The organism is Streptomyces cellostaticus, assembly GCF_023630175.1.
In the GTDB taxonomy this organism is placed as follows: domain Bacteria; phylum Actinomycetota; class Actinomycetes; order Streptomycetales; family Streptomycetaceae; genus Streptomyces; species Streptomyces cellostaticus_A.
Genome location: NZ_JALLIN010000010.1, coordinates 115343 through 164664 on the forward strand (window position 1 = coordinate 115343; position 49322 = coordinate 164664).

Annotated in this window: 44 protein-coding genes and 1 pseudogene (1 of these 45 cut by a window edge); 23 read left to right on the forward strand and 22 right to left on the reverse strand. The window is 72.3% G+C overall.

Going from position 1 to position 49322, the window contains the following annotated elements:
• From MXD57_RS08945 to MXD57_RS08955, 3 genes are all read left to right on the forward strand, one after another.
• Positions 1–376 carry the end of a 3-hydroxyacyl-CoA dehydrogenase family protein gene (locus MXD57_RS08945; protein WP_250400785.1) on the forward strand. Its footprint begins 473 nt before the window's first position, so the window shows 376 of its 849 coding nt (coding positions 474–849); the start codon falls outside the window, past its left edge; the stop codon is at positions 374–376.
• 174 nt (positions 377–550) lie between these two features.
• Complete coding sequence (locus MXD57_RS08950) at positions 551–874, forward strand: STAS domain-containing protein (protein ID WP_250400786.1); 324 nt, start codon at positions 551–553, stop codon at positions 872–874.
• A 273-nt stretch (positions 875–1147) separates the two neighbouring features.
• Positions 1148–3634: an ATP-binding protein gene (locus MXD57_RS08955; RefSeq protein ID WP_250400787.1), complete on the forward strand. Its 2487-nt coding sequence runs from the start codon at positions 1148–1150 to the stop codon at positions 3632–3634.
• Between the two features lie 73 nt (positions 3635–3707).
• Here the strand turns inward: MXD57_RS08955 and nucS are convergent, their stop codons facing one another.
• Positions 3708–4379 (reverse strand): endonuclease NucS, encoded by a 672-nt coding sequence (gene nucS, locus MXD57_RS08960; RefSeq protein WP_250400788.1) that lies wholly within the window; start codon positions 4377–4379, stop codon positions 3708–3710.
• A 298-nt stretch (positions 4380–4677) separates the two neighbouring features.
• Here nucS and MXD57_RS08965 point away from each other — a divergent pair, with 298 nt between their 5' ends.
• Positions 4678–5070, forward strand: coding sequence for an SCO5389 family protein (locus MXD57_RS08965; RefSeq protein WP_250400789.1), 393 nt, complete (start codon positions 4678–4680; stop codon positions 5068–5070).
• Between the two features lie 115 nt (positions 5071–5185).
• On the opposite strand, the gene MXD57_RS08970 is transcribed toward MXD57_RS08965, so the two are convergent.
• Complete coding sequence (locus MXD57_RS08970; protein WP_250400790.1) at positions 5186–6214, reverse strand: LLM class flavin-dependent oxidoreductase; 1029 nt, start codon at positions 6212–6214, stop codon at positions 5186–5188.
• A gap of 221 nt (positions 6215–6435) precedes the next feature.
• On the opposite strand from MXD57_RS08970, the gene MXD57_RS08975 reads away from it, so the two are divergent.
• Positions 6436–6768 (forward strand): ATP/GTP-binding protein, encoded by a 333-nt coding sequence (locus MXD57_RS08975; protein WP_250400791.1) that lies wholly within the window; start codon positions 6436–6438, stop codon positions 6766–6768.
• 10 nt (positions 6769–6778) lie between these two features.
• On the opposite strand, the gene MXD57_RS08980 is transcribed toward MXD57_RS08975, so the two are convergent.
• From MXD57_RS08980 to mce, 6 genes are all read right to left on the reverse strand, one after another.
• Complete coding sequence (locus tag MXD57_RS08980) at positions 6779–7654, reverse strand: ABC transporter permease (RefSeq protein WP_250400792.1); 876 nt, start codon at positions 7652–7654, stop codon at positions 6779–6781.
• Positions 7651–8925 (reverse strand): ABC transporter ATP-binding protein, encoded by a 1275-nt coding sequence (locus MXD57_RS08985; protein WP_250400793.1) that lies wholly within the window; start codon positions 8923–8925, stop codon positions 7651–7653. Before MXD57_RS08985 ends, MXD57_RS08980 begins: the two co-directional genes overlap by 4 nt.
• 383 nt (positions 8926–9308) lie before the next feature.
• On the reverse strand, positions 9309–9572 hold the full coding sequence (locus MXD57_RS08990) for a DUF3253 domain-containing protein (RefSeq protein WP_250400794.1): 264 nt from the start codon (positions 9570–9572) through the stop codon (positions 9309–9311).
• Between the two features lie 88 nt (positions 9573–9660).
• The gene (locus MXD57_RS08995) at positions 9661–10596 is read right to left on the reverse strand and encodes a cellulose-binding protein (RefSeq protein ID WP_250400795.1); all 936 of its coding nucleotides are present in this window, start codon (positions 10594–10596) and stop codon (positions 9661–9663) included.
• A 182-nt stretch (positions 10597–10778) separates the two neighbouring features.
• Entirely contained in the window at positions 10779–14660 is a 3882-nt protein-coding gene (gene scy, locus MXD57_RS09000) for a polarized growth protein Scy (protein WP_250400796.1), read from the reverse strand.
• 206 nt (positions 14661–14866) lie between these two features.
• Positions 14867–15307, reverse strand: coding sequence for a methylmalonyl-CoA epimerase (gene mce / locus MXD57_RS09005; RefSeq protein ID WP_250400797.1), 441 nt, complete (start codon positions 15305–15307; stop codon positions 14867–14869).
• Positions 15308–15456: 149 nt separating this feature from the next.
• Between mce and MXD57_RS09010 the strand changes: the two genes are divergently transcribed.
• Positions 15457–16665 carry an acetyl-CoA C-acetyltransferase gene (locus tag MXD57_RS09010; protein ID WP_250400798.1) on the forward strand — a complete coding sequence of 403 codons (1209 nt, stop codon included), beginning with the start codon at positions 15457–15459 and terminating at the stop codon, positions 16663–16665.
• Between the two features lie 38 nt (positions 16666–16703).
• Positions 16704–17660: a methylmalonyl Co-A mutase-associated GTPase MeaB gene (gene meaB / locus MXD57_RS09015; RefSeq protein ID WP_250400799.1), complete on the forward strand. Its 957-nt coding sequence runs from the start codon at positions 16704–16706 to the stop codon at positions 17658–17660.
• A gap of 71 nt (positions 17661–17731) precedes the next feature.
• Here meaB and MXD57_RS09020 read toward each other — a convergent pair whose 3' ends face one another.
• From MXD57_RS09020 to MXD57_RS09035, 4 genes are all read right to left on the reverse strand, one after another.
• Entirely contained in the window at positions 17732–18208 is a 477-nt protein-coding gene (locus tag MXD57_RS09020) for a MarR family winged helix-turn-helix transcriptional regulator (protein ID WP_250400800.1), read from the reverse strand.
• Positions 18209–18302: 94 nt separating this feature from the next.
• Positions 18303–19109: an AIM24 family protein gene (locus MXD57_RS09025; protein ID WP_250400801.1), complete on the reverse strand. Its 807-nt coding sequence runs from the start codon at positions 19107–19109 to the stop codon at positions 18303–18305.
• Complete coding sequence (locus MXD57_RS09030; RefSeq protein WP_250400802.1) at positions 19106–19756, reverse strand: AIM24 family protein; 651 nt, start codon at positions 19754–19756, stop codon at positions 19106–19108. Before MXD57_RS09030 ends, MXD57_RS09025 begins: the two co-directional genes overlap by 4 nt.
• Before the next feature lies 1 nt (position 19757).
• Positions 19758–20390: an AIM24 family protein gene (locus tag MXD57_RS09035; protein ID WP_250400831.1), complete on the reverse strand. Its 633-nt coding sequence runs from the start codon at positions 20388–20390 to the stop codon at positions 19758–19760.
• A 168-nt stretch (positions 20391–20558) separates the two neighbouring features.
• Here MXD57_RS09035 and MXD57_RS09040 point away from each other — a divergent pair, with 168 nt between their 5' ends.
• The 5 genes from MXD57_RS09040 to MXD57_RS09060 all read left to right on the forward strand — a co-directional run bounded on the left by MXD57_RS09040 (position 20559) and on the right by MXD57_RS09060 (position 23978).
• Positions 20559–20903: a DUF3817 domain-containing protein gene (locus MXD57_RS09040; protein WP_250400803.1), complete on the forward strand. Its 345-nt coding sequence runs from the start codon at positions 20559–20561 to the stop codon at positions 20901–20903.
• Positions 20900–21193, forward strand: a complete 294-nt coding sequence (locus MXD57_RS09045) for an MTH1187 family thiamine-binding protein (protein WP_164395773.1) — start codon at positions 20900–20902, stop codon at positions 21191–21193. The genes MXD57_RS09040 and MXD57_RS09045 overlap by 4 nt, the downstream gene beginning before the upstream one ends.
• Before the next feature lie 84 nt (positions 21194–21277).
• Positions 21278–21787: a MarR family winged helix-turn-helix transcriptional regulator gene (locus MXD57_RS09050; RefSeq protein ID WP_143626818.1), complete on the forward strand. Its 510-nt coding sequence runs from the start codon at positions 21278–21280 to the stop codon at positions 21785–21787.
• Positions 21788–21830: 43 nt separating this feature from the next.
• The gene (locus MXD57_RS09055) at positions 21831–22169 is read left to right on the forward strand and encodes a DUF3817 domain-containing protein (RefSeq protein ID WP_250400804.1); all 339 of its coding nucleotides are present in this window, start codon (positions 21831–21833) and stop codon (positions 22167–22169) included.
• 108 nt (positions 22170–22277) lie between these two features.
• Positions 22278–23978 carry an acyl-CoA mutase large subunit family protein gene (locus tag MXD57_RS09060; protein WP_250400805.1) on the forward strand — a complete coding sequence of 567 codons (1701 nt, stop codon included), beginning with the start codon at positions 22278–22280 and terminating at the stop codon, positions 23976–23978.
• Positions 23979–24318: 340 nt separating this feature from the next.
• Here MXD57_RS09060 and MXD57_RS09065 read toward each other — a convergent pair whose 3' ends face one another.
• On the reverse strand, positions 24319–24957 hold the full coding sequence (locus tag MXD57_RS09065) for a TetR/AcrR family transcriptional regulator (protein WP_250400806.1): 639 nt from the start codon (positions 24955–24957) through the stop codon (positions 24319–24321).
• A gap of 209 nt (positions 24958–25166) precedes the next feature.
• Here MXD57_RS09065 and MXD57_RS09070 point away from each other — a divergent pair, with 209 nt between their 5' ends.
• From MXD57_RS09070 to MXD57_RS09085, 4 genes are all read left to right on the forward strand, one after another.
• On the forward strand, positions 25167–26138 hold the full coding sequence (locus MXD57_RS09070) for a tetratricopeptide repeat protein (RefSeq protein ID WP_250400807.1): 972 nt from the start codon (positions 25167–25169) through the stop codon (positions 26136–26138).
• 622 nt (positions 26139–26760) lie between these two features.
• On the forward strand, positions 26761–27414 hold the full coding sequence (locus MXD57_RS09075; RefSeq protein WP_250400808.1) for a DUF6230 family protein: 654 nt from the start codon (positions 26761–26763) through the stop codon (positions 27412–27414).
• 117 nt (positions 27415–27531) lie between these two features.
• Positions 27532–28089, forward strand: coding sequence for a DUF6114 domain-containing protein (locus MXD57_RS09080; protein ID WP_250400809.1), 558 nt, complete (start codon positions 27532–27534; stop codon positions 28087–28089).
• Positions 28079–29395 (forward strand): hypothetical protein, encoded by a 1317-nt coding sequence (locus MXD57_RS09085; protein WP_250400810.1) that lies wholly within the window; start codon positions 28079–28081, stop codon positions 29393–29395. The genes MXD57_RS09080 and MXD57_RS09085 overlap by 11 nt, the downstream gene beginning before the upstream one ends.
• A gap of 99 nt (positions 29396–29494) precedes the next feature.
• Here the strand turns inward: MXD57_RS09085 and pyk are convergent, their stop codons facing one another.
• The 3 genes from pyk to pta all read right to left on the reverse strand — a co-directional run bounded on the left by pyk (position 29495) and on the right by pta (position 34320).
• Positions 29495–30922: a pyruvate kinase gene (gene pyk, locus MXD57_RS09090; protein ID WP_250400811.1), complete on the reverse strand. Its 1428-nt coding sequence runs from the start codon at positions 30920–30922 to the stop codon at positions 29495–29497.
• A 99-nt stretch (positions 30923–31021) separates the two neighbouring features.
• Complete coding sequence (locus MXD57_RS09095) at positions 31022–32233, reverse strand: acetate kinase (protein ID WP_250400812.1); 1212 nt, start codon at positions 32231–32233, stop codon at positions 31022–31024.
• Complete coding sequence (gene pta / locus MXD57_RS09100) at positions 32230–34320, reverse strand: phosphate acetyltransferase (protein ID WP_250400813.1); 2091 nt, start codon at positions 34318–34320, stop codon at positions 32230–32232. Before pta ends, MXD57_RS09095 begins: the two co-directional genes overlap by 4 nt.
• 213 nt (positions 34321–34533) lie before the next feature.
• Between pta and MXD57_RS09105 the strand changes: the two genes are divergently transcribed.
• Entirely contained in the window at positions 34534–35559 is a 1026-nt protein-coding gene (locus MXD57_RS09105) for an ATP-dependent 6-phosphofructokinase (protein WP_250400814.1), read from the forward strand.
• Between the two features lie 362 nt (positions 35560–35921).
• Here the strand turns inward: MXD57_RS09105 and MXD57_RS09110 are convergent, their stop codons facing one another.
• Entirely contained in the window at positions 35922–36626 is a 705-nt protein-coding gene (locus MXD57_RS09110; RefSeq protein ID WP_250400815.1) for a helix-turn-helix domain-containing protein, read from the reverse strand.
• A gap of 231 nt (positions 36627–36857) precedes the next feature.
• On the opposite strand from MXD57_RS09110, the gene MXD57_RS09115 reads away from it, so the two are divergent.
• Positions 36858–37445 carry a hypothetical protein gene (locus MXD57_RS09115; RefSeq protein ID WP_250400816.1) on the forward strand — a complete coding sequence of 196 codons (588 nt, stop codon included), beginning with the start codon at positions 36858–36860 and terminating at the stop codon, positions 37443–37445.
• A gap of 27 nt (positions 37446–37472) precedes the next feature.
• On the opposite strand, the gene MXD57_RS09120 is transcribed toward MXD57_RS09115, so the two are convergent.
• Both MXD57_RS09120 and MXD57_RS09125 read right to left on the reverse strand, forming a co-directional pair.
• Complete coding sequence (locus tag MXD57_RS09120) at positions 37473–38177, reverse strand: response regulator (protein WP_250400817.1); 705 nt, start codon at positions 38175–38177, stop codon at positions 37473–37475.
• A complete protein-coding gene (locus tag MXD57_RS09125) occupies positions 38174–39796 on the reverse strand; it encodes an ATP-binding protein (protein ID WP_250400818.1) in 1623 nt (540 codons plus the stop codon). Before MXD57_RS09125 ends, MXD57_RS09120 begins: the two co-directional genes overlap by 4 nt.
• Before the next feature lie 121 nt (positions 39797–39917).
• On the opposite strand from MXD57_RS09125, the gene MXD57_RS09130 reads away from it, so the two are divergent.
• The 5 genes and pseudogenes from MXD57_RS09130 (at position 39918) to MXD57_RS09150 (ending at position 44889) form a co-directional block, all read left to right on the forward strand.
• The gene (locus tag MXD57_RS09130; RefSeq protein ID WP_250400832.1) at positions 39918–41336 is read left to right on the forward strand and encodes a cation:dicarboxylate symporter family transporter; all 1419 of its coding nucleotides are present in this window, start codon (positions 39918–39920) and stop codon (positions 41334–41336) included.
• A 195-nt stretch (positions 41337–41531) separates the two neighbouring features.
• Positions 41532–41690: pseudogene (locus MXD57_RS09135) on the forward strand (DUF2127 domain-containing protein); the annotation flags it as partial.
• A gap of 29 nt (positions 41691–41719) precedes the next feature.
• On the forward strand, positions 41720–42172 hold the full coding sequence (locus tag MXD57_RS09140) for a MerR family transcriptional regulator (protein WP_250400819.1): 453 nt from the start codon (positions 41720–41722) through the stop codon (positions 42170–42172).
• Positions 42169–42501: a thioredoxin family protein gene (locus tag MXD57_RS09145; protein ID WP_284505291.1), complete on the forward strand. Its 333-nt coding sequence runs from the start codon at positions 42169–42171 to the stop codon at positions 42499–42501. Before MXD57_RS09140 ends, MXD57_RS09145 begins: the two co-directional genes overlap by 4 nt.
• 171 nt (positions 42502–42672) lie before the next feature.
• Positions 42673–44889, forward strand: coding sequence for a HelD family protein (locus MXD57_RS09150; protein WP_250400820.1), 2217 nt, complete (start codon positions 42673–42675; stop codon positions 44887–44889).
• Between the two features lie 93 nt (positions 44890–44982).
• Here the strand turns inward: MXD57_RS09150 and glgB are convergent, their stop codons facing one another.
• From glgB to MXD57_RS09165, 3 genes are all read right to left on the reverse strand, one after another.
• The gene (glgB, locus tag MXD57_RS09155; protein ID WP_374114673.1) at positions 44983–47226 is read right to left on the reverse strand and encodes a 1,4-alpha-glucan branching enzyme; all 2244 of its coding nucleotides are present in this window, start codon (positions 47224–47226) and stop codon (positions 44983–44985) included.
• A gap of 137 nt (positions 47227–47363) precedes the next feature.
• Positions 47364–48809, reverse strand: a complete 1446-nt coding sequence (locus MXD57_RS09160; RefSeq protein ID WP_250400822.1) for a maltokinase N-terminal cap-like domain-containing protein — start codon at positions 48807–48809, stop codon at positions 47364–47366.
• 93 nt (positions 48810–48902) lie between these two features.
• The coding region (locus MXD57_RS09165; protein WP_250400823.1) for an alpha-glucosidase C-terminal domain-containing protein at positions 48903–49322 on the reverse strand (420 nt) is incomplete at its 5' end.

Here is a 49322-nt window from a genome sequence, read left to right on the forward strand (position 1 = left end):
CAGCGACGAAGCCCTCGCCACCGCACGGGAGTTCGCCGAGTCGGTCGGCAAGACCTGCATCGTCGTCAACCGGGACGTGGCGGGCTTCGTCACCACCCGCCTCATCTCGGCCCTGGTGGTCGAGGCGACGAAGCTCTACGAGTCCGGGGTCGCCACCGCCGAGGACATCGACCTCGCCTGCAAGCTGGGCTTCGGCCACGCCATGGGCCCGCTGGCCACGGCGGACCTGACCGGTGTGGACATCCTGCTGCACGCGACCGGCAACATCTACACCGAGTCGCAGGACGAGAAGTTCGCGCCGCCGGAGCTGATGCGCCGGATGGTGGACGCCGGTGACATCGGCCGCAAGAGCGGGCAGGGCTTCTACAAGTACTGACCCGTACGGATCCGTACAAATCCGGACTCACACCTCGGGGGCTTCACCCCCGGGGGTGAATTCGGTATCGGTTCGCTTACAAGCAGCAACCGTGCTGCCACCCGGGCAGTCAAACGTTGCACAACACGGGCACCGTCACGGAGTACGCCAGACCGCACTCAACGGGGAGCGCTTATGTACATCAGGGGCGACCACGCCGAGCTGGTCGTCGGGGGCCGCCTCGACGTCCGCAGCGCGGCGGACGCCCGTACGGCCCTGCACTCGGCCGTCGACGGCGGAGTCGGGGACCTGGTGCTCGACCTGTCCGAACTGGACTCCTGGGACGCCACCGGACTCGGGGTGATCATGGGTGCCCACCGGCGGGCCGGCCGCTGCGGTCGCCGTCTGGTGCTGCGCGATGTCCCGCCGCAGATGCAGCGGCTGCTGGTCGCCACCCGGCTGCACCGCATCCTCGCCATCGAGGGCGGCATCGGGGTCGAGTCGCTGCCCCGGGTGTGACACACCCCGTCGGGGGTGATCGGGGCGCCGGGGGACCACCCGGGCGCAGCCCCCTTACCGCACGTCGAGGGCAATCCTCACCGGACCGTGACGTCTCGGGCCGCGCGGCACCCCGCCCTGTCGTGGATACTGTGCGAAGGCTTAGGGTTCGGTCGTCCGCTGCCTGAAAGAACCCTCGAGCGGGCCCGGACCAGAAGCGACAGCGCGGTGTGCAGCAGGCCGGGAGGGGCCGGTACGTGAGAGCACACGACGCTTTTGGGGGGGCTTGAACCCATGGACCCGATCACTCCGGGACCCGAGGAGCACGGCCAGGCTCTCAGCCGCCGCCCGCCCCGGGAGTCCCTCACCTCCGACTTCGGCCCGAGCACGCCCGCGGTCGCCCGCACGGCGCAGGTCGTCTCCGGCGGCTTCCTGCTCACCGTCAACCCGGTGGACGGCAGCGAGATAGAACCCTGCCCGCCGCACCACAGGCCCGAAGGGCCCCGCAAGCGCACGCCCGCCGAACGCGCCGAGACCGAACGGGCCGCCCGGCCGCCCGCGCCGCCCGGGCCGGCGCTGCCCACGCTCTGCCTGCTGGAGCGCCAGGACGAACGCGAGCGTCTGGTCCGCCTGCTCGCCCGGGGCCGCTCGGTCCGGCTGACCGGCCCCGGCGGCTCCGGCCGCACCGCGCTTCTCGACCTCGTCGCCGAGGACTGCGTGGACCTCGCGCCCGACGGCGTGGTCCGCCTCACCGGTTTCCACCGCACCGCCGCCGACCTCCTCCAGGACCTGCTCCACGCCGTCCACGAGGCCCCGGCACACCGCCCCGAACCGGACGAACTGGTCACCCTCCTCGGGGAGATCGGCGCGGTCGTCGTCGTGGACGACCTGGAGCTCGGCGGCGCCGACCTGGACGAACTGCTGGACGCCACCCCCGAGTGCGCCTTCCTGTTCGCCGCCACCCCGGACGTGCCCGCGCCCGCGGCCGGCTCCGAGGTCGAGGAGGTCTTCCTCGGCGGCCTGGACCGCGCGGCCGGCGTGGAGATCCTGGAGCGGACCGTGGGCCGGGTCCTCACCGAGGAGGAGGCCAACTGGGCGGGCGACCTCTGGTTCGAGTCCGAGGGCCTGCCGCTGCGCTTCGTGCAGGCCGGCGCCCTGCTCCGGCAGCGCGACCGGCTTCGGGCCAGTACCGGGGCGGTGGACGAGTACGGCGTCTTCGAGGACCTGCGGCCCGCCGACGAGGAGGAATTCGACGCGGACGAGGGCGAACAGGTGGCCCTGCCGTCCCTCGGCGAGGCCGCCGCGCCCGCCCCGCTGCTCGCCGCCCGCCTGAGCGCCTCCGCCCGCGCCACCCTCCGCCTCGCGGTGGCGCTCGGCGGTGAGGTGCCGCACCAGGCGCATCTGCCCGCGCTGGTCGGGGACACCCACGCCGACGCCGCGCTCGGTGAACTGGCGAGCTGCGGTCTGGTCTCCGCGGTCGGCTCCCGCTACCGGCTCGCGGCCGGTGTGCAGGCACAGCTCGAGGCCGCCGGCTACGACGCCGGCGCCCTCGACGAGGCCCGCACGGCCGCCGAGCACTACACCTGGTGGGCCGGTCACCCCTCGGTCACCCCCGAGCGGGTGTGCGTCGAGGCCGACGCGGTCCTCGCCGCGCTCGCCGTGATGGTGCCGGGCACGGAGCCCGCGGCCGAGGGCGAGGGCGAGGACGACGGCGAGGGGAGCGTCGCGGTACGGCTCGCCCGCACCGCCGCGCCCGCCTTCGCCGCCGGACTGCACTGGAGCGCCTGGGAACGCGCCCTGCGCGCCGGCACCGAGGCCTCCCGGCTCTCCGGTGATGTCGCCGAGCAGGTCTACTTCCACCACGAGCTGGGCGTTCTCGCGCTCTGCGAGGGGCAGCTCGACCGGGCCCGTGCCGAGCTGGAGGCCGCGGGCCGCCTGCGCGGGGCGCTGGCCGACAAGCGGGGCGCCGTCGCCGGGCGGCGGGCGCTGGCCCTGGTCGCCGACCTCGCCGGCGAGGTTCCCGGGCCGCCGGCACCGGCCGGCGAGGAGGCGCCCGACGCCCGCCGCGAGGAGTACGCGTCACCGCCCGGCGGAGTGCCGACCCTCCGCACGGCGCCGTTCGGCCCGGCCGGTGCGCCGCTGGGCACCCTCCGGTCCCCGGGCGCCGCGTCGTCCGGTGGCGGCATCCGCCGGCTGGCCCGCCGCAACCTGGTCGCGGCCGGTTCCGGGGCGCTGCTCGTCGCCGTGCTCGGCACGGTCGTCGCGCTCGGCATGACCTCCGAGCAGAACGCCGACCGGAACCCGGCCGGCACGGTCGGCGTCGGCCCCTCGGTCGGCCAGGGCATCGACGACGGGGGCCTGGGCACCGGTCCGCAGGAGAGCGACGAGGGCGACGCCGGCCCCGGGACGGTCTCCAGCAGCCCGACCGACCCTGGTTCCGACGGCGCCCACAGCACCTCGGAGGACCCGGCTCCGCCGGTGGAGACCACCGGCCCGTCGTCCCGCCCGAGCGCCACGCGGGGTTCGGACGGCGGGGGCACGACGCCGACGCCCACCCGGAGCACGTCCGGGCCGGGCTCGCCGACACCCACGCCGACCGGGTCCACCACCCCGTCGAGCGGCTCGTCGGCCGGCTCCAGCGCGCCGGCGTCCCCGTCCGCGCCCACCAGTCCGTCCCCGGGGACCTCCACCTCGGCGAGCGGCCCGGCGTCCGGAGCCCCGGCCGCGGCGAGCGGCGCGGCGAGCGCGCCGGCGGCCGACGGCCCGGGCGCCGTGATGTGACCTCCCGGTCCGACGCGCGAGGGCCGGTTCCCCGGAGGGAACCGGCCCTCGGCCGGCCGGGCGTGGTGGTGGCTCAGAACAGCCGCAGCTTGTCGTCCTCGATACCGCGCATGGCGTCGTAGTCCAGGACCTGGCAGTGGATGCCGCGGTCCGTGGCGAGGACCCGGGCCTGCGGCTTGATCTCCTGGGCGGCGAAGACACCGCGGACCGGGGCCAGATGCGGGTCGCGGTTCAGCAGGTCGAGGTAGCGGGTGAGCTGTTCGACGCCGTCGATCTCGCCGCGCCGCTTGATCTCGACCGCGACCGTCCCACCGGCCGCGTCCCGGCAGAGGATGTCCACCGGGCCGATCGCGGTCATGTACTCGCGGCGGACGAGCGTGTAGCCCTCGCCGAGCGTCTCGATCCGGTCGGCGAGCAGTTCCTGCAGGTGTGCCTCCACGCCGTCCTTGATCAGGCCGGGGTCGACACCGAGTTCGTGCGAGGAGTCGTGGAGGATCTCCTCCATCGTGATGATCAGTTTCTCGCCCGCTTTGTTGATCACCGTCCACACGCCCTCGTCGTCACCCGCGCCCTCCTTGAGCGTGCAGGGCGGCGACATCCAGTTGAGGGGCTTGTACGCCCGGTCGTCCGCGTGGATGGAGACGCTGCCGTCCGCCTTGACCAGGATCAGGCGGGGCGCCGAGGGCAGGTGGGCGGTGAGCCGACCGGCGTAGTCGACCGAGCATCGGGCAATGACGAGACGCATGGTCGGCAACGCTACTCGACACCCGGTGGTGGACGCGATTCGCCCTCCTTGCGGTGACCCCACCGGCACCGCGGGCCCGGTGAACCACCCCTTTTATCCCTGGAAACTCCTGTTCAACTCTGGCCGATTGTGCGCCCAAAGGGATCGTTCCATATACGCAATCTGCTGGTGTGGTCACCGACCGTTGCCTACCGTAGAGAACGGGAGGTCGCGGTCTGTGTACCCAGCGTGTTCGGTATCGCGAACTCCCTTGTCTGTCCGGCAACCCCTGCTCGTCGGGGGTGCGAGAGGAGAACCCATGTCGCTCGACGTCTCACCGGCCCTACTCGAACAGGCCGAGCGAGGCGAGGTCGACGAAGCAGCATTCGTCGACTGCGTCCGGACCTCCCTGCCCTATGCGTGGGAGATGATCAGCTCCCTGGTGGCCCAGCAGAAGGTGGACGGCGGACCCTTCGCCGACAACCAGACGCCCCCGCCGGACGAGCAGGCACGCGGTCAGCTGCTGCGTGCGCTCGCGAGTGACGCCATACGCGGTGCGCTGCAGCGGCACTTCGGTGTGAGGCTCGCCTTCCAGAACTGCCACCGGGTGGCGGTGTTCCCGCTGGACGACTCGGTGGACGAGACGCTGGCCCGCTTCACCTCGGTGCGCGCCCAGTTGCTGAACCAGTCGCCGGAGCTTCGGGACTGCTGACGCACGGACACCCGGCTGCTGACACGGAGAGCCGCTCGCTTGCCGCTCCATCCGGGGGAGGTGCCTGCGTACTGGGGCGGCAAGCACTCATGGGCGCCTGGGGTCCGGCGGCCCGTCAGCGAAGCTGGGGCAGCACCTCGGCGCCCAGCCGCCGCACGTTCTCCTCCGTCGCCGCGAGGTCGCCCGAACCCTCGACGAGCAGGGCGAAACGGGAGATCCCGGTGCGCTCCGAGGTGGCCGCGAGCCGGTCGGCGGCCAGCCGCGCAGTGCCCACCGGGTGCAGTCCGCAGAGCAGTTCGGTGTACGCGAACGGGTCGCGCATCGCGCGCGCCCGGCCGTCCACCGTCACATGGGCCTCCAGGCCCTGTTTCAGCCAGCCCGGCATCGCCTTCAACAGCGTCTCCACCGCGTCGGTGCGCCGGTCCGCGAGCTGGCAGACGCCCGCCGAGACATGGGCCGCGCCCGCGATCTCCTCGGGTGGCCGCCCGGCGGCCCGCGCGGACCGCCGCCACAGGGCGACCATCTCGGCCTTTTCCTCGTCACCGATGTGCATCCCGAGCAGCATCGGCAGTCCCCGCTCGGCCGCCAGCCGCACCGTGGCCGGCGAGGTGCAGGCGACGACGACCTCCGGGCCGGGCGACTCCGCCAGTGCTTCCGAAGGACGGGGTACGACGGGCACCTCCCGGAAGGAGAAGCGTTCACCCGACGCCGCGACGGACGGCTCGCGCAGCCAGCGCACCAGCAGATCGAGTGATTCCGGGAACCCGCGCTCGTACGCCTCCAGGCCCGCTCCGAACACCTCCAGGTCCACCCACGGGCCGCCGCGCCCCACGCCCAGCGTGAACCGTCCGCCGCTCGTCAGGTGCAGCAGCGCGGCCTGTTCGCCGAGCGCGACCGGGTGTGCGGTGGGCAGCACGCTGACCGCGGTGCCGACCCGGACGCGCTCGGTGCGGCCGAGCAGCATGGCGGCCAGGGTGACCGCGGACGGACATGTGCCGTACGGCACGAAGTGGTGCTCGGCCAGCCACACTGTGTCGAGCCCGGCCTGCTCGGCGACCTCCGCCGAGCGGACCGCACGGTGCAGTGCCTCCCCGGGGCCCTGGCCCGGGAACTGGGCCGCCAGCACAAAACTTCCTACGCGCATCGCTCTTCCTGCTTCCTCGGCTCCGACCGGAGCTCCCCCACCCGGCATAACCGTCTGACACGTGCCGAGGACACGGCCTGGCGGGGAGATTTGCGGATTGTCTGCAGAATGCGCCCCCCGGGAGGGGCACTTGTGCGGTTCGGAGCGCTACGCGTACCCGTACCGGCGCCGCGTACGCTGGATGCGGCCCGTGCTTCCTGTATAGCTCCGAGAGGTGTCCCGTGTCCCCGCGTCGCAACCGACCGAAGGCAGCCGCGTCGTCCGGCCGGAGCGCCGAGGACGACCAGGACGGCCGGTACGGCGGCTGGCAGTCCTCGGAGAGCTGGCGGGGCGAGGAGTGGAGCGTGCGCCATGTCGCGGGGGCGAGCGCGCAGGGCAAGACCTACCGCTGCCCGGGCTGCGACCAGCTCATCCCCTCGGCCGTCCCGCATGTGGTGGCGTGGTCCGAGCACGCGGGCGTGGACGACCGCCGCCACTGGCACAAGGCGTGCTGGAACGCGAAGGACCGCCGCACCACGAGGGTGCAGCGGTCCCGCAACGCGCCGAGGTTCTGACCCCCGGGACTCAGACGTCCCGGCTCTGGAGCAGCGCGTACGCGGCCGCGTAGGCCGCGGCCGTCACGCCCAGCATGATCCACAGCGGCTCCCAGCCCGACGGCCCGGAGTGGCTCAGCGTGTTGTCGTAGAACACGCCCATCTGGCTCGGGATCGAGTACTCCAGCAGCGCCCGCTGCACCTTCTCCAGCGAGGACGCGTTCATGAAGAGGGCGATCACCAGCGGGGCGAGCACCGCGCCGATCATGATGGTGATGGCGCCCGCCGAGTGCCGGATCATCGAGCCGACGAGCAGCGACAGCAGGCCGAGCAGCGCGACGTAGAGGCTGATGCCGAGGGTCGCCTTCAGCCATTCCTCGGTGGACGGGCTCTTCGCGCCCTGCCCTTCCAGCATGGACGCCTGGACCATCGCGACGAAGGACACCACCGCGAGCGTCACCACGAAGGCGAGGGCGAAGAACACGATCGCCTTGGCGGCCAGTACCCGGCCCCGGCTCGGGCACGCGGTCGTCGTCGTGCGGATCATGCCCGTGCCGTACTCGGACGCCGTGGTCAGCACGCCGAGCGTGATCACGCACATGATGCCGATCAGCAGGCCGAAGAAGCCGAGGGTCAGCGGACTCTGGCCGCTCAGGTCGCCGGAGCCCCGTACCGCCACTCCGGCGAGCAGGCCGATGCCGACCACGAGCAGGACGAAGACACCGAGGGTCCACATCGTCGAGCGCACCGACTTGATCTTGGTCCACTCGGAGGCCAGCGCGTGCCCGAGGTGGGTGCGCACGACGGGGATCGGCGAGCTGTAGCCGGGACGGTCCCCGCCGGGAGCCGCCTGCCATGCGGGCGCGGCGGCCGGGGCCTGCTGCATCGGGGGCTGGTGGGTGCTCATCGGGCGTCCTCGGGCTGGGTCGGGTCGGCGGCCGGGGCCGCGGGTGCGGACTGGGCGGGAGCGGCGGCCGGGGCCGGGGGAGCGGCCACCGGGGGCTGCGCCGGGGGCGCCTGCTGCGCCTGCGGGGCCTGCGCGGCGGGAGCGGCGTACGGGTTGGGGGCGCCCGCGCCGGGGGCACCGTACGCGCCCGCGGGCGCACCGCCGTACGGCCCCGAGGGTGCCGGCATCGCGAACGGGTGGCCGCCCTGCTGGGGCGGCGGCGGGGCGTACCAGCCGGGCTGGCCCTGACCGGGCACCGGCATCGGAGGCTGGGTGCCGGGCGGCAGCGGCTGCTGCAGCCCCGTCTTCTGGTCGATGGTGGAGCGGTAGTCGACGGCGCCCTGCGTCATCCGCATGTACGCCTCCTCCAGTGAGGCCTGGTGCGGCGACAGCTCCCACAGCCGTACGTCCGCCTCGTGCGCGAGGTCGCTGATGCGGGGCAGGGGCAGCCCGGTCACGCGCAGCGCGCCGTCCTGCTCCGGCAGTACGTGGCCGCCCGCCTCGGTGAGCGCGGAGGACAGCTTCTCGCGGAGCTGCGGCTCGGTGTCGGGGGTGCGGACCCGGGCGAAGTCGGCGGAGTTGGCGGAGATGAACTCCGTCACGCTCATGTCCGCGAGGAGCTGGCCGCGCCCGATGACGATGAGGTGGTCGGCGGTCAGCGCCATCTCGCTCATCAGGTGCGACGAGACGAAGACGGTACGGCCCTCGGCGGCCAGCGCCTTCATCAGGTTGCGGACCCAGAGGATGCCCTCGGGGTCCAGGCCGTTGACCGGCTCGTCGAAGAGCAGCACCTGGGGGTCGCCGAGCAGCGCCGCGGCGATGCCGAGCCGCTGGCCCATGCCCAGCGAGAAGCCCTTGGAGCGCTTCTTCGCCACTTCCTGCAGTCCGACGACCCCGAGCACCTCGTCCACCCGGCGGGCCGGGATGCCGGAGAGCTGGGCGAGGCTGAGCAGGTGGCTGCGGGCGGACCGGCCGCCGTGCACCGCCTTGGCGTCGAGCAGGGCACCGACCTGGCGGGGCGCGTTGGGCAGCCTGCGGTACGGATAGCCGCCGATGGTCACCTGACCGGACGTCGGATTGTCCAGCCCGAGGATCATCCGCATGGTGGTCGACTTGCCCGAGCCGTTGGGCCCGAGGAAGCCGGTCACCGCTCCAGGTCGCACCTGGAAGGAAAGGTTGTGCACGGCGGTCTTGTCGCCGTAGCGCTTGGTCAGGCCGACAGCCTCGATCATGCTCCGCACCCATCGAAAGGTTCAGGACAGCGGGGCACACGCCCCCGTAAGGGTTAGGAGGATATCCGGGCGCTGACGGTTCCGGCCAAGGAAAAGTAAAGCCAGAGCGTGACCGAACGTGGCCGAAACGGCTCTCCGGGTGTCCTGTCGCGCCGGCGGGCCGTACCCGCCCGCGACCGCCGCGGTGACCCACGACGCCATGATCCCTGGGCCCGTCCCGGCGGCCGCACGGCGTGTCGGCGGCGGACCAGGTGCCGCGTCGGCCGACGTCCGCCGTGTCGCGGCCCCCTGACCGACGCGGCACCGGGGCATCACGCGCACGGTCCGGCCGCCGGCCCGGTCGGGGCAGGAGGCGGCTGGCCCACCCGCGGCCGCGCCCGCGGTCAGTGGGACGGCCGGCGGATCCGGACGGGACCGCGGGCCTTCGCGGGATCGACGGGGGTGCCGCGCCGGGTGACCTCCACCTGTCCCCGGGCCGCGAGCCGGGCGGCGGCCCGGCGGACGGGTTCCATCAGCTCCCGCCAGCCGTCGTCACCGGACCGGTGCACGGCGCGGGCCACGTCCGACGGACAGACCGAGGAGCCCGGCGCCCGGCGGTCCAGAAGAGCGAGGACGGCGTCCTCCAGGGACCGGTCGGTGTGGGACATACGGCGGCCCCCTTCCCTCCTCCGCCAGGCTACGCGCACACGGAAGGGGCGGCGGGACACGTCCCACCGCCCCTCACCGGGTGCTCGGTCAGCGGCTCTGCTGCGCCGGGACACCCCGGGAGATCGGCTCGTCCTCGGCCGGGGAACCGGCGGCGGCCACCGCGGCACCGGTCAGCGTGGCGAGCATCTCGCGGACGTTCGTGAGCTGAGCGTTGATGGAGTCGCGGCGGTTGGTGAGGGCTGCGAGCTCGCGCTCGGATTCGGAACGGATCCGGTCGGCCTTGGCGTTGGCGTCGGCCACGATGTCCTCGGCCTGGCGCTGGGCCGTCTCCACCGTCTGACGGGCGCGGCGCTCGGCGTCGGTGCGCAGCTTCTCCGCCTCCAGGCGGAGCTGCTCGGCGCGGTGCTCGATCTCCGCGAGGCGCTTCTCGGCCTTCTGCTGACGCGAGGCCAGGTCGCGCTCGGACTGCTCCCGGCGCTTGGCGAGGTTCGTCTCGAAGTCGGCGGCGGCCTGCGCGGCCTTGGCGCGGGTCTCCTCGAAGAGGGCGTCCGCCTCCTCGCGCTTGGACTGCGCGTCCTTCTGCGCGTCGGTGCGGAGCTGCGAGGCCTCGCCCTTGGCCTTCTCGACGATCCGGACGCCCTCGTCCTCGGCCTTGGCCTTGCGCTCGGCGGCGAAGGACTCGGCGTCGTTGCGGACCTGCTGGGCCGCCGACTCGGCCAGCTCGCGGTGCTGTTCGGCCGCGCGCCGGGCCTCGTCACGCAGATCCTTGGCCTCTTCCTCGGCCAGGCGCAGGATCTTCTCGACCCGCGCACCGAGACCCGCGTACGACGGCTCGGCATCGGTGACCTGGGCCTGCGCGTTCTGCGTCTCGAGGTGCAGCTCCTCGATGCGCTTCTCCAGCGCGGTGATGCGGGAGAGCGCGCTGTCACGGTCGGAGACGAGCTTGGAGATGCGTTCGTCCACCTGAGCGCGGTCGTACCCACGCCGCACAAGCTCGAAGCCGTAGGGGGAAGTGTCGCTCATGGGGTTCCTGTCGAATGAGACCGGTGAGGTGATAGGTGGAATCCTAGGCGCCGAAGCGGTGTGTCATCGAGCGGATACGTGTTTGATCTGGAGAATGACACCTCTTTCGGGTGGCTGATCATGGGGCGGCTTGCCAAGACCTGGGCAAAGCACCCAGAAGACACCTCAAGTCTTCCCGTTCGCTAGCTCTCCGACGTCTTGCCACCCGATCGGGGGGATCCGACCGTCGCGCCCGCCTTGACCCCGTTGTCCTTTCCGCCGGCCGGGGTCTCGAAGGACTCCAGCGCCTCCAGGACGTCCTGGACCCGGGAGATCTCGGTGTTGATGTCCTCCCGGCGGCGCACCAGGAGCTCCAGCTCCCGTTTGCCCTCCTCGACCGTGCGCCGGGCCTCGCGGACCGCCTCGGCCTTGAGCTCCTCGGCCTCCTTGACCAGCGTGGCCTTCTTCTGCTCGGCCTCCTTGAGCAGCCCCTCCGCCTTCTTGACGGCGGCGATGCGGACCTTGCCGGCCTCGGAGTTGGCCTCCGACACCAGCTCCTTGGCCTTCGCCTGCGCCTTGGCGAGCTGCTCCTCGGCCGCCTTGATCAGCGCGTCGCAGCGGTCGCCGGCCGACTTCATCGTCTCGGCGGACTCCCGGCGGGCCCGCTCGTGCAGCTCCTCGATCTCGGAGGTGATGCGCTCGCGCAGTTCCTCCGCGCGCTCGCGGATCGCGGTCGCGTCCCGGCGGGCGCCGACCAGCAGCTCGTCCGCGTCCGTGCGGGCCTTCTCCACCCGGGAGTTGCCCTCGACGGTCGCCTCGGACACGATCCGGTCGGCCTCGGTGCGGGCCGCCCCCACCATGGTGTCGGCCTGCGACTCCGCGTCCGCGGTGGTCTTCAGCGCCTGCTGCTGGGCCTCGGTGAGCAGCTTGTCGGCCTCGGCCGTGGTCTCCGTGATGAGCGTGTCGACCTGCTCGGCCGCCTCCGAACGCCGCTTGTTGGCGTCCTTGCGGGCCTCGTCCAGGGTGCGTTCCGCCTCCTCGCGCGCGGCCCCGGCCAGCCGTTCGGCCTCGGCCGCCGCGTCCGCCCGCAGCCGCTCGGCCTCGGTCCGCAGCCGCTCCGCGTGCGCCTGGGCCGAACCCACCGTCTCGGCGGCCTCGGCGCGCAGCCGTTCGGCCTCGCCGGTGGCGTCCCCGACGAGCTGCTCGGCGTTCGCCACGGCCTCGGCCCGGACCCGGTCCGCCTCCGTGACCGCCTCCGCACGGACCCGCTCGGCCTCGGCGGCCGTCTCGGTCTGCAGCCGCTCCGCCTCCGCGGTGGCCTCGGTGATGAGCGTGTCCACCTGAGCGGCCGCGTCCGTACGGATGCGGTTGGCGTCCTCCCGCGCGTCCGCCCGGGTGCGGGCGGCTGCCTGGTCGGCCTCGGCGAGGGCGTCCGACGCCTCCGTGCGCACCCGCTGGGCGTGCGCGGACGAGTCGGCGCGCAGCCGGTCGGACTCCGCGATCGCCTCCGCGACCGTGCGCTCGGCGAGCGCCTTCGCGGCCTCCGCCTCCTCGTTCGCCTCGCGCCGCAGCCGCGAGGCGTCCTCGCTCGCCCGCTCCCGCTCGCTGTAGGCGTCGGCGCGGACCCGGTCCGCCTCCTCCTCGGCCTCCCGCTTCGTGCGCTCGGCCGCGTGCTCGGCGGCCGAGCGCAGCCCGGTGATCTCCGCCTGCGCCTGCTCGTGCAGCCCGGCGACGGAGTCCCGCACCTGCTGGGCGTGCTGCTCGGCGGCGGAGACCATCTCGGTGGCGCGCCGGTCGGCCTCCTCGACCAGCCGGGTCGCCTCGGTCTGCGCGTCCTCCACCCGCTTGCGGGCCGAGGCCAGCAGTTCCTCGCTCTGCTCGCGGGCCCGCTCGCGCTCCTGGTCGGCCTCGGACCGCGCGGCACCGAGCAGTTCCTCGGCCTCCCGGCGGCGGCGGGCCGCCTCCTCCTGGGCGGCGGCCAGGGTCTCGGACGCCTCGGTGCCGAGCCGCTCGGCGGCGGCCTGCGCCTCCGCGCGCACCCGGTCGGCGGTGTCCTGGGCCTCCACCTTCAGCCGCTCGGCCTCGGTCGAGGCCTCCGAGCGCAGCCGGACCGCGACGGCCTCGCCCTCGGCGCGCGAGGCGGACGCGTCCGACGCGGCCTCGGTGCGCAGCCGCTCGGCCTCCTCCTCGGCCTGCTGCTGGAGCGTGCGGATCCGCTCGGCGGCCTCGGTGCGCAGCCGCTCGCTCTCCTCGGCGGCCTCCCGGCGGATCCGGGCGGCCTCCTCCCGGGCCTCGCCGAGCGTCTGTTCGGCCGCCGCCAGCCGCTCCTGGCCCTCGCTCTGCAGCCTGGTCAGTTCCTCGGCGGCCTCGGCACGCCGGGCCTCGACCGCCCGCTCGGTCTCCTCGCGCAGTTCGCGCGCGGCCCGTTCGGCGTCCGCCTTCAGCGCGTCGGACTGCTCGACCACCTCCGCACGGTGCCGCTCGGCCTCCTTGCGGGTGCGCTCCAGGGTCTCCTCGGCCTGCCGGCGCAGCGCGGTGGCCCGCTCGATGGCCTCGGTGCGCACCTTCTCGCTGTCCGAGGTCGCCTTCTGGCGCAGCTCGTCGGCGTCCGCCCTGGCCTTGGCGAGCAGCTCCTCGGCGGACCTGGCCGCCTCCTCGATCTGCGCCACGGCCTCCCGGCGGGCCTCGGCACGGATGGACTCGCCCTCCGCGACCGCGTCGGCCCGGAGCTGCTCGGCCTCGCCGCGCAGCCGGCGCGCCTCCTCCTGCAGCTCGACCGTCTTGGCCCGGTACTCCTTGGTGTCGTCCTTCGCGGCACCCTTGAGCTGCTCGGCGATGTCGTGCGCCTCGGAGCGCAGCCGGTCCGCCTCGGCCTCCGCCTCCCGGCGGACCCGCTCGGCCTCCTCGGCCGCGGCCTTGATGGTCTTCTTGGCGTCCTCCGACGCCTTGTCGAGCACGTCCTCGGCGGTCCGGGCCGCCTTCGAGAGCTGGGTCGCCGTCTCCTCGGCGGTGACGCTGCGCGCCTTCTCACCGGCCTCGGCGACGATCCTCTCGGCCTCGGCACGCGCGTCCGCGACCAGTTGCTCGGCCTCGGACCTGGTGTTCTCGGCCTCCTTGGTGGCCTCCTCGACCAGCCGGGCGACCTGCTCCTTGGCGGTACGGGTACGGGTCTCGTTGGCGGCCTCGGCGCCGGCCAGCGCCTTGGCGGCGGCCTCCTTGGCCTCGGTGACCACCTTGTCCGCCTCGGACTGCGCCTTGCGCAGCGCCTCCTCGGCCTCCGCCATGCGCTGCTCGGCGGCCCGGCTCAGCTCGGTGGACTGCCGGCGGGCGGCGTCCGACTCGCTGGCGGTGGAGGTGCGGAGCTGCTCGGCGTGGTCGGTGGCCTCCTGCGCCTGCGTGGAGGCGGCGTTCAGCAGCCGTTCGGCGTCGGTGCGGGCGCGGCGCAGGATCTGCTCGGCCTCGGCGCGCGCGGCCTCCGCGTCGCCCTGCAGCCGCTCGCGGGCCTCCCGGGTGAGCCGCTCGGCCTCCGCGCGGGCGGCGGCCATCGCCTGCTCGGCCTCGGCGCGGGACTCGTCCAGCAGCCGGCGGGCCTGCGACTCGGTGCGCGCGCGAAGCTGCTCCGCCCACGCCACGTTCTCGTTGACGTGCGACTCGACGGTCTGCCGCCGCTCGGCCAGCTCCTGGTCGAGCTGCTGGCGGCGGGTGACCGCCTCCTGGTGCAGCTCGGTCTGGAGCCGGGCGGCCTGCTCGGCGTGCTCCTGCAGGATGCGCTGGGTCTGCGCGCGGGCCTGGCTCAGCTCCCGCTCCGCGTCCTGACGCAGCTGGTCGGCCTGCATCTGGGCGTTGCGGAGCAACTGCTCGGCCTGATAGCCGATGTCACCGCCGTCATAGGCGGGCCTGGTCATCAGGGTGCGGCGCGCCTCGTGCAGCTTGGCGCGCAGCACCTCGACCTGGTAGCCGAGGTCCTCGGCGTGCTGGATCGCCTTCTCCCGCTCGGTCCTCAGCCGTTTCATCTCGGCCTCGAACCGAGAGAGGTGGTCGACGTCAGCCGCCGGCTCTCGCTCCTGGCTCTCGTAGCCCCGCACTGCGCGGTCCCATCCGTCCCCTGGTGAGCTTCTCCAACGAGCACCGTCCATCCGCCGAACGGGGCCCCCGGGGAATGGTGTCAGATCAACGGCGGAGCACGGGCTGCCGCCCCGACGCTCGTCCCCCGAAACCCGGACCCCGGCATGCGGTCGCCCCGGTTCTGAGGACGACCGCCCCCAACCCTACCGGCCCATATGTACGAGGGTCAGTGCTCAGGTGACTCAACCGGGGCCGAAGTGACCAGTTCTGTCAGGACGCCGTGGCAGTCCTTCGGATGCAGGAAGGTGATCCGCGACCCCATGGAGCCGCGTCGTGGCTCGTCGTACAGAACGCGTACGCCCTTGCCCCTGATCGACTCGGCGTCCGCGTCGACGTCCGCCGTACCGAAGGCGATGTGGTGGACGCCCTCGCCGTTCTTCGCCAGCCACTTGCCGACCGCCGAGTCCTCGCGGGTCGGTTCGAGAAGCTGGAGGTAGGAGGCGCCGCCGTCGGACGTCTCGTTGATCTTGAGCATGGCCTCGCGCACGCCCTGTTCCTCGTTGACCTCGGTGTGGAACACCTCGAAGCCGTACGTGGACCGGTAGAACTCGACAGTGGCGTCGAGGTCGTGACAGGCGATCCCGATGTGGTCGATTCGCGTCAGCATGTCTTCAGTGCAGCGCCACCGCCGTGGTTACGCAACGTGCGCGCGATCACACCGACGGGCCGATGACGGCACGGAGTGCCGCTCAGTACATTCGAAGTAAACCCTCGTTCACTCCTCGGCTGTGCAGGCCGGTAAGGGGATCGCAGCTCATGTCTTCTGGAACACCCGGTACGACCAGCTCGGTGATCGTCGCGGGCGCGCGCACGCCCATGGGGCGGCTGCTGGGCTCGCTGAAGTCCTTCTCGGGAGCCGACCTCGGCGGCTTCGCGATCAAGGCCGCCCTCGACCGTGCGGGGATCGGCGGCGACCAGGTGCAGTACGTGATCATGGGTCAGGTGCTGCAGGCCGGCGCGGGGCAGATCCCGGCCCGCCAGGCCGCCGTCAAGGCCGGCATCCCGATGAGCGTCCCGGCCCTCACCATCAACAAGGTGTGCCTCTCGGGCCTGGACGCGATCGCGCTGGCGGACCAGCTCATCCGCGCCGGCGAGTTCGACATCGTGGTCGCAGGCGGCCAGGAGTCCATGACCAACGCCCCGCACCTGCTGCCCAAGTCGCGCGAGGGCTACAAGTACGGCGCCGTCGAGCTGCTCGACGCCATGGCCCACGACGGCCTGACCGACTCCTTCGAGAACATCGCCATGGGCGAGTCGACGGAGAAGCACAACACGCGCCTCGGCATCAAGCGCCCCGAGCAGGACGAGATCGCCGCCCTGTCCCACCAGCGGGCCGCCGCCGCGCAGAAGAACGGCGTCTTCGAGGCCGAGATCACCCCGGTCGAGATTCCGCAGCGCAAGGGCGAGCCGGTCCTGTTCAGCAAGGACGAGGGCATCCGCGGCGACACCACCGCCGAGTCGCTGGGCAGGCTGCGGCCGGCCTTCGCCAAGGACGGCACCATCACCGCCGGGTCCTCCTCGCAGATCTCGGACGGCGCGGCGGCCGTGGTCGTGATGAGCAAGGCCAAGGCGCAGGAGCTGGGCCTGGAGTGGCTCGCCGAGATCGGCGCCCACGGCAATGTGTCCGGCCCGGACAACTCCCTGCAGTCCCAGCCGTCCAACGCCATCCGGCACGCCCTGAAGAAGGACGGCCTGGAGGTCTCCGACCTCGACCTCATCGAGATCAACGAGGCCTTCGCGGCGGTCGCGGTCCAGTCAATGAAGGACCTCGGCGTTTCCACGGAAAAGGTGAACGTCAACGGCGGTGCCATCGCCCTGGGTCACCCGATCGGCATGTCCGGTGCCCGGCTCGTGCTGCACTTGGCGCTGGAGCTCAAGCGCCGCGGCGGCGGGGTCGGCGCGGCCGCGCTGTGCGGTGGCGGCGGTCAGGGTGACGCCCTGATCGTGCGGGTACCGAAGGCCTGAGTTCCCTGTCGTGTCGGTGAAGTGAACGGAGCTGTTTGATGCAGGACGTCTCCTCTCTGGTGGCCCAGGCCAGGGAAGGCCGGCCGCGGGCCGTGGCCCGGCTGATCTCCTTGGTGGAGGGGGCGTCCCCGCAACTGAGGGAGGTCATGGCGGCGCTCGCCCCGCTGACCGGCAGCGCCTACGTCGTGGGCCTGACCGGTTCGCCCGGCGTCGGCAAGTCGACCTCCACCTCCGCCCTCGTCACGGCGTACCGCAAGCAGGGCAGGCGGGTCGGCGTCCTGGCCGTCGACCCGTCGTCGCCCTTCTCCGGGGGCGCCCTGCTGGGTGACCGCGTCCGCATGTCGGACCACGCCTCCGACCCCGGTGTCTACATCCGCTCGATGGCCACCCGGGGGCACCTGGGCGGTCTGGCCTGGGCGGCCCCGCAGGCGATCCGCGTCCTGGACGCGGCGGGCTGCGACGTGATCCTGGTGGAGACGGTCGGCGTCGGCCAGTCCGAGGTGGAGATCGCCTCCCAGGCGGACACGTCCGTGGTCCTGCTCGCCCCGGGCATGGGCGACGGGATCCAGGCGGCCAAGGCCGGCATTCTCGAGATCGGTGACGTCTACGTGGTCAACAAGGCCGACCGCGACGGCGCCGACGCCACGGCCCGCGAACTGAACCACATGCTGGGCCTGGGCGAGGCCCGCGGCCCCGGTGACTGGCGCCCGCCCATCGTCAAGACGGTCGCGGCCCGGGCCGAGGGCGTGGACGAGGTGGTGGAGGCCCTGGAGAAGCACCGGGCCTGGATGGAGGAGCACGGCGTCCTGGCCGAGCGCCGCAGGGCCCGCGCGTCCCGCGAGGTGGAGACCATCGCGGTCACGGCCCTGCGCGAGCGGATCGGGGACCTGCACGGCGACCGCCGGCTCAGCGCCCTGGCCGAGCGCATCGTGGCGGGCGACCTCGACCCCTACCGCGCGGCGGACGAACTGGTGGCGGGACTGACGGAGGGCTGACCGCCGGGTGGCCCGGGTGCGGCCCCTCCCGGGGCGTGGGCCCGCACCCGCGCCCCGGAGGTCGGCCGCCCTCAGGGACGCCCGCGCTGCCCTCTCAGGTGCTCGGCGATGGGCTTGAGCGCCTTGTCCAGCTCGGTCAGGGCGTCGGGCGACAGCAGGTCTATGAAGTGCCTGCGCACCGATGCCACGTGGTGCGGCGCGACCTTCCGCATCGTCTCCATGCCGTGCTCCGTCAGCACGGCGTACAGCCCCCGCCGGTCGGACTCGCAGTTCTCGCGCCGCACCAGGTCCGCGTTCTCCATCCGCGTGATCTGGTGCGAGAGCCGGCTCTTCGACTGCAGCGTCGCGGACGCGAGGTCGCTCATGCGCATCCGCACGTCGTCCGACTCGGACAGATTCACAAGAATCTCGTAGTCGTTCATCGTCAGGCCGAACGGCTGCAGATCTCTTTCGAGCTGGTACGTCAACAGCCTGTTGACCTCCAGGTGGGTGCGCCAGGCGCACTGCTCCGCATCGGTCAGCCAGCGCGTGGCCGTCTCGGTCTCCATGAATGAAGTCTACCTAAGAAGTTGAATGACGAACTACTTCGGATGGTGTGACGGTGCGCACGCGTTCGAGCCGTCACACTCCGCAGACTACCGCTCACAGCCCGAAGCGACGCTGGAGGTCCCCGAGCTGTCCGGGAAGGCGCGGTGCGCCCGACGATTGCGGACCGTGTCCGCCCGGTGCCGCTCCGCCACCGCCGGGAACCCCCGGTTCGGGCGGAACCGCCCCTGTCGCCTGTTCCGCCATGAGCGTCTCACTCGACTGGAGCAGGACCGTCCCGGCGCCCACGAACTCGAACTGGTGCTCCTCGCCGGAAGCCCCGCCCAGGCCCGTCATCGCACGTAGACCGCCCATCACACCTGTCAGATACCCGTGGTCGTAGTGATGACACGGTGACGGGCAGTCGGCCCACCCGACCAGTGCCTGGGGGTCCACCCGGATCGGGGGCTCCAGGAAGACCACCGGACCGTTAGATGCGGCCACGAACTTTCCGGTTCCGATGAGTGTCAGAAAACCGGGCACGATCGACTGCTTGAGCGCGAGACTTGGCTGAAAAGCGAGCAGATTGCCCGCGCGAATGGTCAAGTTCCCGTCGTCCAGGTCGTACGAGTTGACGTCGAAGGCCCGGTCGGCCAGCAGCATCTTCCCGGAGCCGGCCGCCACGACCCAGTCGCTCGCGTGCAGTGGCGAATGGAACGACGTGCGGACAAGTCGGTCGAGTCGGCCGTGCCCGATGCCGTTGAACTCGATCGCCCCGTAGTAGGCGATCATCTTCCCCTTCTGCAGGAACCACTCCCCGCCCCTGAGCTCGACGCAGAACGTGTAGTCGCCGACGTTGTCGTCGGCGGGCAGGGACACCGGGTCGTGCACCACGGGGCCGCCGGGGCTTCCGTACGCGCTCACAGCTTCTCCTCCGAGGCCTGGACGTACACCGTGCCGCTGCCGCTCAGTTCGAGCTGGAACGCCTCCCCCGAGCCGCGGCCCACCATCTCCCGCCAGCCGAGGGCGGTGGACAGCCTGTTGCGCACCTCGCCGTGGTGGGCGACGTAGGCCTGCGGGTCCACGTGCACCGGGCGCTGCGGGGTGATCGGGATCTCGAAGACGCCGCCGTGCGCCATCACGGCCACCGAGCCCCGGCCCTGGAGGGTGGTGGTGAACAGGCCCTGCCCGGTCGCCTGGCCGCGCACCAGGCCCATCACCCCGCCCTGGGAACCCATGAACATCGTGCCCTGCCGGAGCGTGCCCTCGAAGGCGAGCAGGCGGTCGGCCTCGACGTAGAGGGTGTCGCCGGTGAGTTCGACGACGTGGACGTGGTGGCCGCCGTGCCCGAAGAAGACCGTGCCGCTGCCCTCGACGGACATCAGCGGGGTCGCCTCGCCGGCCACCCGCCGCCCGATCATGGACATCAGGCCGCCCTGGCCGCCCCGGACGTCGGGGGTGAAGGACACCTCGCCCCGGTAGGCGAGCATCGCCCCGCGCTGGCTGAACAGCCGCTGCCCGGGCAGCACGGACGCCTCGACCATCTTGCTGTTGATCTCCCGGAAGGTCATCTCACAGGTCCCCCGCGATCGTGTCGCGCTCACTCGGCTGGACGTACACCAGCCCGTCGCCCTCGAAGCGGATCTGGAAGGCCTCGCCGCCGCCCTCCCCGAAGAGGGTGCGGAACGTCACCCCGGACTGGAAGGTCTGCCGCACGTCGCCCTGGTGGGCGACGTAGGCGCCCGGGTCGACGATCAGCGGGTACTGCGGGCTGACCCGGAGCACCACCGCCGGTCCGTCCGACAGGACGGCCGCCTGCCCGTGGCCCTCGACGGTCGTCGTGAACAGCCCGTTGCCCTGCGAGGCGCCGCGCATCCCGGTGAACGTCGTGCCCGTGCGCAGCCCCGCGTCGGTCGCGAGCAGGTTGCCCGACTCGACGTAGAGCTTGTCCCCGCGCAGGCCGACCAGGTTGATCTCCGCGGCCCGGTCCGCGAACCAGCAGGTCCCCTGCCCCCTCACCTCCATCACCGTCATCTGCTCGCCGGTGAGCCGCCGGGTCACCATCCCGCGCAGCCCCTCGCCGCCGCCGCTCAGCCTCTTGAAGGTCATCTGCCCGTCGTACGCGACCATCGAGCCGTTCTTCGCCTTGACGGCGTCCCCGGTCATGTCGACGGCGAGCACCTTGCTTCCCTGAAGTCGGAACATCGCCACGCAGGGAAAGTAGCGGCGGGCCGGGTGGGGGGAACAGGGCCCACGGGTGGAGAACGACCCTGAGCGCTCCCCCAGGAGCGTGGTTTGCCAGAATGGAGTCGGCTTGTGCGTGTGTTCACAAAGCAGCCGGCCCGTCGTCGCAACTCCCACCGAAGGTGATCCGTGGACATCAAGACCGCCTCCGCCCTCCGCCGCCTCCGCCTGGTCTCCGCTCCGGAGGCCGTGTCCTTCCTGGTCCTGCTCGTCTGCTCGGTGCTGAAGCGGACCACGGACTTCAACGCGGTGCCCGTGATGGGCGCGGTCCACGGCGTGCTGTTCGTCCTGTACGTGCTCTTCTGGGCGGACGCCTGGAACCGTGCCAAGTGGGGCTTCGGCACCGCGGCCCTCTACTTCGTCCTGTCCGTGCTGCCCACCGGCGGGTTCTTCGCGGAGCGCAGGCTGCGCCGCGAGGCCGAGAGCGCCGTCATCGCCGCCCGCGCCCGCAAGGAAGGGGTCGTGAACGCATGATCGTCGCCTTCTCCGTGACGCCCCTGGGCGTCGGCGAGGACGTGGGGGAGTACGTCGCCGACGCCGTGCGGGTGGTCCGCGATTCGGGGCTGCCCCATCGCACCGACGCCATGTTCACCTCCGTCGAGGGGGAGTGGGACGAGGTCATGGACGTCGTCCGGCGGGCGGTCGCCGCCGTGGAGGCGCGGGCTCCGCGGGTCTCGCTCGTCCTCAAGGCGGACATCCGGCCCGGCGTGACCGACGGCCTGACCTCCAAGGTCGAGACCGTCGAACGGCACCTCGCGGGCTGACCCGCCCCGCACGCGTGGCCGCCGGGTGACCGAAAGCCGAGACAGGGCTGACCGGCATATGACCGGCCGGTAGGGTCTGCTGACGTGCCCAAGCCTCTCAGCCTCCCCTTCGACCCCATCGCGCGCGCCGACGAGCTCTGGAAGCAGCGCTGGGGAAACGTGCCCGCGATGGCCGCGATCACCTCGATCATGCGGGCGCAGCAGATCCTGCTGGCCGAGGTCGACGCGGTGGTCAAGCCGTACGGACTGACCTTCGCGCGCTACGAGGCGCTGGTGCTGCTCACCTTCTCCAAGGCGGGCGAGCTGCCGATGTCCAAGATCGGCGAGCGGCTCATGGTGCACCCGACCTCGGTGACGAACACCGTGGACCGGCTGGTCAGGTCCGGTCTGGTGGCCAAGCGCCCCAACCCCAACGACGGCCGCGGCACGCTCGCCGTCATCACGGAGAAGGGCCGCGAGGTGGTCGACGCGGCCACCCGCGACCTGATGGCGATGGACTTCGGCCTCGGGGCCTACGACGCCGAGGAGTGCGCGGAGATCTTCGCCATGCTGCGCCCCCTGCGGATCGCGGCGCACGACTTCGACGAGGGGTGACCCGGGGCAGGATCTCCCGGAACGGGCGGTTACGCTCGACGGCATGAAGAAGAGCGTGCTGACCCGCTACCGCGTCCTGGCCTACGTCACCGGCGTGCTGCTGGTCCTGCTGTGCCTGAGCATGATCGCGAAGTACGGGCTGGACATGGACGGTGCCGCCGACGTGACCCGGGTGGTCGCCATCGCGCACGGCTGGCTGTACGTCCTCTACCTGGTCTTCGCCTTCGACCTGGGCTCCAAGGCGAAGTGGCCGGTCGGCAAGCAGCTCTGGGTGCTGCTCGCGGGCACGATCCCGACGGCCGCCTTCTTCGTCGAGCGCAGGATCAGCCGCGAGCTGGGGGGCGGGGCCGAGGGCGGGGCCCCGGCCGTCGCCGAGGCCTGACCGCACGCCTCGTGCCGCCGCCGTACGGAACCCGTACGGCGGCTTTCGACACGGTCGTGACCCAGTTGGCATCGACATTTACTAGGACGTCCAAGTAAATTCGATGGTATGGACGCTCACGCCATCGAGGAAGGCCGCCGGCGCTGGCAGGCCCGTTACGACGCCGCGCGCAAGCGCGACGCAGACTTCACCACGCTCTCCGGCGACCCCGTGGAGCCGGTGTACGGACCCCGGCCCGGGGACGCGTACGAGGGATTCGAGCGGATCGGGTGGCCCGGGGAGTACCCCTTCACGCGCGGGCTCCACCCGACCGGCTACCGCGGCCGCACCTGGACGATCCGCCAGTTCGCCGGGTTCGGCAACGCCGAGCAGACCAACGAGCGGTACAAGATGATCCTCGCCGCGGGCGGCGGCGGTCTGTCCGTGGCCTTCGACATGCCGACGCTCATGGGGCGCGACTCCGACGACCCGCGCTCGCTCGGCGAGGTCGGGCACTGCGGCGTGGCCATCGACTCGGCCGCCGACATGGAGGTCCTGTTCAAGGACATCCCGCTGGGCGACGTCACCACCTCCATGACGATCAGCGGGCCCGCGGTGCCCGTCTTCTGCATGTACCTGGTCGCCGCCGAGCGGCAGGGCGTGGCCCCGTCGGTCCTCAACGGCACGCTGCAGACCGACATCTTCAAGGAGTACATCGCCCAGAAGGAGTGGCTCTTCCAGCCGGAGCCCCATCTGCGGCTGATCGGCGACCTGATGGAGTACTGTGCGGCCGGCATCCCCGCGTACAAGCCGCTTTCCGTCTCCGGCTACCACATCCGCGAGGCGGGGGCCACGGCCGCGCAGGAGCTGGCGTACACGCTCGCGGACGGCTTCGGCTACGTCGAGCTGGGCCTGAGCCGCGGGCTCGACGTGGACGTCTTCGCGCCCGGCCTGTCCTTCTTCTTCGACGCGCACGTCGACTTCTTCGAGGAGATCGCCAAGTTCCGCGCCGCCCGGCGGATCTGGGCCCGCTGGATGCGCGACGTGTACGGCGCGAAGAGCGAGAAGGCGCAGTGGCTGCGCTTCCACACGCAGACCGCGGGCGTCTCGCTGACCGCCCAGCAGCCGTACAACAACGTGGTCCGCACGGCCGTGGAGGCGCTGGCCGCCGTGCTCGGCGGCACCAACTCGCTGCACACCAACGCGCTGGACGAGACGCTGGCACTGCCCAGCGAGCAGGCCGCCGAGATCGCGCTGCGCACCCAGCAGGTGCTGATGGAGGAGACCGGCGTCGCCAACGTGGCGGACCCGCTGGGCGGTTCCTGGTACATCGAGCAGCTCACGGACCGGATCGAGGCGGACGCGGAGAAGATCTTCGAGCAGATCAAGGAGCGGGGGCTCAGGGCGCACCCGGACGGGCGGCACCCCATCGGCCCGATCACCTCCGGAATCCTGCGCGGGATCGAGGACGGCTGGTTCACCGGCGAGATCGCCGAGTCCGCCTTCCGCTACCAGCGGGCCCTGGAGAAGGGCGAGAAGCGGGTCGTGGGCGTCAACGTCGCCACCGGATCGGTGACCGGGGACCTGGAGATCCTCCGGGTCAGTCACGAGGTGGAGCGGGAGCAGGTCCGCGTCCTGGGCTCGCGCAAGCAGGCGCGGGACGAGGCCGCGGTGCGCTCCGCCCTCGCGGACATGCTCGGCGCCGCCCGGTCCGGGGCGAACATGATCGAGCCGATGCTCGACGCGGTACGGGCCGAGGCCACCCTGGGGGAGATCTGCGGGGTGCTGCGGGACGAGTGGGGCGTCTACACCGAACCGGCGGGGTTCTAGCGGCGCCTGTCGCGAAGGTCCCGCCTGCCCCGCGGGCGGGGCGGGACCTTCGCGACAGGCCCGTGAGGGCTGTCCCGCGATCCCCGGCGGGCGCACGACGACGGCCACGGCACCTCGCCGCGTTGTCGGATCGCCCGGACCCGACCGGTACGGGGACGGCCCTGCGCCGGGCGGCGCACCGCATCCGGCGCCGTGCGCCGACCCACCGGGGATCACGGGACAAGCCCTTGGCGTCGCGACGGGGCGAACCCCGCCCGACGCGGCACCGGCGCCACTGTCCGTCGCGGATCGCTCCCCGCTCGCCGGCGGGTCTGTCCGGGAGGGAGCCGGCGCCCTGGCCTCAGGCCTGGACCGCACCGCCGTCCGGCTGGGCGGCCAGGCCGAGCAGCAGTACCCGGGTGAAGCTGTGCACCCAGGCCTCGTCCGCCGGCTTGCCGCTCACCAGGGTGCGGTGGACCACCGCGCCCGCCACCATGTCGAAGATCAGGTCCACCGTGCGGGACGACTCCGCCGGGTCCGGTTCCGGCGGGAGTTCGCCGCGGCGCAGGGCCCGGGCGCGGCCCTCCAGGACCAGGCGTATCTGGCGGTCCACGATCGAGGCGCGGATCCGCTCGCGCAGGGGTTCGTCGCGGGTCGCCTCCGCGACCACCGCCATCAGGCCACTTCTGGCCTCCGGGCGGGCCAGGATCGCCGCGAACTGGAGCACCACGCCCTCGATGTCGGCGGCCAGACTGCCGCGGTCGGGCAGTTCGAGCTCGTCGAACAGCTCCGCGACCGCGTCCACCACCAGTTCGTGCTTGCCCGCCCAGCGGCGGTACAGCGTCGTCTTCGCGACCCCCGCCCGCGTGGCCACGTCGCTCAGGGTCAGCCCCGACCAGCCCAGTTCCACCAGAGCGTCCCGTGTGGCGGCCAGGATCGCGGCGTCCGCGGCGGCGCTGCGCGGGCGTCCGGTACGGCTGGCGGGGTGGCGGCTCTGCATGCGTCGACCATAACCGGCGGAATCTGTGCGGTCGTGAGGGAGATCACCGGAGAGTGGTGTCGCGGCGCCCCCACATGGCATTACGCTACGGGTCGTAGCGAAAGCTCGTGAGGGACGTACACGGGCGACGGACACCGGCGTGGGGTGGGGACCCGGCGCCGACCGCGGCTTTTTTTCATTCACGCGCCGGGACGGGGGAGGATAGACGCATGCAGCCACGCAACATGTCCATGAGCGGCGTCGTCGACCTCGCCGCGGTGAAGGCGGCCCAGGAGGCCAAGGCCAAGGCCGAGCAGACGCGCGCCGAAGCCGCCCGGCAGGGCGGCGCGGGGGCCGTCTCCCCGGCCGACCTCGTCATCGACGTCGATGAAGCCGGATTCGAGCGGGAAGTCCTGCAACGGTCCGCCGAAGTGCCGGTCGTCATCGACTTCTGGGCCGAGTGGTGTCAGCCCTGCAAGCAGCTGAGCCCGGTCCTGGAGCGACTGGCCGTCGAGTACAACGGGCGGATCGTGCTCGCCAAGATCGACGTCGACGCCAACCAGATGCTGATGCAGCAGTTCGGGGTCCAGGGGATTCCGGCCGTCTTCGCCGTCGTCGCGGGGCAGGCGCTGCCCCTCTTCCAGGGCGCGGCCGGCGAACAGCAGATCCGGGAGACCCTGGACCAGCTCGTGCAGGTGGCGGAGCAGCGCTTCGGGCTGACCGGCCTGAGCGTCGACGCGGACGCCGAGCCGGGCGCCGGGGCGCCGCAGGAGGTGCCGGCGGGGCCGCACGACGCCCTCCTCGAGGCCGCCGTGCAGGCGCTCGACGCGGGCGACCTGGACGGGGCCGTCCAGGCGTACCGGGACGTGCTGAGCGACGCCCCGGGCAACATGGAGGCCAAACTGGGCCTCGCGCAGGCGGAGTTGCTGCGGCGGGTGCAGGGCATGGACCCGCAGCGGGTGCGCGCGGAGGCCGCCGGCAAGCCGGGCGACGTGGACGCGCAGATCGCGGCCGCCGACCTGGACCTGGTGGGCGGCCATGTCGACGACGCCTTCGGGCGGCTGATCGACACCGTGGCGCGCACGGCGGGTGACGACCGGGACGCGGCGCGGCGCCGGCTGCTGGAGCTGTTCGAGGTCGTGGGACCCGAGGATCCCCGGGTGGTCGGGGCCCGACGGGCCCTGGCCCGGGCTCTGTTCTGACCAGTCGCTAAACACCCCGGCATGTGATGCCGGGGTGAAAAATTCGCCTACAAGGCGTCAGGGCGGCCGCACTTTGCCAAAACTTGGCAATTGCGGCCGCTGTTACTCGGAGTAAATCAACGCCGTTGATCTGTCTGGTTTCGTCCAGGGATCAACGGCTTTGCTCCGCCCCTCGTCGACACCCAGCGTCGCCCTTCTGGGTCGCCGGGCCGTTCTTCGGTTATCCGGCCGTTACTAGCGAGTAACGAACCCCCTTGTGTCCGGGCCGAGAATGCACCACGATCGGCGACGCTCGGTCCAATCCCGCACCCCCGGCAGCCGGTCGGGTCGAGGGAGACTCTGGGTCCCCACCGGGCAGAGCCGGCGGCAGTGGCGCCGGCTCTAGGGCAGGGGGGTCTTCGCCGTACGGCGAAGCCTGTCCAGAAGGTTGTGCGTGATGCGTGTCAGGCGCGACCAGTGGTTGTCGCTCGGGGGTGATCGCCGGTGGTTCGGGCGCGGTTCGTGCCTGATGAGTACGGGCGCTCTCCTTTCCGAGGACGTAGCACTTCTCCCATCCCTGCCTGGCTGAGCCGCCGATTGGGGCGAGTCGGGCCAGGAGATGTACGTCCGAGAAGGAGGAAATATGGAGTCCCAGGTGCGTGGCGGGACCAGATGGAAGCGGTTCGCTGTGGTCATGGTGCCCAGCGTCGCCGCCACGGCAGCGATAGGTGTCGCCCTGGCGCAGGGTGCTCTCGCTGCTTCGTTCAGCGTTTCGGGGCAGTCGTTCAAGGTGACGGCGAAGTCGCTCCACGGCGAGGGCTTCGCGCAGTACGGGGCCCTCGACGAGGGCTACACCATGACCGGCCAGAAGACGCTCCACCCGGTCGCGGTCTCGGCCTTCAAGAGCGCGACCATCCAGAAGATGTGCCAGTCGGTCGTCACCCCTGACCTCCCGGTCATCGGTGACGTGACGCTCCGCCTCGAGGCGGGCAACAGCTCCGACAAGAGCAAGCAGGTCGAGGCCGACCGCCTGTACATCGACGTCGAGGACCTGCAGGCCGACGCCGTCTTCCACAACATCGACATCGGTGTTGCCGCCAAGGACGCCAGCAAGGGTCCGGGCATGAAGGGGAACGGCGAGCAGGCCAACCCGTTCGGCTTCGCCCAGCAGGCGGACTCGGCGGACCTGACCGACGTGAAGCAGACGGCGTGGGCGACCACCGCCGGAACCTTCAAGCTCAGCGGTCTGCACATGTCGCTGCGCAAGGGCAGCGGCGCAGGGATCGAGTGCTACTGAGCACTCACTGACGGGCGGGGGAGCCGGTGGCGCCCCCGCCCGTCCACACTCCGGCCGCGTCTTCACGCGCGGCGCACATCACCACCACAGCAACGCCGCACCAGGGAGCTGTTTTCCATGAGCGCCGAGACTCCTGCTGCCGACCCCGGCCAGTTCACCCGCCGGAGGCTGCAGTTCCGCGCCTGGCGGGGCACCCGGCCGTTCTGGGCCGGCCTCCTCGTCTTGCTCAGCGGCTTTCCGATCATGTACTTCCCGTACGCGCATCTCCAGGTCGGTCACCTGACGCTGGCGATGTCGACGACCGCGGGGGCCGGATCGCTGATCATCGGCGTGCTGCTCGTCGTACTCGGCGTCAGCCTCTGGTTCCAGAAGCACGTACGGACCTTCGCGGGCGTCGCCGCGATCCTGCTCGGGCTCGTGTCCCTGCCGGTGTCCAACTTCGGCGGCTTCATCGTCGGCTTCCTGCTCGCCCTCGTCGGCGGTGCGATGGCCGTGTCGTGGGCGCCGGGTGTACCGGCCGCGCCGGAGAGCGCGCCGGAGACCGGAACGGGGCAGGCGGCCGCTTCCGGGTCCTGGCTGGAAAAGGACTCGGACGCGGGCACCGTGAACGAGTCGAACGACCTGTCGGGAACGAGCCCGGCCAACGGGGCGAACGGGAGGCACAGTGCCGGCTGACGAGGTGACCCACGGGGCCGATGTGGTGGACGGGTCCCGTGCTAGAACCGGTCCCCGCCACGCGGCACCCAGGCGGCCGCTGTTCACCAGGTTCCACATGCCCGCCGGCAAGGCGATCGCCTCCGTGGCGATGCCCACCGCCGTCATCGTGGGCATGGGCTTCACCTCGACGCTCGCCCTCGCCGACAACAACGGCGGGACGACGTCGAACAGCCAGAAGGCCGCGGAGTACCAGGACTGCGTGGACGCGCTGCAGGACTCCGAGAAGGCCTCCGACTCGCCCTCGCCGTCCCCCAGCGAGTCCACGGACAAGGAGACGCCGACCCCCACGGCGTCCGCCGGGAGCGCGGACGAGCAGGCCTCGGGCAAGAGCTCCTCGCCGGATTCAGGTTCCGACGAGAAGTCCGCCCCCGAGCCCTCGGCGACGTCCGGCTCCTCCGACCCGGCTCCGGACTCCGGCTCCGGGCCCGACGGGGACACGGCGACGCCGTCCCCGTCGGCGACCGAGAGCGGCGGCGGTGTGCTGGGCACCCTCGGCGACACGCTCGGTGACATCCTCACCGGTGGCAGCGAGGACTCCGGCGCGTCCGCGAGCCCGGAGCCGTCCGCGTCGCCGTCGGCGGACTCGTCCTCGCCCGGCTCCACCGGCGCCGACAGCGAGACCGGCACCGTGAAGGACACCGTCGAGAAGACGACCAAGACCGTCACGGACACCGTCGAGGACACCACCGACAAGGCCTCCGAGGCGGCCGAGGACACCACGCGGGCGGTCGAGGACGCGGCCGAGTCGGCCACGCCCAGCCCGTCCGCGAGCTCCACGACGTCCCCCGACGACTGCCCGGCGGCCACGGACGCCGAGGGCGGCGTCGACAACAAGGTGCCGGTGGCCGACGACCCCTGGTACCTGGACGCCAGCTCGCTCACCCTGAAGGGCGCCGACTACCAGGGCATAGTCGAGGTCAGGACCGCCAACGGCACCACCAAGAAGGTGCTGAAGTACGTCATCTCGAATGGCACGGACATCGGCGACCTGCACCAGACGGTGAAGGACAAGCAGGCCGGCAAGACGTACCACGTACAGGCGGCCAAGGGCTCGAAGTCCACCATCACCGGCGGTGACACGGTGATGTACACCGAGAGCATCTCCGGCAACCTGCTGGGGCTGATCCCGGTCACGTTCAGCCCGGACAACCCGCCCCCGCTGAACATCCCGCTGATCTACTTCACCAAGGTCCACGTCGTCCAGGCGGCCCAGTTCGGTGGCAATCTGCACGTGCCCGGCATGCACGTCTACACCACCGACTGAGCCTGCACACAAGCCCGTTCGGGAGCCGCGCACAGAGCTGAGGGCGCCCCCTGCCACAGGGGGCGCCCTCAGTGCGTGCCGCGACTCCCGGCGTGCCGGTCAGTCGCCCTGGCTGCCCAGGTGGTGCACCCGGACCATGTTGGTGGTGCCGGGGACGCCGGGGGGCGAGCCCGCGGTGATGATCATCGTGTCGCCGGGGCTGAAGCGGCCCAGCTTGGCCAGCTCCTGGTCCACCATGTCGACCATCTCGTCGGTGCTGTTGACGAACGGCACGATGTGGGACTCCACGCCCCAGCTCAGCGTGAGCTGGTTGCGGGTGCCCTCGTCGGTGGTGAAGGCCAGGATCGGCTGGGACGCGCGGTAGCGGGACAGGCGGCGGGCGGTGTCACCGGACTTGGTGAAGGCGATCAGGCCCCGGCCGCCGAGGAAGTCGGCGATCTCGGCGGCGGCGCGGGCCACCGAACCGCCCTGCGTGCGCGGCTTCTTGCCCGGGACCAGGGGCTGCAGGCCCTTGGCGAGCAGCTCCTCCTCGGCCGCGCTGACGATCTTCGACATGGTCTTGACGGTCTCGACCGGGTAGGCGCCCACCGAGGACTCCGCCGACAGCATGACCGCGTCCGCGCCGTCCAGGATCGCGTTGGCCACGTCGGAGGCCTCGGCGCGGGTCGGGCGGGAGTTGGTGATCATCGACTCCATCATCTGGGTCGCGACGATCACCGGCTTGGCGTTGCGCCGGCACAGCTCGATCAGGCGCTTCTGGACCATCGGGACCTTCTCGAGCGGGTACTCGACGGCCAGGTCGCCGCGGGCCACCATCACACCGTCGAACGCCATCACGACGTCCGCCATGTTCTCGACCGCCTGCGGCTTCTCCACCTTGGCGATCACCGGGACCCGGCGGCCCTCCTCGTCCATCACCCGGTGCACGTCGCCGACGTCCTTGGCGTCCCGGACGAAGGAGAGCGCGACCATGTCGCAGCCCATGCGGAGCGCGAAGCGCAGGTCCTCCACGTCCTTCTCGGACAGCGCGGGCACGTTCACGGCCGTGCCGGGCAGGTTGATGCCCTTGTGGTCGGAGACCACACCGCCCTCGATGACGACCGTCCGCACCCGGGGACCCTCGACGTCCAGGACCTTCAGCTCGACGTTGCCGTCGTTGATCAGGATCTGGTCGTCGCGCGAGACGTCGCCCGGCAGGCCCTTGTAGGTCGTCCCGCAGATCTGCTTGTCGCCCGGGACGTCCTCGGTGGTGATGACGAACTCGTCCCCCCGCTCGAGTTCGACCGGGCCCTCGGCGAAGGTCTCCAGGCGGATCTTCGGGCCCTGCAGGTCGGCGAGGACACCGATGGCCCGGCCGGTCTCCTTGGACGCGGCCCGGACGCGGTCGTACCGCGCCTGGTGCTCGGCCTGGGAGCCGTGGCTGAAGTTGAAACGGGCCACGTTCATACCCGCCTCGATCATGGCGACGAGCATCTCGTGGGAGTCGACCGCGGGGCCGAGAGTACAGACGATTTTCGAACGGCGCATGGGGCGATCCTATCGGTTTGTTTCGCTGCGGAATATTCCGTCTGGCGGAAGATACAAATGGGCGGTCATGCGCTCAGGCGTGTTACTCAGGTGTATTGCTCAGCTCTTCTTTCCGACCAGCTCGTAGGTCTGTGTCGCGATCTCCAGTTCCTCGTCGGTCGGCACCACCGCGACCGCCACCCGGGCGGACGGCGGCGAGATCAGCCGCGGCCCACCACCGCGTACCGCGTTCAGCCCGCCGTCGACCGCCAGGCCCAGCGGCTCCAGACCGGCGACGGCCGCCTCGCGCACCGGCGCCGCGTTCTCGCCGACCCCGGCCGTGAACGCGACCGCGTCCACCCGGCCGAGCACCGCGAAATAGGCGCCGATGTACTTCTTGAGCCGGTGAATGTAAATGTCGAAGGCGAGGGCGGCCTCGTCGTCGCCCTCGTCGATCCGGCGGCGGATCTCCCGCATGTCATTGTCCCCGCACAGGCCGAACAGACCGCTCCTCTTGTTGAGAAGACTGTCGATCTCGTCCATGGACATTCCGCCGACACGAGCCAAATGGAAGATGACGGCCGGGTCCAGATCGCCGGATCGCGTCCCCATCACCAGACCCTCCAGAGGCGTCAGCCCCATCGAGGTGTCCACGCACCGCCCCTTCGCTACCGCGGACGCCGAGGCGCCGTTGCCGAGGTGCAGCACGATGACGTTCACCTCCGAGGGGTCCTTGCCCAGCAGCCGCGCGGTCCGGCGGGAGACGTAGGCGTGCGAGGTGCCGTGGAACCCGTAGCGGCGGATGCGGTGCCGGTCGGCGAGCTTCGGGTCGATCGCGTAGCGCGCGGCGGACTCCGGCATCGTCGTGTGGAAGGCCGTGTCGAAGACGGCCACCTGGGGCAGGTCCGGGCGCAGCGCCGTCGCCGTGCGGATGCCGGTCAGGTTGGCCGGGTTGTGCAGTGGCGCGACCGGGATCAGGCGCTCGATCTCGGTGAGCACCGCTTCGTCGATCACGGTCGGCTCGGTGAAGAACATGCCGCCGTGCACCACCCGGTGCCCGATCGCGGCCAGCTCCGGCGAGTCCAGGCCCACGCCGTCCCGGGACAGCTCCTCGGCGACCGCCTTCAGCGCCGCGTCGTGGTCGGCGATCGGCCCGGTCTGCTCCCGGGTCTCGCCGCTCGTCGCGCAGGTGTGCTCCAGCCGCGAGGTCTGCTCGCCGATCCGCTCGACCAGCCCCACCGCGAGCCGGCTGCTGTCCCGCATGTCCAGCAACTGGTACTTCACCGACGAGGAGCCGGAGTTGAGGACGAGGACTCGGGTGGGGGAGGTCACAGCTCGGCCGCCTTCTCGCTGGGGGTCTGGGCCTGGATCGCCGTGATGGCGACGGTGTTGACGATGTCCTGGACGAGGGCGCCACGGGACAGGTCGTTGACGGGTTTGCGCAGGCCCTGCAGCACCGGGCCGACGGCGATGGCGCCGGCCGAGCGCTGCACGGCCTTGTAGGTGTTGTTGCCGGTGTTGAGGTCGGGGAAGATCAGCACGGTGGCCTGGCCGGCCACCTCCGAGCCGGGCAGCTTGGTGGCGGCCACGGACGGCTCCACGGCCGCGTCGTACTGGATCGGCCCCTCGATCTTCAGGTCCGGCCGCCGCGAGCGCGCCAGCTCGGTGGCCCGGCGCACCTTGTCGACGTCGGCGCCCGAACCGGACGAACCCGTGGAGTACGACAGCATCGCGATCCGCGGCTCCACCCCGAACCGCGCGGCCGTGACCGCCGACTGGATCGCGATGTCCGCGAGCTGCTCGGCGTCGGGGTCCGGGTTGACCGCGCAGTCGCCGTAGACCAGCACCTTGTCGGCCAGGCACATGAAGAAGACGGAGGAGACGATCGAGGAGTCCGGCCTCGTCCTGATGATCTCGAAAGCCGGCCGGATGGTGGCGGCCGTGGAGTGCACCGAGCCGGACACCATGCCGTCGGCCAGACCCTCCTGCACCATCAGGGTGCCGAAGTAGTTCACGTCCGACACGACGTCGTAGGCCAGCTCCACGGTCACGCCGCGGTGGGCGCGCAACTGCGCGTACCGCTCGGCGAAGGCGTCGCGCAGCTCGGACGTGGCGGGGTCGATCACCTGGCTGTCGCCGAGGTCGATGCCCAGGTCGGCGGCCTTCTTGCGGATCCCGTCGGCCGGGCCCAGCAGGGTCAGGTCGCACACGCCCCGGCGCAGCAGCACCTCGGCGGCGTGCAGCACCCGCTCCTCGGAACCCTCCGGCAGGACGACCCGGCGACGGTCCGAGCGGGCCTGCTCCAGCAGCTTGTGCTCGAACATCATCGGGGTCACCCGGTCGCCGCTCGGGGCCGAGACGCGGCGCGCCAGGTCGACGGAGTCGGCGTACCGCTCGAACAGACCGAGCGCGGTCTCCGCCTTGCGCGGGGTGGCCGCGGTCATCTTCCCCTCCATGGAGAAGAGCCGCTCGGCGGTGGGGAAGCTGTTGCCGTCGACGGAGATCACCGGGGTGCCCGGGGCGAGGCGGGCGGCCAGGGTGAGGATCTCCTTGCTCGGCACCTCGTCCAGGGTGAGCAGCACGCCGGCTATCGGCGGGGTCCCGGCGCTGTGCGCGGCCAGCGAACCGACGACCAGATCGGCCCGGTCCCCCGGGGTCACCACGAGGCAGCCCGGGGTCAGCGCGGTCAGGAAGTTCGGCAGCATCGCACCGCCGAACACGAAGTCCAGCGCGTCGCGGGCGAGCCCGGAGTCGTCGCCTAGCAGCACCCGCGCGCCGAGGCTCTGGGTGATCTGCGCGACCGTGGGCGCGGACAGCGCGGGCTCGTCGGGCAGCACGTACACGGGCACCGGCAGCCGGTTCGCGAGCCGCCGCGCGATCTCGTCCCGGTGCTCGCGGTCCACCCGGTTGGCGACCATGGCGAGCACGTCGCAGCCGAGCCCGTCGTACGCCCGGAACGCGTTGCGGATCTCCGCGCGCACCGCGTCGGCGGGCTGTCCCCGGCCGCCCACCACCGGGATCACGGACGCGCCGAACTCGTTGGCGAGGCGGGCGTTCACGGAGAGTTCGTCGGGGAGCTGGGTGCCGGCGAAGTCGGTGCCGAGGACGAGGACGACGTCGTAGTCCCGGGCCACCAGGTGGAAGCGGTCCACCAGGGTGGAGACCAGTTCGTCGGTGCCCCGTTCGGCCTGGAGCGCGGACGCCTCGACGTAGTCCATGCCGTAGACGGTGGCCGGGTCCTGGGTGAGCCGGTACCGCGTCCGCAGCAACTCGAACATGCGGTCGGGGCCGTCATGGACGAGCGGCCGGAAGACGCCCACCCGGTCCACCTGCCGGGTGAGCAGCTCCATGACCCCCAGCTCCACCACCTGGCGGCCGTCGCCGCGGTCGATGCCGGTCACGTACACGCTGCGCGTCACGTGTGCACTCCGTTCCTGTGTCTCGCCGTCTCGCCGGTCTCTTCCGCGGCGCAAAGTCCGTGGCACAAAAATCGCTCACCCAGGTGAGCGGAACCCTCTTGACAATACCCCCGGTGAGGGTTAAGGCGCCCGTCAGGACATCGACCGGCCGGCGGACGTGGAAGAATCGGCAGTGGCTCACAGGTACCGACAGCGAGCAGGAGACACAGCACGATGCGCATCGGAGTTCTCACCGCAGGCGGCGACTGCCCCGGCCTGAACGCCGTGATCCGGTCGGTCGTGCACCGGGCGGTGGCGCAGTACGGCGACGAGGTCATCGGCTTCGAGGACGGCTACCGGGGTCTGCTCGACCGGCACTACCGCTCCCTCGACCTGGACGCGGTCAGCGGCATCCTGGCCCGCGGCGGCACCATCCTCGGTTCCTCCCGGCTCGAGCGCGACCGGCTGCGCGAGGCCTGCGACAAGGCCACCGACATGGTCGAGGAGTTCGGCATCGACGCGCTGATCCCGATCGGCGGCGAGGGCACCCTGACCGCGGCCCGGATGCTCTCCGACGCCGGTCTGCCGGTCGTCGGCGTCCCCAAGACCATCGACAACGACATCTCCTCCACCGACCGCACCTTCGGATTCGACACCGCCGTCGGCGTGGCCACGGAGGCCATGGACCGCCTGAAGACCACGGCGGAGTCCCACCAGCGCGTGATGGTCGTCGAGGTCATGGGCCGGCACGCCGGCTGGATCGCCCTGGAGTCCGGCATGGCCGCCGGTGCCCACGGCATCTGCCTGCCGGAACGCGCCTTCGACCCGGCCGACCTGGTGAAGATGGTCGAGGAGCGCTTCGCCCGCGGCAAGAAGTTCGCCGTCGTCTGCGTCGCCGAGGGCGCCCATCCCGCCGAGGGCAGCATGGACTACGGCAAGGGCGAGATCGACCAGTACGGCCACGAGCGCTTCCAGGGCATCGGCACCGCGCTGGCCTGGGAGCTGGAGCGGCGCCTCGGCAAGGAGGCCAAGCCGGTCATCCTCGGCCACGTCCAGCGCGGTGGCGTGCCCACCGCCTACGACCGCGTCCTCGCCACCCGCTTCGGCTGGCACGCCGTGGAGGCCGCGCACCGCGGCCAGTTCGGCCGGATGACCGCGCTGCGCGGCACCGACATCGTGATGGTGCCGCTCGCTGAGGCCGTCACCGAGCTGAAGACGGTCCCGAAGGACCGCATGGACGAGGCGGAGTCGGTCTTCTAGTGCTGTGACCGGAAGGGTCTGCCGGAAGGCTCGCGGCGTCCGGTGCGGTGCAGCGCAAGGCGGAGCGTCGTCCGCGTACCGGACGTACTCGGGTGATGCGACGACGCGGCACGGTGCCGTGCCGGGCGCCGCGAGCCGGTGAACCCTGCCGGTCGCGGCACTGGCGCCGCCTCGGTCGAGGTCCGCCGGCCGGGCGCCGCGACGGGGCGAGCCTCGGCCGACGCCGCACAGGCCGGCGCGCGCCGACCGGGAAGGCCTGCCGGGCGCCGCGCGCGGTGTACCCGCCCCGGGCCGGACGGCCGGCGCCGGCCGAGGTCTGCGCGGGGGCGAGCCGCGGCTCTCGCCCCGCCCCCCGACTTGAGTCAGGAACCCCTGGACTCCACCGCCGTCCAGAAGTGGTCCACGATCCGGTCGAGGAACTCCCGGCCGGACTCGCCGGCGCCGCTGCCGCCGCCACCCCAGCCGAGGGTGGCGGTCATGTGCCCCTGGTAGTCCTGGTGCAGCTCCCGCAGCACGGCCTCCACGACCCCCTGGTCCAGGGGCACCAGCCGCGTCACCGGCCGCACCTGCGCCTGCCAGCGGGTCGTCGCCGCGCCGCGCAGCAGGCCGGCTAGCGCCGCCTCCCGGCCGGTGACCGCCACGAAGTCGGGCGGGGGGAGCGCGAGCACCCGTGCGAGGGCGGCCGACTGGCGCTCGTTGCCGCGCCACTGCCCGCTCTCCTCCATCCGCAGATACCCGCGCAGCTCCACACCGACGGCGCGGGCGACGTCCTCGGGCGCGATCCCGCGGGCCACGCGGTACTCCCGCAGGGTCCGGGGACGGCCGATGAGTTCTGCCGGTGCGCACCACAACACCCCCGCGAGCGCGGTGATCTCGGCGCTGCCCGGGGCGGCGGCACCGCGCTCCCAGGCGACGACGAGGCCGGGCGTCACATACGGCAGTCCGTACGAGACCCGCATCCCGTGGGCGACGTGCTCGGGCCCCATGCCGAGGGCGGCCCGCAGTCTGCGGGCGGCCGGGGCGTCGAAGGGGGGACCGGGGTCGGAACGAGGCGGAGGTGGGCGCACCCGGCACAAGCTAGGGCTGCGGCGGAGGGGCTGACTACGGTCGGTTCGACCAGGATCACCGGGTGTGGAAGGGCCGGTTTTTGGACGTTCGGCAGAGGAACCGGCGGTTCCGCACCCGCTCGCCGACGCCGGCAGGCGCCCGCGGTGCCAGGTACCCGCGGCCGTCCGGACCAGGACGGCGGGCCCCGTCTGCGGCACACTCTTGGGGTACTGCCGGGGGAAGGGACACACATGGCCGAACGAGACGTGAGCGTCGGGCAGTTGCTGCTCACCGAGTACCAGACGATCAAGGACGAGCAGAAGACGCGGATCGGGTTCCGGGACAACCTGCTCTACGTCACGCTGACCGTCGTGGCCGCGGTGATCGCCGCCGCCGCGCAGGCGAGGCAGACCGCGATGCTGCTGGCGCTGCCGCCGGTGTGCGTCGTGCTCGGCTGGACGTACCTGGTCAACGACCAGAAGATCTCGGCGATCGGGGCCTATGTGCGCGAGGAACTGGGGCCCCGACTGGCGGAGACGGTGCGGACGCCGGGAAGCGAGGTGTTCCGCTGGGAGGTGGCGCACCGGGGCGACGCGCGGCGGGTGTCGCGCAAGGTCGCCCAGTGCGTGGTGGACCTGCTGGCCTTCTGCGTCGTGCCGCTCGGCGCGCTGATCGTCTACTGGGTGGGGGACGGCGTGTCGCCGGGGCTGGCGGTGCTCTCCGTCCTGGAGGCGGCCTCGGTGGCCGGACTCGGGGTGTACATCGTCCAGTACGCCGTGCCGTTCGGGGCCGGGGGCGCCGGTGCGGGCGGGGACGGGGCCGCGGGGGACCCGGGGTGAGCGGCGGGCCGGACCGGTCCCCGGCGGTCACCGGGTGGGTGCCGGTGCCTCCGGCACCCAGCGGTACACCAGTTCCGGCCGGCCCACCTGGCCGTACACGGGACGCCGCTCGGCCCTTCCGGCGTCGACCAGGTGCTCCAGGTAGCGGCGGGCGGTGATCCGGGAGATGCCCACGGCCTCCGCGACCCCGGTCGCCGCCAGGCCCTCCCGGGCGTCCCGGAGGGCGCCGGTCACCCGCTCCAGCGTCGGGCCGCTGAGACCCTTCGGGAGCGCGGCGGGGGACGGCGCGCGCAGCACGGCCAGCGCCCGGTCCACCTCGTCCTGCCCGCCGGCCTCGCCCGCCGCGGCGTGGAACTCGGCGTAGCGCACCAGCCGGTCGCGCAGCGTGGCGAAGGTGAACGGCTTCAGGACGTACTGCACGACGCCCAGCGAGACACCCTCCCGGACCACGGCCAGGTCCCGGGCCGACGTCACCGCCACGACGTCCGCGTGATGCCCCGCCGCCCGCAGGGACCGGGCGAGCTCGAGCCCGTGCACGTCGGGCAGATGCAGGTCGAGCAGCAGCAGGTCCACCGCCGTGCGGTCCAGGAACCGGCGCGCCTGCGCCCCCGTGTGCGCCGTTCCGACCGCGACGAACCCCGGCACCCGCCCGACGTACATCACGTGCGCGTCGGCGGCGACGGGGTCGTCCTCCACCACGAGGACCCGGATCGGCTGCCGCTCCCCGGTCATCCGCCGCCGCCCACCGCCGTGCGCAGCGGCAGCCGCACCTCGAACACCGCCCCGCCCTCCTCGGCCTCCGTCACCGTCAGCGCGCCCTCGTGACGCGTGACCGCCTGCCGCACCAGGGCCAGGCCCAGGCCCCGTCCGCCGGGTCCCGCAGGCTTCGTGGAGTACCCCCGCTGGAATACCAGGTCCGTGTGGGCCGGGTCGACCCCTGCCCCCGTGTCCGAGACCCGCAGCACCAGCTCGGCGTCCTGCGCGTACGCCGTCACCGTGACCCGTGCCCCGGCGCTGCCCTGCGCCGCGTCCACCGCGTTGTCGACCAGGTTGCCGAGGATCGTCACCAGGTCCCGCGCGGGCAGGCCGCCGAGCGGTCCGTCGTCCAGCCGGCTGTCCCCCGACACCACCAGCTCCACACCCCGCTCGTTCGCCTGCGCCGCCTTGCCCAGCAGGAGCGCGGCCAGCACCGGCTCGCTCACCGCCGCGACCACCTGGTCGGTCAGGGCCTGCGCCAGCTCCAGTTCCGCCGTGGCGAACTCCACCGCCTCCCCGGCCCGGCCCAGCTCGATCAGCGAGACGACCGTGTGCAGGCGGTTCGCCGCCTCGTGCGCCTGCGAGCGCAGGGCCTGGGTGAAGCCCCGTTCCGAGTCCAGCTCACCCGTCAGGGACTGGAGTTCGGTCACGTCGCGCAGCGTCACCACCGTGCCCCGGCGCTCTCCGCCCGACACCGGTGAGGTGTTGACCACCAGCACCCGGGACGCCGTCAGGTGCACCTCGTCCACGCGCGGCTTCGACGACAGCAGGGCCCCGGTCAGCGGGACGGGCAGGCCCAGGTCGGCCACCGAGCGGCCGATCAGGTCCACGTCACCGGTGCCGCCCACCCCCAGCAGCTCCCGGCCGCCGTCGTTGATCAGCGCCACCCGGTACCGCCCGTCCAGCATCAGCAGCCCCTCGCGCACCGCGTGCAGCGCCGCCTGGTGGTAGTCGTGCATCCGGCTCAGCTCGGTGGCGTTCATGCCGTGGGTGTGCCGGCGCAGCCGGGCGTTGACCACGTAGGTGCCGACCGCGCCCAGCAGCAGGGTCCCGCCGGCCACCCCCAGCAGGGCGGTGACCTGCTCCTGGACCCGGGCGCTGATCGCCTCGACCTTGATGCCGGCGCTCACCAGCCCGATGACCCGGCCGTCCTCCCGCACCGGGGTCACCGCGCGGACGGACGCGCCCAGGGTGCCGGTGTAGGTCTCGGTGAAGGTGCGGCCCTGCCGGGCGGGCGCGATGCGGCCCAGGAAGTGCCGGCCTATCTGCTTCTCGTCCGGATGGGTCCAGCGGATGCCGGACGGGTTCATGATCGTCACGAAGTCGACGTCGGTGTCCCGCATCACCCGCACCGCGTACGGCTGCAGCTCCCTGGTCGGATCCGGGCTGTGGATCGCCGAGCGCACGGAGGGGGAGTCCGCTATCGAGCGGGCCACGGCGGTCGCGTGCCGGGCCGCCGCGTCCTGCGCCTGCCGTCCGTCGCCGAGGTAGGTGAACAGCGCGTACCCGGCCACCACCACCGCGATCAGCACCGCCTGCACGGCGAACAGCTGGGCCGCCAGGCTGCGGGGCCGGGGCAGGGACGGGAGGCGCATGCCAGCAGTGTGCCTCTCCCTTCAGGCGTGAACTAAATGAACGGAAGGGTGACCGCCCTCACAGGGCGGGAGATAGTCACGGCATTCCCCGTACACCCCGGACGTGAGCCGCACGCCGGTGATGCCGACGAAGACGTCAAGGAGGGCAGCCGTGGCCGCCAGTACCCCCGATACGGCACCTGCCGCACCCCGCGCCAGGCGGGACCGGACCCATTACCTGTACATCGCCGTCATCGTGGCGGTCGCACTCGGTATCGCCGTGGGACTGATCTGGCCCGATGCCGCGGTCGAGCTGAAGCCGCTGGGCACGGGCTTCGTCAACCTGATCAAGATGATGATCTCGCCGATCATCTTCTGCACGATCGTGCTGGGCATCGGCTCGGTGCGCAAAGCGGCGAAGGTCGGCGCCGTCGGCGGTATCGCGCTCGGCTACTTCCTGGTGATGTCGCTGGTCGCGCTCGCCATCGGGCTCGTCGTCGGCAACGTGCTGCACCCCGGGGACGGGCTGCACCTGACCGACGCGCTCAAGCAGACCGGGCACGCCCAGGTCTCCGGCGACGCGCTGCCGCCGGTGGACTTCGTGCTGTCGGTCATCCCGGTCACGTTCGTGTCCGCCTTCACCGAGGGCCAGGTGCTGCAGACCCTGCTGATCGCGCTGCTCACCGGGTTCGCGCTGCAGGCCATGGGCTCGGCCGGGCAGCCGGTGCTGCGCGGTGTCGAGCACATCCAGCGGCTGGTCTTCCGCGTCCTGTCCATGGTCATGTGGGCCGCCCCGATCGGCGCCTTCGGCGCCATCGCGGCCGTCGTCGGCTCGGCCGGCCTGGACGCGCTGAAGAGCCTCGCCGTGCTGATGCTCGGCTTCTACGTGACCTGCTTCCTCTTCGTCTTCGTCGTGCTCGGCGCCGTGCTGCGGATCGTCGCCGGTGTGAACGTCCTCTCGCTGTTCAAGTACCTCGCCCGCGAGTTCCTGCTGATCCTGTCCACGTCCTCCTCCGAGTCCGCGCTGCCGCGGCTCATCGCGAAGATGGAGCACCTGGGCGTCAGCAAGCCGGTCGTCGGCATCACCGTGCCGACCGGGTACTCCTTCAACCTCGACGGCACGATGATCTACATGACCATGGCGTCGCTGTACATCGCGGACGCCCTGGGCACCCCGATGTCCGTCGCCGAGCAGATCCCGCTGCTGCTGTTCCTGCTGCTGGCCTCCAAGGGCGCCGCCGGCGTCAGCGGCGCCGGCCTGGCCACGCTGGCCGGCGGCCTGCAGTCCCACAAGCCGGCGCTGGTCGACGGCGTCGGCCTGATCGTCGGCATCGACCGGTTCATGAGTGAGGCCCGCGCCCTGACCAACTTCGCCGGCAACGCCGTGGCCACCGTGCTGATCGGCACCTGGACCAAGGAGATCGACAACGACCGGGTGCGGCGGGTACTGGCCGGTGAGCTTCCCTTCTCCGAGACGACCTCGCCGGACGAGCGGCCGTCCGCCGGCACCGGGCTGCCCGAGCCCCGCGAGGGCGACGAGAGGGAACTGGCCAAGGCCTGATCCGAAGGCCCCGGACGCCCGGCCCCGCCTGAACCCGGGCCGGGCGTCCGGTTCCACCAGCGGCGGGCCGGGTCCCCCCTTCGTGCCCCGGCCGTCCGGCCGCCATCCGCTGACGTGCCGTTCCGGTCCGACCGGGACGGCACGTCGGTGCTCGTTCCCGCCACTCTCGTCCTCGACGTCCTCGACGTCCTCGACGTCCTCGCGGTCCTCGCGGTCCTCCGCGTCGCGCCGGCCAAGCGCCTGTTCGGGCTGCGCGGCGGGCGCCGCGGGTTCGGGGCGGAGCGGCGCAGCGCCTCGCTGCCGGAGGTGGAGGAGTCGGCCCGAATGGCCGCCCACGGCCGGTCCTTGCCTTGACGCCGACGTCAACACCTACCTTCGTACCCATGCGAATCGGCGAGCTGGCCGCACGGGCCGGGACCACCACCCGCGCCCTGCGCTACTACGAGACGCGGGGGCTGCTGCCCGCCCGGCGTGACGACAGGGGGCACCGCACCTACGACGAGGGCGACCTCAGGCTGGTCCGCCAGATCCGGACCCTGCAGGACTGCGGGTTCGACCTGGAGGAGACGCGGCCGTTCGTGGAGTGCCTGCGGGCCGGGCACCCGGAGGGCGACTCCTGCCCGGCGTCCCTGGTGGTCTACCGGCGCAAGCTGGACGAGCTGGACGCGCTCATCGGGCAGCTCACGGCGGCGCGGGAGAAGGTCGCCGGGCAGCTCGAGCGGGCCGTGGGGCTCGCTCCGCCCGAGCGGGGCCGGGAGTGGGCGGCGCCGGTCGCCGAGTCGCTGGTTCCGGGCGGTCCGGAGCCCCTGTGCGAGCTGGGAGGGCGAGGCGAATGATCAAGGCTGCCGGTGTGTCCGAGGTGCGGGACGCGGACTTCGGCACGGAGGTGCTCCGGGCGGATCTGCCGGTGCTGGTGGAGTTCACCGCCGACTGGTGCCCGCCGTGCCGCCAGATGGGCCCGGTGCTCAGCGACCTGGCGTCCGAGCAGGAGGGCCGGCTGAAGGTGGTGCAGCTCGACGTGGACACCAACCCGGGCACCACGAACGCGTACAAGGTGCTGTCGATGCCAACGTTCCTGGTGTTCCGGGACGGTGAGCCGGTGAAGGCGATGGTGGGGGCACGGTCCCGGCGGAGGCTGCTGGAGGAACTCGCCGACGTGCTCTGAAAGCGGTCCCCGCACATCAAAAAATCCCCTGAGCAATTGCGCTCGGGGGATTTCTCTGCGTATATTCAGTGATTCGCGACTTCCTTTGGCCGAAGGCGCGGTGAAGTTCACTGAGCAGAGTATATCCGGGCGGGAGCGGAATTGTCAAACACCGAATTTCCAGACGGTGAATTGCGACGCGAGCAGGAATTCATCGACGGACTGTACGCGCGCGTCGACGAGCTGCGCGGCGAGGCCGAGACCTCGGTCGCGGACGCCCTCGCGCAGGGCGACAAGCCCATGCAGGCCCGGCTGGAGCGGGACATCCTGGTCGCCGAACGCTCCGGGCTGCTCGCCGCGCTGAACGCCGTGGACGGCTCGCTCTGCTTCGGCCGGATCGACCCGACCTCCGGTGTCAGCCATCACATCGGCCGGATCGGTCTGCGCGAGGACGACGCCGAGCGCACGCCGGTCCTCATCGACTGGCGCGCCGACGTCGCCCGTCCGTTCTACCTGGCCACCGGCCACACCCCGATGGGACTGCGCCGCCGCCGGCACCTCACCACCGAGGGCCGGACCGTCACCTCCCTGCACGACGAGATCCTCGACCTCGGCGACGCCACCCGCACCGGCCACGAGGACCCCAGCGGCGACGCCGTCCTGCTGGCCGCGCTCGACTCGGCGCGCACCGGCCGGATGAGCGACATCGTGCAGACCATCCAGGCCGAGCAGGACGAGATCATCCGGGCCCCGCACCGCGGGGTGCTGGTGGTCGAGGGCGGCCCCGGCACCGGCAAGACCGCCGTGGCGCTGCACCGGGCCGCCTACCTGCTCTACGAGCACCGGGAGCTGCTGGCCCGCCGCGCCGTGCTCATCGTCGGACCCAACCCCGCCTTCCTCGGCTACATCGGCGAGGTGCTGCCCTCCCTGGGCGAGACCGGCGTGCTGCTGTCCACGGTCGGCGAGCTGTACCCCGGGGTGCGGGCCACCGCCACCGACACACCCGAGGCGGCCGCCGTGAAGGGCCGGGCCGGCATGGCCGACGTCCTGGCCGCCGTCGTACGCGACCGGCAGGCCCTGCCCGACCCGGTCGTCACCGTCGAGCACGACCGCGAGGTGCTGATGCTGGACGACGGACTCGTGAGCGTCGCCCGCGAGCGCACCCGTGCCACCGGACTGCCGCACAACGTGGCCCGCGAGTACTTCGAGGGCCACATCCTCAACACGCTCACCGAGCTGTACGCCGAGCGCGTGGGCACCGACCCGTACGACGGCGGCAGCCTGCTGGACCCCGCCGACGTCACCCAGATCCGTGACGAACTCGCCGAGAACCCCGAGGTCTGGTCCGCCGTCGACCTGCTGTGGCCCCGGATCACCCCGCGGCGGCTGGTCGCCGACTTCCTCGCCGAGCCGGACGGCCACCTGCCCCCGGCTGACGCCGACGCCGTCCGCCGCCCGGTGACCCGGGCCTGGACCGTCGCCGACGTACCCCTCCTCGACGAGGCGGCCGAACTCCTCGGCGAGGACGACCGGATCGCCAGGGCCCGCGCGGACCACGAACGGCGGACGCAGGTCGCCTACGCCCAGGGCGTGCTCGACGTCTCCTACGCCTCCCGCACCTACGAGTTCGAGGACCAGGACGACGAGGACAGCGAGGTCCTGTCCGCGCACGACATCATCGACGCCGAGCGGTTCGCCGAGCGGCACGAGGAGGCCGACCACCGCAGCGCCGCCGAGCGGGCCGCGGCCGACCGGACCTGGGCCTTCGGCCACATCATCGTGGACGAGGCGCAGGAGCTGTCGCCGATGGCCTGGAGGCTGCTGATGCGCCGCAGCCCGACCCGCTCGATGACCCTGGTCGGCGACCCGGCCCAGACCGCCGAGGCGGCCGGTGTCGGCTCCTGGGCGGACATCCTCGCCCCCTACGTGGAGGACCGCTGGGAACACACCCGGCTCGGCGTCAACTACCGCACCCCGGCGGAGATCATGGACCTGGCCGCGGCCGTGGTCCGCGCCGAGCACCCGGACTTCGAGCCGCCGAGCTCGGTGCGCTCCACGGGGGCACGGCCCTGGGTGCGGGACGCGGGCGGCGACCTGCCCGGCGCGGTCGCGGCGGCCGTCGCCGAACTCACCCCCGCCGAGGGCCGGCTCGCGGTCATCGCCCCGCGCGAGCTGCACCGGGCGCTGGCCGCGCGGCTCGACGGGGTGACGGCGGGCGCGGAACCCGACCTCACCCGGACCGTCGTCCTCCTCGACCCCCGCCAGTCGAAGGGTCTGGAGTTCGACTCGGTCCTGGTCGTGGAACCGGCCCGCTACGGCACCAGCGACCTCTACGTGGCCCTCACCCGCGCCACCCAGCGCCTGGGCGTGCTCCACACCGGCGACCTGCCGGCGGGGCTGGGGGCGTGACCGGCGCACCGGCGGCGCCGGCCGCCCTCGGCCCCCGTGGTGTCCGAGGCGCGGAGGTCCCGGGGGCGCGGTCCCCCGGCGGGGGCGCGGCGCCTACGCGGGCCGCAACCACACCGTGGCCAGCGGAGGCAGGGTCAACCGGATGCTCGCGGGACGCCCGTGCGCGCCCTGCGGCTCCGGCTTGACCGCGTCCGGATGGACGACGTCGCTCCCGCCGTACCGCCCCGCGTCACTGTTCAGCACCTCCACCCACGCCGGAACGTCCTCCGGCACACCGATCCGGTAGTCGTGCCGCACCACCGGCGCCAGGTGGGACACCGCGAGCAGCGGATTCCCCTCGGCGTCGAGACGCAGGAACGCGAGGACGTTGTCGTCCGCCGCGTCACCGGTGACCCACTGGAAGCCGGCCGGGTCGGTGTCCCGCTGCCACAGTGCCGGTGTGGAGCGGTAGCGGGCGTTCAGGTCCCGCACCAGGTCCCGCACCCCCCGGTGGTCGGCCTCGGCGCCGTAGGACGGGTCGAGCAGCCACCAGTCGGGGCCGTGCGCCTCGGACCACTCCGCTCCCTGGGCGAACTCCTGCCCCATGAAGAGCAGTTGCTTGCCCGGATGCGCCCACATGAAGCCGAGGTAGGCCCGCAGGTTCGCGCGCTGCCGCCACCAGTCGCCCGGCATCTTCGACACCAGCGACCGCTTGCCGTGCACGACCTCGTCGTGGGAGATCGGCAGCACGTAGTTCTCGCTGTACGCGTACACCATCGAGAAGGTCATCTCGTGGTGGTGGTAGCTGCGGTGCACCGGCTCATGGCTCATGTACCGCAGCGAGTCGTGCATCCAGCCCATGTTCCACTTCAGCCCGAAGCCGAGGCCGCCGAAGCCGCTCGGACCCGGCTGGTGGGTGGGGCGGGTGACGCCGTCCCAGGCCGTCGACTCCTCCGCGATGGTCACCACTCCCGGGCACCGCCGGTACACCGTGGCGTTCATCTCCTGGAGGAACGCCACCGCGTCCAGGTTCTCCCGTCCGCCGTGCTCGTTCGGTGTCCACCGGCCGGGCTCGCGCGAGTAGTCCAGGTAGAGCATCGAGGCGACGGCGTCCACCCGCAGCCCGTCGATGTGGAACTCCTCGCACCAGTACACCGCGTTCGCCACCAGGAAGTTGCGCACCTCGCGCCGGCCGAAGTCGAACTCCAGGGTGCCCCAGTCGGGGTGGGCGGCGCGCAGCGGGTCGTGGTGCTCGTACAGGGGCCGTCCGTCGAACTCGGCCAGCGCCCACGCGTCGCGCGGGAAGTGCGCGGGGACCCAGTCCATCAGCACACCGATGCCCGCCTGGTGCAGCCGGTCCACCAGGTACTTGAAGTCGTCCGGGGTGCCGAGGCGCGCGGTGGGCGCGTAGAAGCCGGTGACCTGGTACCCCCAGGAACCGCCGAACGGGTGCTCGGCGACCGGCATCAGCTCCACATGGGTGAACCCCATCTCCGTCACGTAGGCGGGAAGCTGCTCGGCGAGCTGCCGGTAGGTCAGGCCCGGTCGCCAGGAGGGCAGATGGACCTCGTACACCGAGAACGGCGCCTCGTGGAGCGGGGTGTCGGCGCGCCGGGCCAGCCACTGGGCGTCCCCCCACTCGTGGTGCGAGGCGTGCACGATGGAGGAGGTCGCGGGCGGGACCTCGGTGCGGCGGGCCAGCGGGTCGGCCCGCAGGGTGCGCGAGCCGTCCGGGCGGGTGATCTCGAACTTGTACAGCTCCCCCTCGCCGACGCCGGGCACGAACAGCTCCCAGACGCCCGACGAGCCGAGCGAGCGCATCGGGAAGGCCCCGGCGTCCCAGAAGTTGAAGGTCCCGGCGACCCGCACGCCCCGGGCGTTCGGGGCCCACACCGCGAACCGGGTGCCCGTCACCCCCTGGTGCGTCGTGAGGTGGGCGCCGAGCGCGCGCCAGAGCTGCTCGTGCCGGCCCTCGCCGATCAGGTGCAGGTCCAGCTCGCCCAGCGTGGGCAGGAACCGGTAGGCGTCCTCCGTCTCGTGGACGGTGCCGTCGTAGGTGACCAGCAGCCGGTGGGCGGGGACGCCGGTGAGCGGGAGCAGCCCGGAGAAGAAGCCGTCGCCGTCGTCGTGCAGCTCCGCCCGCAGCTCCCCGGCGACGACGGTGACCGCCTGGGCGTAGGGGCGGAAGGCGCGGAACGCCACGCCGCCGGGGACCGGGTGGGCGCCGAGCACGGAGTGCGGGTCGTGGTGCGTGCCGTGCAGCAGCCGTTCGCGGTCACCGGCGTCGATCGCGGGGGAGACCGCCACCTCCGCCGGACCGGGCCGGTCCGGCGCATCGGGCCTGCGGGCGGCGGGGATCGCGGCCCCGCCCCTTCCGGCCCCGCCCGTCCCGCTCCCGTCCGTCCCGCTCCGGTCAGGCCTGTTCCGCTCCGTCCTGCTCCGGTCCGGCTTGCTCTTGGCCGACTTGTTCTTCGAGGTGGCTGACTTCTTGGACGTCACGGACGGTTCTCCCGGGCGAGGGTCGGGTCGGACGTGGCGAGGCGGCGGACCGCCGCGAGGGGCACGGGCAGCCACTCGGGCCGGTGACGGGCCTCGTAGACGACTTCGTAGACGGCCTTGTCGGTCTCGTAGGCCCGCAGCAGGACCGGGTCGGTGCGCGGATCGCGGCCCGCCGCCTCCGCGTAACCGGAGCAGTAGGCGGACCGGCAGCGTCGCGCCCAGTCCGGGGCGGGCGGGTTCGCCGAGTGCGCCGCGTAGTCGAAGGAGCGCAGCATCCCGGCGATGTCCCGCACCGGGGGCTGCGGCATGCGCCGCTCGGCCAGCGGCCGGGCCGGCTCGCCCTCGAAGTCGATCAGCGACCACGTGTCCGCGCCGCCCGACGCCGGGGCGGCGCCCGCGGCCGGTGAGCGCAGGCACTGGCCGAGGTGCAGATCGCCGTGGACACGCTGGGCGGTCCAGGTGTGCCCCTCGGCGGCCAGCTCGGCCAGCGCCTCGAAGGCGGAACGCAGCCCGCGCTCGTACGGCAGCAGCGCCGGCACCGCCCGCACCGCCGCCTCCAGCCGCTCGGTCATGCCGTCCACCAGCAGCCGGAGCTGGGCCTGGCCCAGGGTGACCGTCGGCAGCGCGCGCGCCAGCGCCATGTGCACCTCGGCGGTCGCCCGGCCGAGCGCCCGCGCCTCGGCGACGAAGTCCTCGCCCTTGGCCAGTTCGCGCAGCGCCAGTTCCCAGCCGTCGTCCGCTCCGTTCAGGAACGGCTGGAGCACGGCCAGGACGTACGGCTCCTGGTCCGGCCCGGCGAGCAGCCACGCCGTGGGCGCGGGCACCCGGTCGCAGCCCTCGCGGGCGAGGGCGAGCGGTATCTCAAGGTCGGGGTTGACCCCCGGGACCACCCGGCGCAGCAGCTTCAGGATGAACGTATCGCCGTACACGATCGACGAGTTGGACTGCTCGGCGGTCATCAGCCGCGGTACGAGGCCGTTTCGGATCTCCTGCTCCGGGTCCCGTTCGAACCGCAGCCCGCCGATGCGCGCCCGGGTGCGCAGGGCCTCCAGGAGCACCTCGGCGGGCCGGGGGTCGTACAGGGCCTCGTACACCGTGCGTCCGGCGAGCGGCCCCTGTTCCACATGCCCGATCAGCGCGGGCGCCAGCCGGGGCGGCAGCGCCTCGCGCACGCCTATCAGCAGCTGGTAGCAGTCACCGGGGTGCGGTGGCGCGCCCAGTACGGACGGCTGGTGGACACGCAGCAGCAGGTGGTACAGGCCCAGCCGGCCTTCCGGGGGGAGCAGTTCGGTGGCGGCCACCTGGGTGAACCCGGTGACCGGGCGTCCCTTGCCCGCGAACCAGCGCTGCCGGGGCAGCCACTCGCGCAGCAGCGGATCGAGCGATGTCAGGAGGTGGCCGGTCGTGCGGTCGGTGCCGAAGGGGGTGACCGTCTCCGCCATGGGCGTCACGTTCCTTTCCCCGGATCGTCGGGGTGTGAGTGTTGCGTGCCCGGGGTGGGGCGGTGGAAACCGCCGGCCGCCCCACCCGTGGGACTACGCCGCGTCCCGGCGCAGCCGGAACCAGTAGAAGCCGTGGCCCGCGAGGGTCAGCAGGTACGGCAGTTCGCCGGCGGCCGGGAACCGCACCCCGCCGAACAGTTCGACCGGGTGGCGTCCGGTGAAGCGCCTGAGGTCCAGTTCCGTGGGCTGGGCGAACCGCGAGAAGTTGTGCACGCACAGCACCAGGTCGTCCTCGTACTCGCGCAGGAAGGCGATCACCGCCGGGTTCGAGGACTGCAGTTCGGTGTAGGACCCGAGCCCGAAGGCGGGGTTCTGCTTGCGGATCTCGATCATGCGGCGGGTGAAGTGCAGCAGCGACGAGGGCGACGACATGGACGCCTCGACGTTGGTGACCTGGTAGCCGTAGACCGGGTCCATGATGGTGGGCAGGAACAGGCGCCCCGGGTCGGACGA

What these genes read in the sequence shown, in the direction of transcription:
- MXD57_RS08950 (WP_250400786.1), top strand. Translation starts at nt 551, where the DNA reads ATGTACATCAGGGGCGACCACGCCGAGCTGGTCGTCGGGGGCCGCCTC.
- MXD57_RS08955 (WP_250400787.1), top strand. Translation starts at nt 1,148, where the DNA reads ATGGACCCGATCACTCCGGGACCCGAGGAGCACGGCCAGGCTCTCAGC.
- nucS (WP_250400788.1), bottom strand. Translation starts at nt 4,379, where the DNA reads ATGCGTCTCGTCATTGCCCGATGCTCGGTCGACTACGCCGGTCGGCTC.
- MXD57_RS08965 (WP_250400789.1), top strand. Translation starts at nt 4,678, where the DNA reads ATGTCGCTCGACGTCTCACCGGCCCTACTCGAACAGGCCGAGCGAGGC.
- MXD57_RS08970 (WP_250400790.1), bottom strand. Translation starts at nt 6,214, where the DNA reads ATGCGCGTAGGAAGTTTTGTGCTGGCGGCCCAGTTCCCGGGCCAGGGC.
- MXD57_RS08980 (WP_250400792.1), bottom strand. Translation starts at nt 7,654, where the DNA reads ATGAGCACCCACCAGCCCCCGATGCAGCAGGCCCCGGCCGCCGCGCCC.
- MXD57_RS08985 (WP_250400793.1), bottom strand. Translation starts at nt 8,925, where the DNA reads ATGATCGAGGCTGTCGGCCTGACCAAGCGCTACGGCGACAAGACCGCC.
- MXD57_RS08990 (WP_250400794.1), bottom strand. Translation starts at nt 9,572, where the DNA reads ATGTCCCACACCGACCGGTCCCTGGAGGACGCCGTCCTCGCTCTTCTG.
- MXD57_RS08995 (WP_250400795.1), bottom strand. Translation starts at nt 10,596, where the DNA reads ATGAGCGACACTTCCCCCTACGGCTTCGAGCTTGTGCGGCGTGGGTAC.
- mce (WP_250400797.1), bottom strand. Translation starts at nt 15,307, where the DNA reads ATGCTGACGCGAATCGACCACATCGGGATCGCCTGTCACGACCTCGAC.
- MXD57_RS09010 (WP_250400798.1), top strand. Translation starts at nt 15,457, where the DNA reads ATGTCTTCTGGAACACCCGGTACGACCAGCTCGGTGATCGTCGCGGGC.
- meaB (WP_250400799.1), top strand. Translation starts at nt 16,704, where the DNA reads ATGCAGGACGTCTCCTCTCTGGTGGCCCAGGCCAGGGAAGGCCGGCCG.
- MXD57_RS09020 (WP_250400800.1), bottom strand. Translation starts at nt 18,208, where the DNA reads ATGGAGACCGAGACGGCCACGCGCTGGCTGACCGATGCGGAGCAGTGC.
- MXD57_RS09030 (WP_250400802.1), bottom strand. Translation starts at nt 19,756, where the DNA reads ATGACCTTCCGGGAGATCAACAGCAAGATGGTCGAGGCGTCCGTGCTG.
- MXD57_RS09035 (WP_250400831.1), bottom strand. Translation starts at nt 20,390, where the DNA reads ATGTTCCGACTTCAGGGAAGCAAGGTGCTCGCCGTCGACATGACCGGG.
- MXD57_RS09045 (WP_164395773.1), top strand. Translation starts at nt 20,900, where the DNA reads ATGATCGTCGCCTTCTCCGTGACGCCCCTGGGCGTCGGCGAGGACGTG.
- MXD57_RS09055 (WP_250400804.1), top strand. Translation starts at nt 21,831, where the DNA reads ATGAAGAAGAGCGTGCTGACCCGCTACCGCGTCCTGGCCTACGTCACC.
- MXD57_RS09060 (WP_250400805.1), top strand. Translation starts at nt 22,278, where the DNA reads ATGGACGCTCACGCCATCGAGGAAGGCCGCCGGCGCTGGCAGGCCCGT.
- MXD57_RS09065 (WP_250400806.1), bottom strand. Translation starts at nt 24,957, where the DNA reads ATGCAGAGCCGCCACCCCGCCAGCCGTACCGGACGCCCGCGCAGCGCC.
- MXD57_RS09070 (WP_250400807.1), top strand. Translation starts at nt 25,167, where the DNA reads ATGCAGCCACGCAACATGTCCATGAGCGGCGTCGTCGACCTCGCCGCG.
- MXD57_RS09075 (WP_250400808.1), top strand. Translation starts at nt 26,761, where the DNA reads ATGGAGTCCCAGGTGCGTGGCGGGACCAGATGGAAGCGGTTCGCTGTG.
- MXD57_RS09080 (WP_250400809.1), top strand. Translation starts at nt 27,532, where the DNA reads ATGAGCGCCGAGACTCCTGCTGCCGACCCCGGCCAGTTCACCCGCCGG.
- pyk (WP_250400811.1), bottom strand. Translation starts at nt 30,922, where the DNA reads ATGCGCCGTTCGAAAATCGTCTGTACTCTCGGCCCCGCGGTCGACTCC.
- MXD57_RS09105 (WP_250400814.1), top strand. Translation starts at nt 34,534, where the DNA reads ATGCGCATCGGAGTTCTCACCGCAGGCGGCGACTGCCCCGGCCTGAAC.
- MXD57_RS09115 (WP_250400816.1), top strand. Translation starts at nt 36,858, where the DNA reads ATGGCCGAACGAGACGTGAGCGTCGGGCAGTTGCTGCTCACCGAGTAC.
- MXD57_RS09120 (WP_250400817.1), bottom strand. Translation starts at nt 38,177, where the DNA reads ATGACCGGGGAGCGGCAGCCGATCCGGGTCCTCGTGGTGGAGGACGAC.
- MXD57_RS09125 (WP_250400818.1), bottom strand. Translation starts at nt 39,796, where the DNA reads ATGCGCCTCCCGTCCCTGCCCCGGCCCCGCAGCCTGGCGGCCCAGCTG.
- MXD57_RS09130 (WP_250400832.1), top strand. Translation starts at nt 39,918, where the DNA reads ATGCCGACGAAGACGTCAAGGAGGGCAGCCGTGGCCGCCAGTACCCCC.
- MXD57_RS09140 (WP_250400819.1), top strand. Translation starts at nt 41,720, where the DNA reads ATGCGAATCGGCGAGCTGGCCGCACGGGCCGGGACCACCACCCGCGCC.
- MXD57_RS09145 (WP_284505291.1), top strand. Translation starts at nt 42,169, where the DNA reads ATGATCAAGGCTGCCGGTGTGTCCGAGGTGCGGGACGCGGACTTCGGC.
- MXD57_RS09160 (WP_250400822.1), bottom strand. Translation starts at nt 48,809, where the DNA reads ATGGCGGAGACGGTCACCCCCTTCGGCACCGACCGCACGACCGGCCAC.